Consider the following 57,671-nt stretch of genomic DNA (forward strand, 5'->3'; position numbering starts at 1 on the left):
GTGAAGATAGAGGCTCTCCATGATGTTAATTTTGAGATAGAGGAAGGGGAGTTCTGCATCATTGTAGGGGCTTCCGGCGCAGGTAAGACTACGATTTTGAATATCCTGGGTGGAATGGATACTCTTACTTCGGGAGGCGTTTATCTGGCTGATAGGGACGTGTCTGGATATTCTCCTAGGGAGCTGACAAGCTACCGCAGATATGATGTGGGATTTGTTTTTCAGTTCTACAACCTGGTTGGAAATCTTACAGCGAAGGAAAATGTGGAGCTGGCTGCACAAATCTGCAATGATCCAATTCCAGCAGAGGAGATTTTGACTCAGGTGGGGTTGGCAGATAGAATGAATAACTTCCCGGCTCAGCTTTCCGGTGGCGAGCAACAGCGAGTTGCCATAGCAAGAGCTCTTGCAAAGAATCCTAAGCTACTGCTTTGCGATGAACCTACTGGTGCCTTGGATGACGCTACAGGTAGAGCAGTTTTGAAGCTTCTTCAGGATACTTGCAAGAAGAAGGGCAAAACAGTTGTGGTAATTACTCATAATCATGCCCTTACAGGAATGGCGGATAGAGTTATTTCTGTTAAATCAGGCACGGTTGTAGATATTACTTTGAATGAACATCCTAAGAGTGTGGACGAGATAGTTTACTAGTGGTTATTTGTTTTGGAGAAGATAAATGCTAGCAAAATCAAGTTTTAGAGAAATAAAAGAGACCATAGGTCGATATATCGCTCTTGTTCTTATCATTGCCCTTGGTGTTGGATTCTTTTCGGGACTGAAGGTAACGGATCCTGCTATGCGTCAGGCTATGCAACAGTACTTTAAGGATACCAGCTTTTATGACTATAGATTGATATCAACATTGGGATTTGAAGAGGAAGACGTAGACTATGTGGCAGAGAATGTCAGTGCAAGGGCCGTAGAAGGGTCGATTTCCTTTGACGTTTTGGCTGACTATGCAGATTCATCACATGCCATTAAAGCTATTAGCATTCCAACTAACGTAAATACCATAGTATTGGAGTCAGGCAGATTGCCAGAGAGCGATGATGAGTGTCTTGCAGATTCATATTTGTTTGATGAATCCACTATCGGAAATACAATAAAAATATCCAGCAATAATGAAAAAGAGGACAGGGAAAACTTTAAATACAGCCAGTACACAATTGTTGGTACAGTAAAATCCCCATTATACATTCAATATGAACGTGGTAGCACAACCCTTGGAAGTGGTGTGCTAGACGGTTATATCTATATAAATAAAGGTGGATTTGATGTAGAGTATTACACCGACATTTATGTGAAGCTTGATAGCGACTTGGAAATCTATTCTGATGCATATAAGGATCTTATTGATGAAAAAGAGGATGAGGTCCAGAAGGCTCTTGATGAGGCTGCTGATAATAGATACGATCGAATAATAGCAGATGCGTATGATGAGCTGAACGAAGCTAAGGAAGAGTTTGAAACCAGCAAAGAGGATGGGGCAACAGAATTGGCTGATGCCAAAGAAGAGCTTGATAGCGCAAAGAAGCAATTAGATTCGGCAAAAGCACAGATTGAAGAATATGAGGCTCAGGAAAGTCAGTTGAAATCTATGCTTGATTTACTTTTGCTGGACCCAACTCAACAGGAGGCGGCAGGAGAGCTTAGCGTACAGCTTTATACACTTCAGGTGGGGCTTGAAACAGCAAAAACTGAGTATGCAAATGGTCTTGCAGAATATAATGAGGGCCTTGCTGAATATGAAGAAGGCCTGGAGGAATACAATACAAAGATAGCAGATGCGGAGGCTGAGATAGCAGATGCAGAAGCTGAAATTGAGGACATAGAGGAAGCCAACACATATCTTTTGATGCGAGACAGCAATGTGGGATATGTTTGTTTCGAAAGTGATTCTACAATTGTAGGAGCTATAGCTAACGTATTTCCGGTTTTCTTCTTCTTGGTTGCGGCGCTTGTATTCATGACCACCATGAACAGAATGGTTGAGGACCAGCGAACTCAAATTGGTGTTTTAAAGGCCTTAGGATATAGCAACGGAAGCATCATGGGGAAGTTTGTATTTTATTCTGGTTCAGCTGCATTTATAGGTACTGCTTTGGGCTTCGTGGCTGGAACAATTGCCTTCCCAAAGGCTATTTGGTTTGCCTACAAGATGATGTACAACACATCAGAAATAACATATTTCTTTAGTCCAGCAATGCTTCTTATCAGTTTTGTTGTAGCTTTTGTATGTTCTGTTGGAGTTACATTTATATCCTGCAGGTATGAAATGGGAGAGATGGCTGCATCACTTATGCGTCCAAAGGCTCCAAAGGCAGGCAAGCGTATCTTCCTAGAGTATATACCATGGTTCTGGAACAGGCTTAAGTTCTTAAAGAAGGTCAGTCTTCGTAATATTTTCCGTTATAAAGGCAGATTATTCATGATGGTTCTTGGAATTGGCGGATGTACAGCGCTGCTTGTGGCAGGATTTGGTATTTATGATTCTATTGCAGACATTGCTGTAAATCAGTTTACGAATATATCTAAGTACGATATGGATATTACCCTAAAAGATGGTGCCAAAGATACAGTAGCACCACTTGAAAACATGGGATATACGGTAGATGATTATTTGCTTTACTATCACACTTCCGTGGATTTAAAGGCAGGTAAGCATACCAAGAATGTATACTTAAATGTATATGATAACGATGCGAATATAGATTACTTCTATGATATGCATGATGGTTCAGAGGAGCATATCGTATTTGCGGATTTAAAGGATGATGAGATAATCGTCAACAAGGGACTCAGTGACCGATATGGTATAAAAGTTGGTGATAAAGTAACCATATCATCTGATTCTATGAATGCTACCACTTTTAAGGTGGCAGCCATAAACGAAAACTTCATATACAACTATGTATATCTAACAACTAGCGGATATGAATCAAACATCGGCACACTTCCAGAAAAGAAGAATGTGTACTTGAATATCAAAGAGGATGAGGATGCTCATTCAGTTGGCGCTGAGCTTATGAATAATAAGAGCATTTCTGTGGTTTCTGCTACTATTGATACCTTGGATCGAGTAGACAGTATGATGAAGAGCTTGAACATCATAGTTTATCTTGTAATAGGAAGTGCAATGGCTCTTGCAGCAGTTGTTGTTTACAATCTAACAAACATTAACATTGCGGAGCGTGTAAGAGAAATTGCTACGGTAAAGGTGCTGGGATTCTACAAGGAAGAGACTAGTGCCTATGTATTTAGAGAAAACATACTTCTAGCAATAATGGGAGCTGCAGTGGGACTTGTTTTAGGTAAGATTCTCCATGCTTTTGTTATGAGCGAGATAGTGGTTGATTTGATTACCTTTGATGTTAGAGTCACTGCTCTTAGCTATGCATTGGCCTTTGTTTTGACGGTATTATTTACATTTATTATCAATCTGTTAATGGGCAAAAAGCTTGACGAAATCAGCATGACAGAATCTCTTAAAGCAGTAGAGTAATTTACAGAAATTACTAGCATTTAATGCTTTACTGTGCTACAGTATGTGTAACTGTTTGGTACTAGCTGAATAGTTAAACAAAAATATAGTTAGAGAGGAATAATCATGGGAATCAATTACGTTAGCACAAGAGATGCATCAAAGCAGCAGATTACAGCTTCACAGGCTATTTTAAAGGGTTTGGCTGATGATGGAGGCTTATATGTACCTACATCCATTCCAGCTCTAGATGTTTCACTTGAGAAGCTTTCTGAAATGACATATCAGGAGGTTGCTTATGAAGTGTTAAAGCTTTTCCTTACAGATTTTACAGAGGACGAGCTTAAGCATTGTATAAATAGCGCTTATGATAGCAAGTTTGACACAGAGGAAATTGCACCACTTGTTTATGCTGATGGAGCATACTATTTGGAGCTTTTCCATGGTTCAACAATTGCATTTAAAGATATGGCACTTTCGATTTTGCCACATCTTATGATTACTTCCGCTCGTAAAAATAATATCAAGAACGATATCGTAATTCTTACAGCTACATCAGGTGATACAGGAAAGGCTGCTCTTGCAGGCTTTGCAGATGTAGAGGGCACTAGAATCGTTGTATTCTATCCAAAGAATGGTGTATCAGCAATCCAGGAACGCCAGATGGTTACTCAGAAGGGTGCTAACACTCATGTTGTTGGTATCAAGGGTAACTTCGATCAGGCTCAGACAGGTGTTAAGCAGATGTTCAATGATAAGGCTCTTGAGAAGGAACTTGATGATGCAGGCTTCCAGTTCTCATCTGCAAACTCAATCAACATCGGCCGTTTGGTTCCACAGATTGCTTACTATGTATACGCATACGCAAAACTTCTTTCGGAGGGAAAGGTACAGTCAGGTGAGACAATCAATGTAGTTGTTCCTACTGGTAATTTTGGAAATATCCTTGCTGCATATTATGCAAAGAACATGGGACTTCCTATTGATAAGCTTGTTTGTGCATCAAACGAAAACAAGGTCCTTTATGATTTCTTCACCACAGGAGAATACGACAAAAACAGAGAGTTCATTCTTACAAACTCTCCATCAATGGATATCCTTATCTCTAGCAACCTTGAGAGATTAATCTATCACATTGCTGGCGATGATGCTAAAAAGAATTCTGAACTTATGGAGTCTCTTAAGACAACTGGTAAATACGAGATTACTTCAGATATGAAGGCTAAGCTTGAAAGCTTCTATGGAAATTACGCTTCAGAAGAAGAGACAGGTGAGACTATCAAGAATCTTTATGACAAGACAGGCTACATCATTGACACACACACTGGTGTTGCATCATGTGTATATAACAAATTCAAGGCTGACACACAGGACGACAAGGTAACAGTCATTGCATCAACAGCCAGCCCATTTAAGTTCACACGTGCTGTCATGGGAGCAATCGACTCAGCATATGAAAGCGAGGAAGATTTTGTACTCGTAGACAAGCTTTCAGAGCTTGGAAAGGTTGCAGTACCTAACGCCATCGAAGAGATTCGCTCCGCAGAGGTTCGTCACGACACCGTCGTAGAAGTAGCGGACATGTGTGCCGAAGTAAAGAGATTTTTAGGAATTTAAAAAAAGAGCTACCCGTTGCTTCAACGGGTAGCATTTTTATTTTAGAAACATATTATAAGGTGTATGGTTCCAAATGGGTAGGCGACTGGGAAGTCTACGCATTTGTTAGCTCCATAGAGTACGCCGTCGGCGGTGATTTCTGGTGGAGCAAGTGATATGTCTTTTGATAAGGCGTTGGAAATGTTTACTATGAAGAGTCCATTGTGGAGGTTGAGGAAGTCCTCAAGGGCTGCAACAACGTACTCATCGAAGTCTCCAAAGTCTTCTTTTGCGTAGCGGGAAGCAAATGCAATGGCTGTTTCCCTGTCGCAATCAATATGTGTAATAAACTCTCTGTCACTGGATATTTTCTGCGAAACACCAAATGTGACAGGAAATTCATCAAGTACCATAGGAGTGAGAGGAGAAAAGTCCTCTCCAACAAATCTAATTAAGCTGTTGAACATCAGCTCCAAATACATAACGTTTTCTTCGCTTACAGGCATTTCTGCAAGAACAAAGAAATTGGAAATGATTGCACGGACAGCTTCTTCATTTTCAACATCTAGACTTAAATCATATATTTCAGTTTCATTTTTATAATCGAAAAGAATACGCTCTAACTCTTCGTAAGAAAATATTCCATCTTCAACAAGATTTTGGCCAAGTAAAATAAAATCAGGAGTCTGTCTTGTAAGTAAATCATTTACCTGATCATCTGAAAGATATCCTCTATTAACAGCTATTTCACCAAAGCGTCTGTCTTCACGAGTTTGCACATATAAGCATTCATCCACTTCTTTGGCAGTCATGAAACCTTCGTGAATGGCAATTGTACCAAGCTTTATATGTGTTTGCGAAAGACGAGACATTGCATTGAAAAGCTGCTCTTGATTTACAATTCCTTTTTGAAGCAAATAATTCCCCAAGAATTGTGTGTACATAGACTATTTTCCTCCAAGTCGAAGCTCGATTATTTCTTGAATTTGATTGTTCTCGAAAGGCTTCTGAATAAAGTCCTTTGCGCCGAGCTGAATTGCCTTTTTGAGTTGATCCTGAGTACCAACTGAAGAAACAATGATAATGATTGCATCATTGTCGAATTCTCTGATTTCAGATAGAGCAGTAGTGCCGTCTTTTTCTGGCATTACGATGTCCATAAAAACTAAATCAGGTTTTTCTGATTTGTACAAGTTTACAGCCTCTGCTCCGTTTTTCCCCTCAATAAAAGTAGCACCTGTGCTTACTTCTTTAACTGCATCCATGAGTTGTTTTCTAGCAAGGACTGAATCATCGCATATTAAAATCTTTTTGCCTGTAATATCCATATGTCTTATCCCTCCTGCACAGTATAGAATAATAATACAATAAGAATAGCTTTTATTCAAATGGATTTATCTGATATTTTTGTTAATTTTCAAGGAATTGAGGGAAAACTTTTGAAGTAATAAATGGCCTGTTTTTTATAGAAAAGAGAATAAATAATCTATATAATAATAGGCGAGAATAATTTATTGGAGGATTAAAAATGGATATTGGTTTTATGAAAATATTTGATGTTGTAATCGGGGTATTGGGAGTATACCTGGTATTTGTTAGTATCAAAAGCCTTAAGGCAGGAATTGTTGATCCTATGATGATTACAGCAGAGGAGCTTGCAAAGTGTGCTGATATCAAAGGATTATCAAAGTATTTGATGCCAAAGTCAGCTATTTTTGGAGCACTTTGTATTGTGTTTGGAATTCAGGGATTGCTTAATGACACTGGTTATGTAAAGTTCCCGCATGCAGTAAATGTAGGATTTCTCATTGCTTTTGTTGTAGTATGGTGTGTTTTCTCATACTTTATCCGTAAAGCAAAGAAGACATATATTCAGTAAAAAATACTAATATCGTCACTTAGAATTCACATTTAGGGGGGATTATATAATAATCTAAGCTGGGTTAGCTATAGGAGGTCAGTATGAAAAAGATTTTGGTGGTAGATGACGAAGAAAAGATTCGTTCACTTATCCGTAAGTACGGTGAGTTTGAAGGCTATGAAATATCAGAAGCATGCGATGGTATGGATGCAATAGAAAAGGTAAAGGCAAACAGCGATTATGATGTTATCATCATGGATGTTATGATGCCAGAGCTTGATGGATTCTCAGCTTGCAGTGAAATCAAAAAGATAAAGGATATTCCAGTTATCATGCTTTCAGCAAGAGGCGAGGAATATGATAGAATCCACGGTTTTGAAGCAGGCGTTGATGATTATGTTGTAAAGCCATTCTCACCAAAGGAACTTATGATGCGTGTGAATGTTGTTACAAGCCGAAGCAAGTCTGATGAAGGTGCGGTAGATATCTTCCGTTATGAAGGCTTGGAAATCAACTTTACTGCCAGAACAGTTTCTATTGATGGCAAGCGTGTAGATATGTCGCCAAAGGAATACGAGCTTCTTTTCTACCTGGTTCGAAATAAAAACATAGCACTTGAACGTGAGCGTCTTATTACCGAAGTATGGGGTTATGACTACTATGGTGATGACCGCACACTGGACACACACATAAAGCTACTTAGAAACAGTCTAGGTGAGTATCGTCGCCTGCTTGTTACACTTAGAGGAGTAGGTTACAGATTCGAGGCTTAATTGTGGAGGACCCATTGAAAAAAAGTCAAATTAGTATTAAATGGAAAACCTTTTGTATATTCTTGATTTTTGCCATAGTACTTTTAGGAGTACTATGGTTTTTTCAGATTGTCTATCTGAATGATTTCTACAAAATGATAAAGCAAAAGGAAACAGAAAATGTTCTAGATAAGGTTGAGGTGCTTCTTCATGAATCTGATGATCCTGCATCTGAAATAGACCAGCTTGCGGCCAACTACAACCTGGGCGTATTCATTACAGATTCAGAGGGCAACTCCCTTTATAATGCGGAATATATTTCAAATTCCCAGATGTCTTCATTGCCACATTTTATGTTCAGTCTCTTTTACGATGAGGCTGTTGCTAATGGTGGCGAGGCTGTCATTGAGTTTAAAGGTAGCGAAATGCAGCGAAGCATCAGGGAAAACCTTAATAAGGAGTTAGAACAACAGCCTGAAATAGACGGAGAATCAGAAGCTACTCCTGAAACGGAATTAGAACAACCTGAAAACATTTTAGAGAATGCTCCTGACAGTGCAGATGAAACTTCAGAAGAATCCTCTGGTCAGGGAGAGGGAAAAATCGAATACACAATCCCTCCGGAAAACGAAATGACGAAGGAGCAGTTCAGACAAAACATTGGTAATGAATTGGCTGAGTCTGTTATCTATGTTCGTATAATCGAAGTAGATGGTCAGGAAGAAGTTGTCATGATTAACTCAGTGTTAACACCTGTCGACGCTACAGTTACTACACTGAAAGCTCAGCTTCGAATTATCACTGTCATCATAATTATCATTGCATTTATTCTTGCAGCAGCCACAGCTAAAAGCACATCTCGCTCTATTATCAAATTGAACGATGGCGCCAAGAAGCTTGCAGCTGGTGACTACAGTGTTAAATTCGATGCAGATGACTATATGGAGGTTGCAGAGTTATCAGCTACTCTAAACTACGCCGCAAAAGAACTTGGAAAGGCAGACAGCTTACAAAAAGAACTTATTGCAAACGTATCCCACGACCTTAGAACTCCGCTTACTATGATAAAGGGATATGCAGAGGTTATGAGAGACATCCCTGGCGAGAACACGCCAGAAAATGTTCAGGTTATCATCGAAGAGACGGAGCGCTTAACAGGTCTTGTAAACGACATGCTGGACATTTCAAAACTCAAAGCTGGCACTATTTCTATCCAGCCAGAGGAATACAACTTTACAGAAAGTATTCGTCATGTCCTGGAGCGTTACAACAAGCTTCGTGAAGTAGAGGGCTACACCATCGATTTTGTATACGATGACGAAGTCAACGTATACGCAGATGAGCAGAAAATGTACCAGGTTCTCTACAATCTGGTAAACAACGCCATAAACTACACCGGCGAGGACAAAAAGGTCACCGTCATTCAAAAGGTCATCGGCAATACCCTCCGCATCGAAGTAGTGGACACTGGCGATGGCGTAAAGCAGGAAGACATCCCATACGTATGGGACCGCTACTACAAAGACAAGACAACCCACAAGCGAGCCCTTCAAGGCACCGGACTTGGCCTCTCCATCGTAAAGAACGTACTGGAGCTCCACGGTGCCAAATATGGCGTCTCATCCATCACCGGCCAAGGCGCCACCTTCTGGTTCGAAATCAAAATCGACCCCTTCGCCGAAGAGGAGTAGGGGCGCCTGTGGATGGTGGCCCCTGGGATTAGCGAAGCTCTGAGTAGCCGAAGGAGTTTACGATGGCGTCGATTGGGGTGCCGGATTTGCAGAGAGGGCACTCGTGGAGTGGGTACGACTGGTAGTTAGGGATGTCCTCGTCGTGGAATACGGCTGTTACTGGGATGTTGTCCACTTCTCGAACGGCTGAGAAGATGGCGCAGGCACCGCTGATGGTTGCCCCGTAGTATTGTACACATTCGGCTAGACTTTCGAGAGTTCGGCCGGTGGTTAGTGATCCGAATAATAATAGAACGTGTTTGTCGCGGATAGTCAGTTGTAGATTATCGCGGAAAATATGCAGGCCGGATGGAGCAAGCTCTGGGGCAGTGACATAGATTGTCTTGTGCTGATTGTAGTTTGCTACGCCGGCTTTTGTTAGTTCTTCGGCAAGATATGTTCCAACTACTTCCATGCCATCGGCACATACGATTGTGTCTACTGGTGTGGATACGGAATAGTGCATTGCAAGAAGCTGGGCTACACCGTGAGCCTCATTACATCTGGTCTTTATGGTTCCGATTTCCATATAGTTTGTGATGTGGGAGTGGTTGGTTGCGAAGTGACCAGGAATTATTTTCAAAACAACATCTGAGTTTAGTGGAGCAGGAATTTTAGTATAGTCTTTTAACATAATAAACCCCTTTCTTTTATGAACCTCATAGTTCGAATTACCCCTTTGATATTTACATCATAACATACTTTTGTCAGATATCTAGTGAATAAATTTTGTAATATTTGGCAATTATAAAAAGACACGCTGAGTTCACAGATAGGACATAGAAATTTACAAATTTGCACATCCAAATATGCTAGTGTTTTAATTAGTACATTCTACGTTTACGTTTCATATTATACAGAAGGAGGGGACTTATGGCGAAAGGACAAGCTAAGCAAAAGCGTATTAGTGCACAATTATTGGCGGTTTTGATACCTCTTGTAATTGTGGCAATCGCGATTGTAACTACTATTTTAGCGTTGCAGGCAAAGAAGGTAATTGTGTCAGAGGCTACTGAGGGATTGCATCAGGAATCTAGAGCAAATGCTGCTGATATTGCACAAACAATGGATAGCATGACCAAGTATTATGATGGCTTGGCAGATGCTATTGAGGGTGGAACCTTTGAAAGCGATGTTCAGGTTAATAATCTGCTGACTGAATCTTTGAATGAGTTCCCAGGTGTTGTAACAGATGCGTATATCGCAATCGGTAGAACTGAGTTCTATGATGGTAGCGGATGGTTCCCAGATTTAAGTGAATATGATGCAACTACCAGAGGTTGGTATCAGAATGGTGATGGCCAGGCAGAGATTGTTATAGGTGCACCTTCTCTGGATTTAACAACAGGAAATATGGTTGTATGCGGTTCACGTTCTATCACTTTGAATGGTCGTAAGGGTGTAATGTCTACAGATATTGCCCTTGCTGGTATTTCAGAGATGGTTAGCCAGTATACTCCAGGTGGAAAGGGGGCCAGCTTACTTGTTCAGGGTACTCAGATTATTGGTTCAGTAGAGTCAGAATATGTTGGTACAGATGTATCTGAACATACAGATGACGGCTTCTTGCAGAGAATGTCAGAAGTTGTTGCTGCAGGCGGAAGTGATTCTGTTGTTACAATGAAAGGAAATAATGGAAAGAATTATTTCGTATCATTTGATAACGTAGATGGTACAGAGTGGACTCTTATTTCATATGTACCACAGGATGCAGTATTAGCAGAACTTAGACGGTTTATAGTCGTTAGTATTGTAATTGCCGCAATTATCGTTTTGGCAATGGCAGTAATCCTTCTTCAGTTAATCAACTCAAAGATTACAAAACCAGTACGTAGTCTTACAGAGAATATTACAAGAATTGCAAATGGTGACTTTACAGTTGATATTCCAGCAGGTGGTGGAAATGAAATTGGCACCATGAATAACAACATGCATGATTATGTTGAACAGATGCGTAGTACGCTCACTGAGATTAAGAGTATGACTGATCAGCTCGCTTCAGAGGCTACAAATAGTAAGAATGTATCTGGTGATTTGAACGAGCGTGCTGATGAGCAGGCAAGTGCTATGCAACAGATTCAGCATACAATGGACGATATGTCTTCTGCAGTTGCTGATCTTGCAGAAAACGCAACTACATTGGCTCAGCAGGTTAATGATTTGACTATGCAGAGTGAGACAACCAAGCAGACAATGGATGATTTGGTTAGCACAGCAAGAGATGGCCAGCGTGACATGCAGGCAGTTCAGTCTGGTATGACAAATGTTGCACAGTCAATGCGTGAAATGAATGATGTTGTTAACAACGTAGATGAGTCTGCTAAGCAGATTGATTCTATTGTTGATATGATTAATTCTATTTCCAGCCAGACCAACCTTCTTTCACTTAATGCTTCTATTGAGGCTGCACGTGCCGGCGAAGCTGGAAAGGGATTCGCAGTTGTTGCTGATGAGATAGGTGCGTTGGCTCAGAACTCTGCAGATAGTACTCAGCAGATTTCAGCTATTATCAAAGAGATTACAGCTCAGATTGCAGAGCTTTCAACAAAGGCAGAATCAAATGTTGAAGAAATCAACACCAGTATGGAATCTGTAAACCAGGCTGGAGAGACATTTGAAAAGATATTCAAGAGCCTAGATGAAGCCAGCGATACTGTTGGTGATATGATTGATAAGATCGGTAGCGTTGATGAGATTGCAACTTCTATGGCTGCTATTTCAGAGGAGCAGTCAGCTAGTACACAAGAGGTTAGTGCTACAGCCACAACTCTTGCTGAAGGTGCAGAACAGGTTGCAGAAAACTCTCGTGGTGTGGATAACAGTGCCACTGTAGTATCTGAATCATCAGATAAGATTGAAAATCTTATTAACCAGTTTACCGTATAGACGAAAGAATAATAAAAGAGCTTATTTGACTAAGCGGTCAAATAAGCTCTTATTTTTTCTAGATTTTCTGTGGCAATGCGTCGTCCGATATCGTAAACACGTTGTAATTCGTCAGGATTTTTTTCTGTGGCACCAATGTTGAGAGGGGCATCTGGCCTGATTACGAAAGCCTTGCCATTGGCAACCTGCTTTTTAACGTATGCTTTTTGCGCATTATACATGTTGTGCCTGTTTTTCATTGTGTCAATCATTCGTGGATATTTTCTCAAAATCCATCTAATAATTTTCATGTATTTCTGAGGCTTTTTAATATAGTCAGCAGGCTGGGTTTCGATAACAAGGATTTTGTCGCAGCCTTGCTTTTCCATAAAACGAAGAGGAATGGAATCTGACATTCCACCATCTAAATACAAATCATCTCCTATTGGAACAGGCTTTGACACTGCAGGCATTGAAGCCGATGCACGTATCCAGCGAATGTCTATTCCATCTGGAGTGCCGTCATAGTTATCGCATTTATGATATACCGCATTTCCGGTAGATAATTCTGTGGCTACACAGTAGAAATCCATAGGATTCTTGTAAAAGGTATCGTAATCCCATTTATCAAGCTCGTATGGGAGAGTGCCATAGCAGAATGGCACATTATAAATGTCCCCTGTTTTAATCAAGGAGCTGAAGCTTGCATAGCGCTTGTCGTTGCAATATTTTTTGTTGTAGCGAAGACCTCGTCCTATCTGTTTTGATTTAATATTAAGTCCAAATGTGGCACCAGCTGAAACACCAACAGCACTGTCAAAATCAATATTGTTTTCCATGAGAACATCGATTACGCCGCAGGTAAACATGCCTCTCATGGCTCCACCTTCCATTACTAATCCTTTTTTCATAATAATTCCCTCAATTCTCTATAAATAAAAATTTATCATTGTGCACAATTAATTGCAAGTTTTATTGATAAAAAAGCCCAAAAATGAAGATGAATTTTGTATAAATAAATGATGCAAGCCATGAATCTGTAATGTATACTCTTGAAAGAATGTTTTGGAGAAAGGATATTGGAGGAATGTCGGGAAAGTTATTTGACGAGAATAAATTTGCAGCTGTGGCCAGACGCGCAGTTGCAGAAGGTGTGGTACTTTTGAAGAATGATGGTGATGTTTTACCACTTCAGAAAGGTACCACTATTTCATTGTTTGGCCGTAGTCAGTACAACTACTATAAAAGCGGTACAGGCTCAGGCGGTATGGTAAATACCAAGTATGTTATTGGAGTAAAAGAAGCACTTGAGGCTGATGATAGATATAATCTGAACCAGGATTTAAAAGCAATCTATGATGAATGGATAAAGGAAAATCCATTTGATGCCGGAATCGGATGGGCCAGTGAACCATGGTTCCAAAAGGAAATGGTAATCACACCAGAAATAGCAAAGACGGCAGCAGCAAAGTCTGATGTTGCAATTGTGCTAATTGGTCGTACAGCAGGTGAGGACCAGGATAATAGTGCAACAGCAGGTAGCTTCCTTCTTACAGAAGATGAGCATACAATGCTGAAAAATGTTACTGATGCATTTGAAAAGACAATCGTTCTTTTGAATGTGGGAAACATTATTGATATGAAGTGGGTTAAAGAGTACAACCCTAGCGCTGTGGCATACATTTGGCAGGGCGGTCAGGAAGGTGGAAATGGTGTCCTTGATGTTTTATCAGGTGATGTAAATCCAGCAGGCCGACTTTCTGATACTATTGCCTATGATATTGATGATTACCCATCTACAGCTAATTTTGGTAAAAAGAAGAGAAATATCCAGCAGGAGGATATCTATGTTGGATACAGATATTTTGAGACATTTGCTAAAGACAAAGTTTTATATCCATTTGGATTTGGTTTATCCTACACAAGCTTTGATATTAAATGCAGTAGCCTGAAGTTTGATATTACAAATGGTGCTATAGTTGTAGCAACAGTTACTAACACCGGTGCACGCAAAGGACAGCAGGTTGTTCAGCTTTACTTAGAAAAGCCACAGGGCAAGCTGGGAAATCCATCAAGAGTATTGGTTGGATTTGATAAGACTAAGGAAATCGAGCCTGGTGAAACAGTGGAATGTGAAATTCATGTGCCAACATACTATATGTCTTGCTACGATGACTCAGGTGTTACAGGTCACAAAAGTGCCTATGTGCTAGAGCAGGGAACATATACATTCTACGTGGGCGGTGATGTGCGAGCAGAGGAGTCGGCTTCAGCAGATATTTCAAAAACTGTTGTGGTAGACCAAAAGTCAGAGCTGATGGCACCACCAATTGAATTTACAAGGGTTAAGCCTGAGATAAATGCAGATGGAACATTCTCAGTTGTCTACGAACCAGTTCCAACAGCAACAAAAAGTTCAGTGGAACATCGCCAAGAGGAGCTTCCAACAGAAATCACCCAGACAGGTGATAAGGGCTACAAGCTTGTGGATGTTGCCAAAGGCAGAGTATCAATGGATGATTTCATTGCTCAGCTTTCTGACGATGATTTGGTAGCCATCGTTAGAGGCGAGGGTATGAGCTCACCAAAAGTTACACCAGGAACAGGCGGCGCATTTGGTGGTGTTACAGATTCACTTTTAGGTTACGGTATTCCTGTTGCCTGCTGTACAGATGGCCCTTCTGGAATCAGAATGGATTCTGGCAAGAAAGCATTTGCTATGCCAAATGGAACACTTTTAGCAAGCTCTTGGAATCTTGAATTAATGGAAGAGCTTTATCAGTGGGAAGGTTTGGAGCTTCGTAAAAACAAAGTGGATGTATTGCTTGGACCAGGTATGAATCTTCACAGAAATCCTTTAAATGGTAGAAACTTCGAGTATTTTTCAGAGGACCCATTCTTAACAGGTAAGTGTGCTGCATATCAGCTAAAGGGTATGCATAAATACCATATCACTGGAACAATAAAGCATTTTGCATTGAATACACAGGAGACCTCACGTCACTATGCTGAGCATGTTGCATCTGAGCGTGCAATCCGAGAGCTCTATTTAAAGGGATATGAGATTGCTGTTAAAGAAGCTGGCGCTCATGCTGTTATGACAACTTACGGCCCAGTAAATGGAAGATACACATCTTCAAACTTCGATTTGGTTACAAAAATCCTTAGGGATGAATGGGGCTTTGAAGGTATCGTAATGACGGACTGGTGGGCAAAAGGCGGAAATGCTGGAGCAGGAGACGGAGCCGATATGGCAGACATTGTAGCAGCTCAAAACGACCTTTACATGGTTACAACAAGTGCTGCTGACAACACAAACAATGATAACTCATTGGAGGGCCTTGCAAATGGTACAGTAACTAGAGCTGACTATCAGCGTTGCGCTGCAAACATTTGCAGATTCATTATTTCAAAGCCAGTGTTCTTCAGACTTATAAATGAAAACAATGAGATAGATAATCAGCTTTTAGACGAGGCAGATGAGGAAGAGCTTTCATATGACAATATGATTGACTGCAACTTCAAAGAAAGTGATGTTTTTGCTGTTGATCCAGCTGAAATCAGAACAGGTCGTGACAGTGCCAATATGCTTTCCGTTGCAATCAAAGAACGCGGCGACTACAGACTTACAATGACTGTACGTGCAAAAAATCTTAGCGCACTTGCACAGATTCCTTTGACAGTTTTCAGAGATAGAGATATCGTAAAGACGATAACCCTCACCGGAGAGGACAGAGAGTGGCAGACAGTTTCTGTTGATTTCGCAGACTGCTTTGCAAGCTTCTATATTAAGCTTTACTTTGCCCAGGACGGTATGGAGATAAAGGATGTTAATGTAGAATTTGTATGCTCAAAGGAGCAGGAAATTCACGATATGTTAGCAAGACTTGGAGAAGATTAATTAAGGAGAATTGATAAATGAGAGAATTTTTGAAAAGAAAAAACATCGAGATTTCTGTTAAAAGATATCTTGTAGATGCTCTTGGGGCAATGGCTCAAGGATTGTTCTGTTCACTTCTTATTGGAACAATCATCAATACCATTGGAACTCAGTTTGGAATTGGCTTTTTAACTGTGCCGGTAGCTACAGTTGCCGGTGTGGAATACACAGTTGGTGGTCTTGCCACAGCAATGAGTGGCCCTGCCATGGCAGTTGCAATTGGATATGCTCTCCAGGCACCTCCGCTTGTACTGTTTTCACTTATCACTGTAGGTTTTGCTTCCAATGCTCTTGGTGGAGCAGGTGGTCCACTTGCAGTTTTATTTGTAGCAATCATCTCAGCAGAAATTGGTAAAGCAGTTTCAAAGGAAACAAAAATCGACATATTGGTTACACCTCTTGTGACAATTGGTGTAGGTATTGCCCTTTCAGCTTGGTGGGCTCCAGCTCTTGGCAAGGCAGCCAGCTCAGTAGGAACACTTATTATGTGGGCAACAACAAAGCAGCCATTTATTATGGGAATCCTTGTATCAGTAATCGTAGGTATTGCACTTACACTTCCTATTTCATCTGCAGCTATTTGTGCCGCACTGTCACTTACAGGACTTGCAGGTGGTGCAGCAGTAGCAGGATGCTGTGCTCAGATGGTAGGTTTTGCATTCATGAGCTTTAAGGAAAACAAGTGGGGCGGTCTTATTTCTCAGGGCATCGGTACATCAATGCTTCAAATGGGAAATATTATCAAGAATCCTCGCATTTGGATTGCACCTATTTTGTGTTCAGCCATCACAGGTCCTCTTGCAACATGCCTTTTCAAGCTCGAGATGAACGGACCAGCCGTTTCATCAGGTATGGGCACATGCGGTTTGGTAGGTCAGATTGGTGTGTACACAGGATGGGTAAATGATGTGGCAGCTGGCTCAAAAGCGGCAATCACAGCATTTGACTGGATTGGCCTAATCCTTATTTGCTTCATCCTTCCAGCAGTTCTTTGCCCAATCTTCAACAAGATTGCAATGAAGCTTGGATGGGTAAAAGAAGGGGATATGAAGCTTCAATAAATATTTTGGCAGCAGATTTCTGCTGCCTTTTTTATTGTCAAAAAATATTTGTTTATAGCATCAATATGAAATAAAATAATAAGAAAAGTAAGGTTTTTACATGAGAGGTTGAAATGCACGAACTAGCAGTGACACAATACGTTTTTGAATTAGTCAATAAACAGGCCGAAAAAAACAATCTTTCAAAAGTAAATATTATTCATTTGCTGATAGGAGATCAGTGCGATTATGTACCTGAGATTATTGAGGAATATCTGCAGGTCATGAGCGAGGGAACACCTCTTGATGGAGTAAAGGTGGATGCCACAGTTAAGGAATCGAAAGTTGTATGCAAGGACTGTGGAGCAGAGTTTACCAGACACGAATTCAAGGATGTTTGCTTGAAATGTGGAAGTGACAATTTAAAACTTAATCGATGCACAGATTTTATAGTGGAAAGAATCGAGGCAGAGTAAAGTTTTAGAAGGGGAGGTCATATGGACAAAATTTTTAATTCACCTGAAGAGGTGATTGAGGCAAATATTTGTGGAGGGGAGAAGAAGGTTAGCCTTCCACTTCCAAAGATGATATTGCTTGGAATTATGGCAGGGGCATTTATCGCGCTTGGAGCTGCCACCAGTTCAACCGCTGCTCATGCAGTAACAAATGTGGGGCTTTCTCGTTTTGTGGCGGGAGCTATTTTCCCAGTAGGACTTATGCTTATCACATTTATTGGTGGAGAGCTTTTCACAGGCAACTGTCTTACATCAATGGGGGCGATGGACCACAGATTTTCATGGGGAAAGGTGGTCAGAGATCTTTGTATCATTTGGTTATCTAATCTGGTTGGAGCCCTAATCATAGTGGCTCTCACTTATTTCTCAGGAAATCTTGATTATTCAGCAGGTTTGCTAGGTGCATACTCAATAAAGGTTGCTCTTGGTAAAGCTACAATCACTCCTATAAAAGGAATTGCATCGGGAATACTTTGTAATATTCTGGTTTGTGCAGCTATCCTTATGGGAGCAGCATCAAAGGATATTTCTGGTAAGGTTTGGGCTATTTTCTTTCCTATCATGGCATTTGTGGTAGGTGGATTTGAGCACTGTGTGGCAAATATGTTTTATATTCCAATGGGCATGCTTGCCGCTACCAATGATACATACGTTGCAAAGGCAGCCGAGGCATACGGTATCACAGCAGATCAGCTTGCTAATCTTTCTGTGGCTGGATTTTTTGCAAATCAAATTCCAGTTACAATCGGAAATATCTTAGGCGGAATGATTTTTGTTGGTTTGCCATGCTATTTGGCTCACTGCAAAAAGAAACAGGCATAATTTTAGACTAAATAATTGAGGTGTTATATATGGTAAATACGATAATAGATTACTTGCAGGGCATGGATGATTTGGCAGTAGCAATTAGATTGGTGATAGCAACAGCTTGTGGCAGTCTTATTGGCTGGGAGCGTGTAGTTAGAAGACACAGCGCAGGTATTCGCACCTTTGCACTTGTTAGCTTAGGTTCAGCAGTTGCTACAGTTTTGAATATCTATCTGGCACTCATTCCAGAGCTTAATGCCGATGTAAGTCGTATTCCAGCTGGCGTTGTTAGCGGTATTGGCTTTCTTGGTGCAGGAACTATTCTTGTTACAGGTAGAAATCAAATAAAAGGTCTTACAACAGCTGCAACACTTTGGGTTGCTTCATGTATGGGTATGGCCTTTGGCGCAGGATATTTATCAGTGGGGTTTGTATGTTTTGGTCTTGTGCTTATTGCAAATCTGCTGCTTATGCACCTTAGCACACGTGTTGAGGAAAATAGCCGTTATGTAAGCTTGTACATCGAAGTAGAAGAGACAAACGGTATTAAGAAGCTTCGTAAAAGCTTCATGGAAATGGGCTATCAAATCACTAGCATGAACAAGACAAAGGATAAGACCTTATCTGGTACCGATACAGCACTTATGATTGATTTGGACTTCAAGAAGAGGCATTCACACTTAAAGCTTATAGATGATCTTAACAATCTTGATTTTGTAAGTTATGTTGAAGAGGTTTAAATAAATATTGGGAGGGCGATTATGATTAGAGAAGGTAAGATTTGGGTTGCAAATACGGAAAAGTCAGAACCGGTATATTTATTGCCACAGATGTCAAATAGACATGGGCTTATCGCTGGTGCCACAGGTACAGGAAAGACCATTACGCTGAAGGTTTTGGCAGAATCATTTTCCGACATGGGAGTGCCTGTTTTTCTTGCAGATGTAAAAGGGGACATTGCAGGAATGATTAATCCAGGCCAGGATAGTGCAGATATGCAGGAGCGCATTAAAAGGTTTGGACTTGATAAGGCCGGCTTTGAGTACCATGGATATCCTGTTACTCTTTGGGATATCTACGGCAAAAATGGTATTCAGGCACGTACTACAATTACGGAAATGGGCCCACTTTTACTTTCTAGAATTCTTGGCTTAAATGATAATCAAAGTAGCATACTTTCCATCGTGTTTAAAATTGCAGATGAAAGCAATCTTGCCTTAATAGATACAAAAGATTTAAAGTCCATGCTTAACTATGTGGCTGATAATAACAAGGAATTTGAAGCTGACTATGGAAATCTTAACAAGCAAAGCATCGGCGTTATTCAGAGAGCTGTAGTTGCTCTTGAAATGGCCGGAGGAGACAAGTTCTTCGGAGAGCCTGCCCTTGATATCAGAGATTTCCTTACACTGGGAGAGCAGGGCAGAGGCATGATACATATTTTGGATAGTCAAAGTCTTGTAAACGATGGCAGATTATATTCTACATTCCTTCTTTGGCTGCTTTCAGAGCTTTTCGAAACCATGCCAGAGGTAGGTGATTTGGACAAGCCAAAGATGGTATTCTTCTTTGATGAAGCTCATCTTTTATTTAACGATACACCAAAGCCACTGCTTGATAAGATTGAGCAGGTGGTAAAGCTTATTCGTTCAAAGGGAGTAGGAGTATTCTTCGTAACACAGAATCCACGTGATATTCCAGATGGAGTATTGGCACAGCTGGGTAATAAGGTGCAGCATGCGCTTCACGCGTACACTCCAGCAGAGCAAAAGGCTGTAAAGGCAGCGGCAGATTCCTTCAGAGAAAATCCTGCATTCAAGACAGCAGATGTAATCGAAGCACTTGGAACAGGAGAGGCAGTTGTTTCATTCCTACAGGAGGACGGCACTCCATCAATTGTAGAAAAGGTTGCTATTTTGCCACCTCAGTCCCAGATGGGTGGAATTGATGATGCTTCTAGAGATAAGGCTATAAAGTCTAGCATGCTTTATTCTAAATACGCAAATGCGATAGATGCTGAGTCAGCCTACGAACTACTCCTTCGTATGGGTGTAGAAAAGGAACAGGCAGAAGCTCTTGCAAAAGAAGAGGAAGAAGCTGCAAAAGCCAAGGCAAAAGAGGAGGCTGCAGCAGCAAAAGCAGCAGAGCGTGAGAAGGAAAAGGAAGCCAATCGCAAGAAGCGTGCTGCTAAATCAGTAGGCACAACTGTGGCAGGCACTGTAGGACGTGAGCTTGGCAAAAAGGTCGGCAAGCAAATCGGAGGTAAGTTTGGCCAGACACTTGGAGGCAACACTGGCGCTCAGTTGTTTAGAGGTATACTTAATACCTTAATCAAGTAAAAATCTAGCTAAATTTGACTATAATATCCATGATTGCTAAAATTATCCTTGAGTGTAAACGCTCGGGAGAATATGTATCATGGGAATGACAAAATCGTCAAAAAATAATAAGAAAAAAACTAGAAAGATATATAGGCTTTTCATACCATTAGCAGCTGTTATTGCAGTCTGCTTAGGTGTGGGAGCCTATTTTTATTATGACTACTCAAGCAGGGTATATTCCAGCTGTGTTGTAGAGCTTGGTGGGGAAGTATCTGCAGCAGATTTTCTGAAGAATCCGGATCAGACTGCGGAGTTTACAAGTGACACAGTTATCACCACTGATTTTCCAGGCACCTATGATGTAGGGATAGTATCTGGCAAATATACCTATCATTGTACTTTGGAAGTGCAGGATACTGTTGCTCCAGAGCTTACTGTAAAGCAGTTGACTCGCACAAAGGAAGAAATTCCAGCAGCCCAGGATTTTGTTGAATCTGTAAGTGATTTATCTGGAGATGTTTCAGTATATTTTGGTGAGGCCATAAGCTTTGATAATTATGGTCAGATTCCTATCACTATTGTTGCTGAGGATGGCTCAGGCAACAAGACAGAAGCAGATACAGTTCTAAATCTCGTTCAGGAATACGATATCGAGCCTCCAGTCATTGAGGGCCAGCTTGATAAAATCGTCTATGCAGGTACATCTGTAAGCTTCAAAACGGACGTGGTTGTCACTGACAATGTGGACACCGATATTGAGGTTCAGGTGGACAGCAGCAAGGTTGATTTGGATACCCCTGGTGAGTACACCGTAGTTTATACCGCCACAGATTCCATGGGCAACATGGATTTAAAGGAAGGCACAATCACCGTTATTCAGCAGGAATACACAGAGGAAGAAGTATTTGCTTTAGCAGATGAGGTCCTTGCAGAGATAATCACTGATGATATGTCTGCTTATGACAAGGCTCATGCCATTTATGTGTGGGTGCAGGGGAATATCGGTTACAGTGAAAGTGATGATAGCGGAGATTGGCTAAAGGGGGCCTACGATGGCCTTAAAAACAGGCATGGCGACTGCTACAATTATTTTGCCGTTAGCAAGGCCTTGCTTACAAGGGCAGGCATTCCAAATGAGGATATCGAAATCATTCCAACCGCCACAAGACATCATTATTGGAATGTAATTGATTGTGGTGAAGGCTGGCGCCATTTTGACACTACACCACGATTGGACAAAAGCTTCAAAGGCTTCTATCTGACAGACGAGGAATTAATGACATACTCAGATGCTCATTATCATTCTCACAACTACGATAGAGAAATTTACACATATTTTAACGACAATCAGGAGCAATAAGGGAGAATGAAAAAGTTAGGTATAATAGGTGGCCTAGGACCTATGGCTACAGCATATTTTATGCGCCGCATTATAGAGATGACAGATGCAGCCACCGACCAGGATAATATTGAAATGGTGATTTATAATTCGCCATCTATTCCAGACCGCACAGGCTACATTTTGGACAATACAAAGGATAGTCCACTGCCAAAGATTATAGACTTGGCAAATCGCCTGGAGTTGCAGGACGTTGATTACATAGCAATTCCATGTATCACTGCACATTATTTCCATCAGCAGATAGCAAAGAGTGTGGATGTGCCAGTTTCCAATGGAATTAGAGAAGCAGCAGATTATTTATCAGAGCATGGTATAAAAAAGGTTGGCATTATGGCCACCGATGGAACAGTTTCCACCAGGCTTTTTGACTCCGTGTTTATGGATTATGGCATTCAGTGTGTTTACCCGGATGGGGAATATCAAAAGCTTGTAATGAGCATCATTTATGATGAGGTAAAGGCAGGCAAGCCTGTTTCCATGAAGGAGTTTGAGCTGGTTAAAAATCAGCTTTTAGCTTCCGGAGCAGAAGTAGTTATTTTAGGATGTACAGAGCTTTCTATAGCAAAAAGAGATAATCATATAGAAGGTGTTCTTGACATAATAGATGTTTTGGCAAGGGATTGCGTAATGAAGTGCGCAAAGCTTAGACCAGAATACAAAGAACTAATAAAAGAAGGAAAGTAAGATGCAAAACAATGTTTTAGACTACATAGACGAGAGTCTAGTGAGAGTCCCAGAAAAGGTGGCTTATGCCGATGATGAGGTTCAGCTTACATTTTCCGATGTTAAAAACATCATGGATTCTGTAGGAACAAACCTCCTTGAGATGGGATGCAGCAGAGAGCCAGTAATTGTATTTATGAAGAAGAGCCCAAATACAATTGCTACTTTCTTTGGAGTAATCAATGCAGGATGCTACTACGTACCAATCGATAGCGAAATGCCTGCTACACGTATTCAGCTTATTCTTGAAAACTGCAAGCCAAAGGTTATCATCTGCGATGATTCCACAGTGGATATTGCAGAAGGTTTTGAGTATAAAGCTAAGGTTTTATTGTTCAAAGATATGGTAAATACCAAGCCAGATGTTGATAAGCTTGCTTTAGTTAGAAAGAAGGCCATTGATACAGATCCAATCTATATCGTATTTACATCAGGCTCCACAGGAGTGCCAAAGGGCGTATGTGCTTGCCACCGTTCAGTAATCGATTATATCGAGCAGCTTTCTGAGACCCTTGGATTTAATGAGAATACAGTTTTTGGAAACCAGACACCACTTTATTTTGATGCCTGTCTCAAGGAGCTTTATCCAACACTGAAGTTTGGGGCAACCACTTATCTGATTCCACATTCATACTTTATGTTTCCTATTAAGCTTGTGGAATACATTAATGAGCATAACATCAATACAGTTTGCTGGGTTGTATCAGCCCTTACCATGATTAGTGCTTTCAAGACATTTGATACTGTCGTACCACACACATTGAAAACAATCGCTTTCGGCAGCGAAGTCTTCCCAATCAAGCAGTTTAGATTGTGGAGAGCAGCAGTGCCAGAAGCAAAGTTCTTCAATCTCTACGGACCAACAGAGGGCACAGGAATGTGCTGCTACTATCCAGTGGAAAGAGAGTTTGCTGACGATGAGGTTATTCCTGTAGGCTTCCCATTTAAAAACACAGAAATCATGCTTTTGAAGGAAGACAATACACTTGCAGCAGATGGAGAGCAAGGGGAAATCTGCATCAGAGGTACATCAGTAACACTTGGATACTACAACAATCCAGAAAAGACTTCTGAGGCCTATGTACAAAATCCTTTGAATACAGCCTACCCAGAAATCATTTACAGAACTGGAGACATTGGCCACATCAACGAATACGGTGAGCTTGTGTTCCATTCCAGAAAAGATTTCCAAATCAAGCACATGGGACATCGTATCGAGCTTGGGGAAATCGAAGCAAATGTAAATCTTGTGCCAGAGATAAAGCTTTCGGGCTGCATCTACGCAAAGGAACAAGGAAAAATAGTGCTTTACTATGTAGGTGACATCACAGAAGGTGACCTTATCAAAGCCCTGAAGACCAAGCTTCCACGCTACATGCTACCAAACAAGGTGAATCGCCTGGAGAACATGCCGTTTACAGCAAACGGTAAAATAGACCGTGTAAAGCTAACACAAATGTATAATAATTAAATGAGCTTAGTAGTAACTAAGCGGACTAGGAGGATTAGAAAGATGGACGAGTTATTAAATATTTTGGAGGATTTACATCCTGAGGTTGATTTTGAGACAGCTAAAGATTTAGTTGACGGAGGAATTTTGGATTCATTTGATATTGTTTCGCTTATTTCAGAGATTAACGAGACATTTGATGTAACTATCGGAGCTGCAGAGCTTACACCAGAAAACTTCAATTCAGCAGAATCAATCTATGCTTTGATTAAGGAAAAGCTAGACGACGAGGACTAAAGAATGCTTTTTACTTCATATGGATTTATAGGATTTTTGCTGGCAGTATTTGTGCTGTATTATCTGATTCCTAAAAAGATGCAGTGGCCATTTTTACTTATTGCCAGCTACATTTTTTATTTCATAGCAGATCCTAGATATTTGATTTTTATTGCTATCACAACTGTTTCTACCTTTTATGGTGCAAAGGTTATTTCAGATAAGAAGGTGGCCTTTGATGGATGGTTTAAGGAGCATAAAAAGGAATATGAAAAGGAAGAACGCAAGGCCTTAAAAGCAAAGGAGCATAGTGCTGAAAAGAAAATCTTTTTGGCATGCCTTCTATTCAATTTAGGTATTCTTGCGGTTACAAAATATACCAACTTTACCATCGCCAATATCAATTCATTGTTGGCAGCATTTGGTAGAGCAGACGGGATTTCTTTTGTAGATTTAATCATTCCAATGGGAATTTCTTTCTACACATTCCAGTCTATGGGCTATCTCATTGATGTTTACAATGGTAAGCATGAAGCACAGGATAACCTTTTCAAGTTTGCTCTTTTCGTATCATTTTTCCCACAGTTAGTTCAGGGACCTATTAGCAGATACCATGATTTGAGCCAGACACTTTATGAGGAGCACAGCTTTAATTGGAAGACAGTAAGCTTTGGATTAGAGCGTATTCTATGGGGCTTTTTCAAAAAGCTTGTTATCGCAGATAGAATCCTTGTGGCTGTTCAAGCAATGATTGCAGACACAGATACCTACAACGGTTTCTACGCATTTGCTGGCGCGATGTTTTATGCACTTGAGCTTTATGCAGATTTCACTGGTGGAATCGATATTACCATTGGTGTGGCAGAGACAATGGGAATCAAGGTTACAGAAAACTTTATTCGCCCATACTTCTCAAAGAATATCAAGGAATACTGGAACAGATGGCATATCACCATGGGTACATGGTTCACTGATTACATTTTCTATCCAATCAGTGCCAGCCAGTTTATGATGAAGCTTTCAAAGAAATCAAGAGCACGCCTTGGAAACAACCTTGGTAAGAGAGTGCCTGTTTATCTTTCAAGCTTTATTGTGTGGTTTACAACAGGTATTTGGCATGGTGCAAGCTGGAACTTTATCGTATGGGGACTTGGCAACTTTGTAGTTATCATGATTTCCCAGGAGCTTGAGCCATTTTATCGCTGGTTCCATTCAAAGGTACATGTGCAGGGAACTTTCGGTTGGAGATTATTCCAGGTGGTAAGAACCGTTCTTATTATGTCCAGCCTTCGTATGTTTGATTGCTACAGAGATGTGCCACTTACATTTAAAATGTTTGGAAGCATTTTCAGCCAGTCAAGCCTTAGTCAGCTAAATGCTGAGGCTTTCATTGGTATGGGACTTACAGGATTTGATTATCTTGTGGTGTTTATAGGCATGCTTATTCTTGTGACAGTCAGCCTTATTCAAAGAAGTGGCTGCGTACGTGAAAAGATTTATGGACTTGCTGCACCAGTTCGTTTCATTATTTGGTATGGACTATTTATGGCTACATTAGTCTTCGGTGCATATGGCATCGGTTATTCAGCTAGCCAGTTTATTTACAATCAGTTTTAGTCGGAGGGTATGATGAAAAAGTTTATAGCGATTATATTATCTTTAGTCATTGCTCTCACCGGCATTTTTCTTGCTTCTAAGCTGCTTGAGCCAAAATACATGTCAGGCATTTTGGAAGGAGCAATGATTCAGGAATACTACGATGATCCTACAGATCACAATGTGGTATTCATTGGCGATTGTGAATTATACGAAAACATTTCTCCTGTTTATCTTTGGGAGAATTATGGTATCAATTCATATATAAGAGGAAGTGCCCAGCAGTTGATTTGGCAGTCATATTATCTTGCTGAGGAGACAGTCAAAATGGAGCATCCTGATGTGATTGTTTTCAACGTGCTTTCTATGAAATATAACGAGCCACAGAACGAGGCCTACAACAGAATGACTTTGGATGGCATGAAATGGTCATCAAGTAAAGTAAATTCCATAAATGCCTCAATGACAGATGAGGAAAACTTTCTTGAATATGTTTTCCCTATTCTAAGATATCACTCTAGATGGAGTGATTTATCTGCAGAAGATTTTAAATACATGTTCCATAGAGATAAGGTTTCCTTCAACGGATACTATATGCGAGTAGATGTAAAGGCTGCAGAGGATGTGCCAGAGGGAAGACCTCTTGCTGACTATCAGTTTGGCGATAATTCCTACTATTATCTTGATAAGCTTACAAAGCTTTGCAAGGATAATGATGTTAAGCTTGTACTTGTAAAGGCACCTACTCTTTATCCTTATTGGTATGACGAGTGGGATCAGCAGATTAAAGATTATGCTTCGGCTAATGACTTAGATTACATCAACTTCCTTGAGCTTCAGGATGAGCTTGGTCTTGATTGGAGCCAGGATACATATGATGGTGGCCTTCATCTTAACTTAGCAGGAGCAGAGAAGCTTTCTGATTATGTGGGAAATATGCTTACTACTGAGTACGGCATTCCAGATAGAAGAGACGAGAGTGCTCTCAACGAATACTGGGATAAGGTAATAGAAAGATACAATGCTGAGATAGATAGACAAACTACCAACCTAAAGCTCTATGGCACTGTCCACGGCCCAGAGGAACAGTAGTATAGAATAATCACATAAAATTCACATGACTTTATGAAAGTGCAGTGTTATAATACGGTTACAAATTGGAAATTCATGTAATTATGTAACGTTTTAAGATTGAGGTGAGTTATTATGAAGATTCAATCTAATGTAAACACAGCACAGTATCAGAACACAATTAATAAAAGAAAGGAAACTGAGGAGCAGCAGAAGAAGGCTTCGAAGGAACTTTCTACAGGCAAAAAAGTAAATACAGCGGCAGATGATGCGGTTGCATTATCCATTTCACAGCAGATTATGAAGGAGGCTAAGTCTCTTACAACAGGCAGCAGCAACATTTCTTATGGAATAGATGCTGCAAATATTGCAGATGGAGCTCTTTCTAATATTACTGATTCTCTTGGAGATATTGAGCAAAACACTGTTCGTGCAATGAATGGTCTTTATTCAGAAAGCGATAGAGCTATTCTTCAGGAGGCAAATGAACAGTCTGTAGCTACAATCAATCAGACTATTAATCAGGTACAGTACAATGAAAAGAATCTACTTGATGGTTCAACAGGAGATATTAATATCTACACTGGTACATCAAGCACTACAATCCAGGAAGCAGATGCAAAAGCTGCAATTGCTGATTTAGAAAATTTTGATGTTTCTGGAAATGGAAATAATATCAGCACTGATGCTTTGGATAAAGCATATTCGTCAATTAGTGATATGCGTAGCCAAATAGGTGCCGAGACTAATGGTTTATCAGCTGCATATAATGTAAATAACAATACAGCTGAGAACCTTACAAGTGCACAGGCTCAGAAAGAAGATGCTGATTTTTACAAGTCAGTTACTAAAATGAAGTCAAGTGGAGTGGTTGGAGCTGCTCAGAATATGGCTTTGAAGAATCAGATGGAAAGCCAGGAAAATCTTGTATCAAAGATGTTCCAATAAACTATGTATTTTAATTGCCCTAGACAATAAAATGTCTAGGGTTTTATTTTATAAAAAATGAGTTGACAAATGCAATTCAATTGAGTACAATTAAATCGACTTAAAAGATTGCACGCAATTATTATAGTTTTAAAAGAGCTATGGAGGTTTTAAAACATGGAAAGATATGATATTGCAGTTATAGGTACAGGCCCTGCTGGATTAGAGGCTGCTATTACAGCAAAGGTTAGAAATAAATCAGTACTTCTTATTGGTGGTAAAGGTTCTTCTGATAAGGTTTCAAAGGCACACACTATTCAGAATTACTTAGGTCTACCTGATGTTGCTGGTGCAGATATGGCAAAGGCTTTTCTTGATCATGCCACAGGAATGGGCATTGAAATCACAGAAGATAAAGTAAATGCTGTTTATTCAATGGGTCAGTATTTCGCAATTCAGTGCCACAATGGTGATTACGAGGCAAGCTCAGTAATCATTGCAGCTGGTATGACTACTATGAAGCCATTCCCTGGTGAAATGGAAAATCTTGGAAGAGGCGTAAGCTACTGTGCAACATGTGATGCAGCTTTATATAAAGGAAAGACAGCAATCATTCTTGCTTACAGCGAAGAGGATGAGCCAGAGGCTGAATTCTTAGCAGAAAGAGCTGACACAGTTTATTATTTGCCACAATACGAGTATAATGGAAATCTAAGTGGTAATATTAAAGTAACTTGCGATGTAAAGCCAGGCACAATCGAGATGAAAGATGGTGCAGCTGTTCTTACAACAGACGGCGATACATTCTCAGCAGATGGAATCTTTATTTTAAGACAGCAGATTGCTCCATCACAGCTTGTTCCAGGATTAAAGATGGATGGAAATCACGTTGAAGTAGACCGTCAGATGAATACAAACATCAAAGGTTTATTTGCATGTGGCGATATTACTGGTACACCATATCAGTACATTAAGGCCGCTGGTGAAGGAAATGTAGCAGCTCTTTCAGCTGTTTCATATTTAAATGAACTAAAAAAAGCGCAAAATTAGTTGTTGATTTAGATCGAAAGGAGATATACTATGGTAAAGAAAATTAATCAGGATGAATTTAAGTCAATGGACAAGTCAGGTGTTTCTGTTTTGGACTTCAATGCTACATGGTGTGGCCCATGTAAGATGCTTGCTCCAGTTTTGGAGGAGGTTTCTGAAGAGCTTTCTGATAAGGCTAACTTCTACAGTGTCGATACTGATGAAAATCCAGATTTAGCAAGAGAATATGGTATTATGAATATTCCTGCAATCGTTGTCTTGAAGGATGGCGAAAAGGTAGACATGAATGTTGGTTTCGTTCCAAAGGAAGCACTTTCTGATTTTGTGTCTAAGAACTTATAATTAATAAGAGGTGAGTATTAAATGAGTGATAAATTTGATTGCTTGAAAATTTCAAATCAGCTTTGTTTTCCGCTGTATGCATGTTCAAAGGAGATTGTAAAGAGATATAAGCCATATCTTGATCCAATCGATCTTACATATACACAGTACATTACAATGATGGTAGTTTGGGAAGAAAAGGAGATTACAGTTAAGGCTCTTGGAGATAGATTATTCCTTGATTCTGGCACACTTACTCCAGTTCTCAAGAAGCTTGAGCAGAAGGGTTATGTTAAGAGAAGTCGTTCAAAAGATGATGAAAGAAATCTTATCATCACACTTACTGACGAAGGATTGGAATTAAAAAAGCAGGCATGTGAAATACCTGCTAAGATGGGCAAATGTGTAAGTTTATCACAAGAGGAATCTTCACAGCTTTACAGTTTACTATACAAGATTCTTGGATCTTTCCCAGAAGAAGCTAATTAAATAGATTAAACAGATCCACATTTTCACGAGCTTTAGAAATGACATCGTCTACGAAAGAGGCGGTGTCATTTTTTATTGTATCCCAGTCGATTACTTCAACGTTGGACAAATCTACACCAGCATTATCAAACACGTCTCCCATATTTTCTACAGTCTGGAGAGTGCCTTTTATGTATCCTTCCCCTAAAACTTCCTCATTTTTTGCGACCTCGATATTGGTAACTTCTGTTTTCATACCAGAATCAATAAAGTTTAATAAAACTCCACAATCAATGGTATATACATCGCCGTTGGATGCATAGTAGGAAAGATTATCTGTAAATGAGTTTGTGTATGTAGTGCTTCCGTCTCGTTTGATGGTGACAACAGCAAGCTCATCATCTGGAAGAGGAGCGTAGAACTCCATAGTGCTAAGGTTCTTACCGTAGATAGCAAGATACTCACCATCGTTCTTATAAGATAAATCAAACACGATTTTTCTAGTGTGATTCCACTTATCTAAATAAAGAGAACATGTTATATCGTGGTCAGGAGTTTTCATTCCAAGCAAATCCCAAATGAAATCACCCTCACCGGCAGGAATTGTGATTTTGAACTCAGAGGCTTCTGTACCATCTTCATCAGTGTACACCTCACCGGTTTTTTCTATTTCAATGCTGTGAACAAAGTTCCAGATATTTCGTTTATTGTTGTGGAACCATTCGCGGGAAATATCGTTGTTTAGATTTGGAGCTTTAAGGAATAAATCTTCTCCGGTATCAAATCCGTAGGAGATGTCTCCTAAAAGAGGTGCAACAAGATAAACGGTATCATCCTGGGCATAGATATCCAATTCACCTACATTTAAAACTAATACATTAAGATTAGAGTTGCAGGAGAATTTCTTTTGCTCATATGAGCGCTCGCCCTTTATGCTACCGCTAATTGAATAAGGAAAGCCCTTTACTTTTTTGATGTAGGCATTTCCTGAATAGCGAATGTCGGAATTAGTGTAATTTCTAAATAAATCCTTCAGGTCGATATTGTAGGCCAAGTAATCTGGACTGTTCAGTGTGGATTCTGAAAAATTAATAACTGAGGCTAACACTCTTACTGTAGGATTAAAGTCCAATTCTGCCTTAATTAATATAGCTATTGTAAATACGATAATAAATGTTATTCCAATTTTCTTCTTCATAATAAGAAATTATAAAAGTTCTATTGGAGTATCTGCAATAGACAAAGCGATGGCAGTGTCCATCTCAAGTAGATGTTGTGTGGCTTCTGTATCTGCAACTTCGATTGTACCTTCAGCAAAGCGAACGCAAGCCTGTTGATATTTTTCTGTATCACCACTGTTGCGATATACCATCATATAAAGCTTCGAAGCTTCTAGCTTCATATGAATGTTGTTGGCAATTGTTGCGGAAGAATCCAAGCTAAGAGCCACAGCCTCAGCACGGTCATATTCTTTCATTCCACAGAAGGTCTCGATAAGGAGCTTCAAGTCCTCGATGTAATCCTGAATAGTGATTTTTGAGTTTTGAATAAAGGTTACCAATTCGTCTATATGGTCATATACATATTGATTATCGCCCATGCGATGATGTAAGTTTGCTTCCAAGACAGAAAGACTAAGGTCGTGATGGTGCATGTCGTTTTTGGTGGCTATTTCAGAACCTCGTTTTAAATAGCTTTCAGCTTCTGCATATCTGTGCATATGTAAGTAGCAATAAGCAAGGTTAAGGCAGGCTACTAAATAAGAATGAGGTTCGTTTGGAAATTTATCTCCGTGGTCTTCCAAATCCTGAAGAGCCATCTTTCCGTAGTTAGCAGCACTATCGTAATCGCCTAGTATCATATAACGATTACAAATAGTGGTATAGAAGAAATGCTTCGCACCAAGTATATGATGCTTATCAATAATATCAAGAGCGTTTAGACACTTATGAAGCATCTTACTATCATAGCCCATTATTCCATAAGCTATAGCAAGACCTCTGAGAGTGAGGATGTATTGCTTATAATCTTGTAATTCTTCATAGATGCTTGAAGCCATATTTAGATTGTCGATGCCGGGCTCCAAGTTGTTGGAATGAACCAAATAAATTCCTTTGTCATAATACTCTTTTGCAATTTGTTCTGAACTGGCCATAGTAACCTCCTATGCAAAAACCACTAATACATCAATCTAAGTATATCATTTAATAATAGTACTAATATTTAAAATTCTGTGACGTTTTTCGTAATTTGTTGTTTTGAACGAAATTAAATATTACAATTACTGTAGTGTTTGTAAGAATTACGGGGATTGAATTATGAAAAGGACTAGTCTATTTATCTATGAAATTGTGCTCGTAGCCGGAGTACTAATCTATGTGTTTATTATTGGGCTTTTAATTTGGGGTGAGAGTTATTTAAAAGAGGAGCGAACCTACACCTCATTTGAGCTTGAAAGCTATGATGATGGATGGTATAGAATCTACTCTGATGGCACCAAAGAAGCCATAGATATTCCAGGACAATATCAGCCTGAATCTTCACATGAGTTTGTAATTGAAAAAGAAATCAATGTAGATGTGCCTTTGTTTGTTAGCTTTGATTCTGCAAAGCAGGATATTAACGCCTTCGTGAATGGTGAATTGAGATACAGCTATTCAACCAAGGATTCACGATTATTTGGTGACAACAGCCCAGGTGCGTTAATGTTTATTCCAGTTTATCCAGAGGATAATGGTCAAAACTTGCAAATAGTTTTTATAGGTGACAATAACTATTCGGGAGTTCTTGGCGATATATGCATAGGAACTCAGCTTGGTATTACCAAGAATCTTTTTGCTAAAGAGAAGTATGCTCTGATATTGACTTCGATGCTATTAATACTTGGCTTTATTGCTTTTGTAATAGGCCTTGTGGTACGGGCTACCTACGGACGAACTATGCCTTTGTTCTACGCAGGCTGGGTAGTTATGTGCGCGGGACTGTGGTCACTTGCCGAGTCTAACATAAGACAGTTCATAGCGCCGAACTTTTCACTTTTATCCTATATGACATACCTAAGTCTTATGATGCTTCCGTTTGCCACGGCTTTTTATTTTGACAGGCTTCAGGAGGGACGTTATCGCATTTTCTATTTGATTGTTTCTGTGCTTGATGTTTTCTGTGGCTACATAGCAATAATGCTGCAGTTCTTTAATGACACTGATTTAATAAATGTGTTGATATTCGCTTTCATTGCAATAGTTCTTACGATGCTGATATTTACTATCTCCATTGTGATAGATTTTATCCAAGGTCGTTTAAAAAACAATTGGGCAGATTTGGTTGGCGTAGCCGGCGCTCTTGTAGCTGGATTTGCACAGATTCTTTCCTACAACAGTAGACCAACTACTGTGGATAGAGGAATACTTTTATGCGGTTTACTGTTTTTCATCGTCATGTCGTATATTCGTGCTCTGACAGATGTGCGAACAATGGAAAGAGACATGTATGCAGCAGTTAAGGCTCAGGATGCCAGCACGGCATTCTTAACAAGAATGAGCCATGAAATGCGAACACCAATTAATGCAATCCTTGGAATGAATAAAATGATTCTTAGGGAAAGCAGAGAAGATAATATTCTGGATTACGCCCGTGATGTAAACAGCGCTGGCAACTATCTCCTTGGAATTGTAAATGAGGTTCTAGATCTTGCAAAGGTTAATGCAGGCAAGATTGTGATAGAAGAAGAAGAGTACGAATTAATGGATATGGTCCGCGAATGCTACGCGCTTGTTCGACCTAGAGCAAAGGCTAGTCGATTATCCTTTGAAGTGGATATGAGCGATGTGCTTCCAGAAAAGCTAAAGGGCGACAAGGAGCATATCATACAGGTTGTAACAAACCTTCTTACTAACGCAGTAAAATATACACCTGAGGGAAGAATTACTCTTTCAGTACAGGGAAAGATATCAGAAGGGAAACTGCTTTTGATAATTACGGTAAGTGACACGGGAATTGGTGTTGCAGAAGAGAGCATCCCATATTTGTTTGATTCATTCAAGCGAGTAGGAGAGTTTGCGCAAAGCAAAATTGAGGGAACCGGTCTTGGTCTTACAATCACTAAGCAGCTTGTAGATTTGATGCATGGACAGATAGCTGTAGAATCAGAATTAGGTAAGGGCACGTCATTTACAGTTGTAATCCCACAGGAGATATGCTCAGTGGAACCATGTGGCACATTCTCTATGGGACCTAATGGCGACAGACGTGTGGCTGACAGACATGAAGTATTTGATGTGATTGGCGCAATACTTGTAGTTGATGATGTGGCTATAAATCTTAGGGTATTCACTATGCTTTTGAACGACACTGATGTCACTGTGGATACAGCAATCAGTGGAGCAGAAGCAATAGAGAAGATAAAAAGAACAAAATATGATATTATATTCATTGATCATTTGATGCCTGGCATGGATGGCCTCCAGCTAAAGGAAATCATGGATACCATAGAGAACAATCCAAACAAGGATACACCTCTTATCATGCAGACAGCAAATGCAGTTGTAGGCGCTAGAGAAGAATACGAAAGCTTTGGCTTCAGCGACTACATCGAAAAACCAATCAAAGAAGAGGAGCTAAAAAAGCTTCTCAGAAAATACATGATATAAGGAGATTACCATGGCATTTAATCCAGCAGATTTATTTAGAGTTAGAAGTGCAGCAGCCACTTTCAATGCAAATCATCCAAAGCTTCTTCCATTTTTCGGAGCAGCTAAAAACAAAGCAATGACACCAGGTTCAGTTATTGAAATTGCAATCACTGATCCAGCTGGTGAAAAAATCGAAACAAACCTTAGAGTTCAGGAATCAGACATTGAGCTTATCAATCTTTTAATGGAAATTGGTTCTAAGGGGATGTAAAAAATAAACCTTCCTGTATTTGCAGGAAGGTTTTTCATTATCTGTTATTTAAATTCAAAGAACTTTGTATCAAGCTCAGGATAAGCCCTCTTCATAGAAATAGGGATTCCTGATTTATTCATAAAGCAGTGTCTAGTTTTTGCTACGGCACGATCCTCTCCAGTAACCTTATCGTAAATACGATAAGCTACTTCCATTTCGTGACCATCGTAGGAAACCAACTTAGTATCTACCACGATAGTCTCATCAAATTTTACCTGACTTCTATATTCAATAGAATGAGAGATTACAGGGGAAGTGATTTCCATATCAAGCATCTGCTTAAATGAAAGTCCCATCTGCTCCATAAGATTCATCCTGGCATCCTCAATCCAGTTTAGATAATTGGATGTGTGGATGATTCCCTGTTGATCTGTCTCATGATATTTTGTGTGATGCTCAAAAGGGGTAATCTTTATCTGCCTTTTAGCACCAGCAACTTCAATTTCTTGTTTTGCCATAGTGTTACCTCCTGATGAAATTTACTATGTTAATTATATCACAAAATTTAGATTGATTGTGTAGGATGATAGTGGTAAAATGACGTTAATTGATAAAAATTTAACGAGCGGAGGTTATTATGGATTTTCAGGCTGAGTATAAGAAGAAGCTGACTACTGCAGCTGAGGCTGTGAAAGTAGTAAAAAGTGGGGATTGGGTTGATTATGGCTGGTGTACTGGCACACCAGATGCTTTGGATAAGGCTTTAGCTGCACGTACTGATGAGCTTAGAGATGTAAAGGTACGTGGTGGTATTTTGATGAAGTTGCCTGCAATTTTTGAGCGTGAGGATGCAGGTGAGCATTTCTGCTGGAACTCATGGCATATGGGTGGCCTTGAGAGAAAGCTTATTGCAAGAGGATGCTCTTATTATGCACCAATCAGATACTCTGAGCTTCCTAGATACTACAGAGATCATATTGAGCCAAATGATGTTCTTATGATTCAGACTACAACTATGGACAACCATGGCTATTTCAACTTTGGTCCTAATGCATCACATCTTATGGCTGCAGTTGAGAAGTCAAAGCACATTATTGTAGAGGTTAATAAAAACATGCCACGTTGCCTTGGTGGATTTGAAGAGGGAGTTCATATCTCTAAGGTAGACGCTATTGTAGAGGGCGATAACCCAGCTATCCTTGAGATGGGTGGCAGCGCTGCTCCTACAGATGTAGATAAAGCTGTTGCTAAGCTTATCGTTGAGGAAATTCCAAACGGTGCATGCTTACAGCTTGGTATTGGCGGTATGCCAAATACAGTAGGCGCCATGATTGCTGAGTCGGACTTGAAAGATTTGGGTGTTCATACAGAGATGTATGTTGATGCATTTGTTGATATTGCAAAAGCTGGAAAGATTAACGGTTCTAAGAAGAACATTGATAGATTCCGTCAGACTTATGCATTCGGTGCTGGTACAAAGAAGATGTACGATTACATGGATGAGAATCCAGAGCTTATGAGTGCTCCTGTTGATTATACAAATGATATTCGTCAGATTTCTGCACTTGATAACTTCATCTCTATCAACAACGCTGTTGATGTAGATTTATTTGGTCAGATCAATGCTGAGTCAGCTGGAACAAAGCACATTTCTGGTGCAGGCGGACAGCTTGATTTTGTACTTGGTGCTTATCTTTCAAATGGTGGAAAGAGCTTTGTATGCCTTTCATCTACATTCACAACAAAGGATGGTACAGTAAAGAGCCGTATTCGTCCTACACTTGCTGAGGGCTCAATTGTTACAGATACTCGTTCAAACACACACTACCTTGTTACAGAGTATGGTAAGGTTTGCTTGAAGGGACTTTCAGCTTGGGAGCGTGCAGAAAAGATTATCGGTATCGCACATCCTGACTTCCGTGATGAGCTTATTGCTGAGGCAGAGAAGATGCACATCTGGAGACGTTCAAATAAATAATCATTGATTTTCAGGGACTTCGCTAATTGCGGAGTCCTTTTTTTGTTGAATATTTCACGTCTATTTCTATTGAAAGTGGAACATATTAATGTTATACATAATTATAAAATAGTTTAACGAAAACTAAACGAAAACAACTAGGGGGATAATTACATGAAGAAAAAAGCGATGGTTGCAGTGCTGATTGCAACGACGGCTGTGGGCCTTGTGGGCTGTGGCTCGCCTAAGGAAGTTGTGCTTGAGAAAGAGGATGGGGGAAATCCTTTAGTATCTTCTAATGAGGACTATGTGTACGGTGGCGACCCTTCGGTGCTTGTGGATGGAGATACAGTGTATCTGTACACGGGCCATGATGATTCTACAGATGAGGAGGTTGGAAAATCTATTTATAACATTCCTGAGTACTTGTGCTATTCATCTACAGATATGGTGAATTGGACCAGCGAGGGAGTGGTAATGTCCATGGAAGATGTTAGCTGGACTAGCAACGACACATCTGCATGGGCATCCCAGGTGATGAAGCATACAGACCCTACCGATGGAAAAAATAAATACTACTTATATTATTGCAGCTGGGACAAGACGGGTAAGCAGTGTATTGGAGTTGCGGTTTCAGATTCGCCAACTGGTACCTTTGTTGATATAGGGGCTCCTCTTGTGAAGAGCACTGTTACAAAGCCAAACACCAGCACCTTCAACGATATCGATCCTACAGCCTGGATTGAAACAGATGAGGATGGTGTGGAGCATCGTTATCTTGCTTGGGGTAATGGCATGTTTTTTGTGTGTGAGCTTAATGAGGATATGACTTCTGTGACGGATGTTAATGGTGATGGAAAGATTACTAGCGGCAAGGTAGCAGGAGAGGATGATGTTGTGATTCGCACTGATGGATTGGAAAGCTACACAGAAGCACCTTGGATTTATCGCAGATCTGATGAAAATGGCAATTACTATGGCGATTACTATCTGTTCTTTGCACATCAGTGGAGAGAGTGCATGGCCTATGCAACTACTGACGATTTGTTAAGCGGTGATTGGAGCGAGACTAAGAAAATTATGAATCCTACTGCTACATCAAACACTAATCACATGGCGGTATTTGACTTTAAGGGCAAGACTTATTTTGTATATCACAATGGTTCGCTGCCAGCAGGAAGCGGCTTCAGAAGAACTGCCTGTGTTGTGGAGCTTCAGTTTAATGACGATGGAAGTATAGATTTGTTTGAGGAAAGTGCAGCAGGAATTTCAGGCAAAACATCCACCATTTCTACTATAGACGGAGTTAAAATTGCTCATAATCCATTTGTTTGCTCTTCAGCAGACAGCGATTATCCATACAAGGATGTTGCCATTGGAATTAATCTTGTTGAAGGAGACTCTAAGGATTTTGATTGGGTGATTAGAAGCGGAAAGGCGGATTTTACCAATGAGTCATATGTCTCAATCGAATCTGAAAACAAGCCAGGTCTTTACATCACAGCAAATTCTGACGGAACAGTAACCCTTTGCCAGGATACAAAAGCAAGTGAAGGCGCTGCCGCTAATCAGACCTTTAAAACAGTGGAAGGACTTGCAGATAAAAGTGGGGTAAGCCTAGAGAGCGTGGCTCAGCCAGGAAAATACGTAACCTTAGTAGATGATGTGTTAACACTTACAGATGGTTCAGATAAAGAAAGTGCAACTTTCAAAATAGAAGTTGCACAGTAAAATTATTTCAGTATACGGTTTAGAATTTCTGCTACTAGCTGATTTCTTGTGATGGTGATGTTGCCATCGGAGAATAGGCTGGTAGCTTTGTTTTTTATCTCATCCGGAAATGCGTTTATATCAGCGTTAAAATTGATTCCGATTCCAATAACAATCCACTGGAGACGTCCAGTTTCAAATTCAGTTCCGGCTTCTGTCAGGATTCCACAAATTTTTTTATCTCCAACGAAAAGGTCGTTGATTGGCTTTAGTGTAGGCTTTACATCGGTGAGAGATGCGATGGCATCGCAAACGGCATTGCCAATGAAAGTGGTGATTTCATCTGAATCGGTGCTTGGCAAATGCTCTGGTGTCATTACCACGCTCATGTACAATCCACCTTTTGGTGAATAAAAGCTGTGGTCTGCTCGGCCACGTCCCTCGCTTTGTTCGTTGGCAATAACAAGTGTGCCATATTTTAAATCTGTGATGGCAAGCTCCTTGGCCTTGCGATTGGTAGATGGAATGGAGTCGTAGATGTGAATCAGACTGTCATTTCCTTTGTAAATGTCAGCTACATCTTCCTTAAGGTATGAGCTTATGCCGGCAGAAGAGAGAATATCATTTTGCCCAGCAAGTCTATAACCCTTGTTGCTTACTGCTTCTATTTCATATCCGTTTTTTCTAAGGTCATTGATGGCTTTCCAGATGGCGTTTCTTGAAATTCCAAGGGATGAAGCCATTGCTTCTCCTGAAAGAAATGTTGATTTATTGGCCTCTAGCAGCTCTAGAATTTTATCTTTAGAACTCATAAAAAATCTCCTAAAAGAATTTTATAGTAGAATGTCATACTTTAAAGTGGTAAAGTTTACTAAACACTTCATATGTATTTTAGAAGTATTTGGGCTATTTTGTCAAAGATATCAAAATGAGGTTTAATTTAATTGAATTTCACACTTTAGTGTACTAAAATGTAACTATTAATTAGAATGGTAATTAGGAGAAAGCTATGAAATGTAACATTGGCGTTATTAGGGGAGACGGAATTGGTCCGGAGATAGTTACTGAAGCAATAAAGGTTCTTGATGCTATCGGTGCTAAATATGGACACACATTTAACTATACTGAAATCCTCATGGGAGGCTGCTCAATCGACGCAACAGGAGTGCCACTTACAGATGAGGCAGTAGAAAAAGCTCTTGCAAGTGATGCAGTGTTAATGGGTTCAATTGGTGGCAACACATCTACCAGTCCTTGGTACAAGCTACCAGCCGACAAACGTCCAGAGGCCGGCCTTTTAAAGCTTCGTAAAAGTCTTAATCTTTTTGCAAATCTTAGACCAGCATATTTATATGATGAATTGAAAGAGGCATGCCCACTTAGGGACGATATCATCGGCGATGGTTTTGACATGATGATTATGCGTGAGCTTACTGGTGGTCTTTACTTTGGCAAGCGTGAAACAAAGGAAGAAAACGGTCAGCTTGTTGCCAGAGATTCTCTTACTTATTCAGAAAATGAAATTCGCAGAATTGCAAAGCGTGGATTTGATATAGCAATGAAGCGTAGAAAGAAAGTTACATCAGTTGATAAAGCTAATGTACTTGATAGCTCTAGACTATGGAGAAAGATAGTAGAAGAGGTTGCAGCAGATTATCCTGAGGTTTCCTACGAGCACATGCTTGTAGACAATTGCGCAATGCAGCTTGTCAAGGATCCAGGTCAGTTTGATGTAATCCTTACAGAGAATATGTTTGGGGATATTCTTTCAGATGAAGCATCTATGGTTACCGGTTCAATTGGAATGCTTTCATCTGCTTCCCTTAACGATACAAAATTTGGATTGTACGAGCCATCTGGCGGAAGCGCACCTGATATTGCAGGCCAGGGTATCGCAAATCCGATAGCCACAATCCTTTCGGCAGCAATGATGCTTCGCTACAGCTTTGACTTAGATGCTGAGGCAGATGCAATCGAAAATGCCGTAAAGAAGGTACTTAAGGCTGGCTACCGCACAATCGACATTATGCCTCGCGACGGCTCAGCCGTAACTCGCGTGGGTACCGTGGAGATGGGTGATTTAATTGTAAAGGAGTTGTAAATATGAGAAGTGATAACGCAAGAGCTGGTATGCAGCAGGCGCCAGCCAGATCATTATTTAATGCATTGGGATTTACTCCAGAAGAAATGAAAAAGCCAATGGTTGGTATCGTATCTTCGTACAACGAAATCGTGCCAGGCCATATGAATATTGACAAGATTGTGGATGCCGTAAAGCTTGGAGTTGCTGAGGCAGGCGGTGTTCCAGTGGTTTTCCCAGCTATCGCAGTTTGTGATGGTATTGCAATGGGACACATCGGAATGAAGTATTCCCTTGTTACCAGAGATTTAATTGCTGATTCCACAGAGTGTATGGCACTTGCTCATCAGTTTGATGCACTTGTTATGGTGCCAAACTGTGATAAGAACGTTCCAGGACTTCTTATGGCAGCAGCTCGACTTGATTTACCAACTGTATTTGTTTCAGGTGGTCCAATGCTTGCAGGTCATGTAGAAGGTCAGAAGCGTTCCCTTTCTTCTATGTTTGAGGCAGTTGGCGCACATGCCGCTGGCAACATGACAGAGGAAGAGGTAGAAAACTTCGTTGAGAATGTTTGCCCAACATGCGGAAGCTGCTCAGGTATGTACACAGCCAATTCCATGAACTGTCTTACTGAGGCACTTGGAATGGGACTTAGAGGAAACGGCACTATCCCAGCAGTATATTCAGAAAGAATTCGTCTTGCAAAGCATGCTGGTATGGCTGTTATGGATATGTATAACAAGGGTATTACAGCTCGTCAGATTATGACAAAGGATGCAATCCTCAATGCCCTTACAGTAGATATGGCACTTGGATGCTCAACAAACTCGATGCTTCATTTGCCAGCAATCGCTCACGAAATCGGATTTGATTTTGATATCGAATTCGCAAATCCTATTTCTGAAAAGACACCAAACCTTTGTCACCTTGCACCAGCAGGTCCTACTTACATGGAAGACCTTAATGAGGCTGGCGGCGTATGGGCAGTTATGAAGGAGCTTGCAGATATAGGCTTGCTTAACACAGATTGCATGACTGTTACAGGAAAGACAGTTGGTGAGAATATTGCAAATGCAGTAAATAGAAATCCAGAGGTTATCAGACCTGTGGACAATCCATATACAAAGACAGGTGGTCTTGCAGTTCTCAAGGGAAATCTTGCACCAGATGGTTCAGTTGTAAAACGAAGTGCAGTAGTGCCAGAGATGCTTGTTCACGAGGGACCAGCCAGAGTATTTGATTCAGAGGAAGATGCTATCGCAGCTATCAAGGGTGGCAAAATCGTAGAGGGAGATGTTGTAGTCATTCGCTACGAAGGACCTAAGGGTGGCCCTGGTATGAGAGAAATGCTTAATCCTACATCAGCAATTGCAGGTATGGGACTTGGTTCATCAGTTGCTCTCATTACAGATGGACGTTTCTCAGGTGCCAGCCGTGGTGCTTCCATCGGACATGTTTCACCGGAGGCAGCTGTTGGCGGACCAATTGCACTTGTAGAAGAGGGCGACATTATCGCCATCGATATACCAAATTACACTATGACTTTAAAGGTTAGCGACGAGGAGCTTGCAGCTCGTAAAGCTAAGTGGAGTCCTAGAGAGCCTAAGGTAAAAACAGGGTATCTAAGAAGGTACGCTGAACAAGTAACTAGTGGGAATAGAGGAGCAATCCTTAAATAGAGATGAGCCAGTAGTCATCAAGCTATTAGTTTTCTCAAGCGAAACATGTTGTTGAGCGGAGAAAATCTAATGCTTGTAGACGTAACTGGCGGACTGGAGTTAGAGAATGTTATTAAATGGTTCAGAAATAATTATAGAATGTTTGAAGGAACAGGGAGTTGATACAGTTTTCGGTTATCCAGGCGGTGCCATCCTAAACCTTTATGATGAGCTTTATAAGCATAGTGATGAGATTCATCATGTGCTTACAAGCCACGAGCAGGGAGCAGCTCACGCAGCAGATGGCTATGCGCGTTCAACTGGCAAGGTTGGTGTGTGCTTTGCTACTAGTGGTCCTGGAGCAACAAATCTTGTGACAGGTATTGCTACAGCTCATATGGACTCAGTTCCTATTGTTGCCATCACATGTAATGTAAATGTATCTTTGCTTGGTAAAGATTCTTTCCAGGAGATTGATATCACTGGTATTACAATGCCTATCACAAAGCACAACTTCATTGTTAAGGATATCAAGGATTTGGCAGAGACAATCCGCCGTGCATTTACTATTGCAAAGAGCGGTCGTCCAGGTCCAGTTCTCATTGATGTGCCAAAGGATGTTACAGCTCCTACTAACAAATACGAATACATGCCAATGAAGCCAATACCAGTTGGCCGAGTTAAAAAGAGCATTACTGAGGATGGTATCAAAGAGGCAGTTAAGCTTATCAAGAAGTCTAAAAAGCCAGTTGTCTTTGTTGGTGGTGGTGCAGTTCTTGCAAATGCTTCAAAGGAATTAAAGAAGTTTGTAGAGCTTGTTGATGCACCAGTTTGCGACACTCTTATGGGTAAGGGTGCATTCGATGGCAGAGATGAAAGATACACAGGAATGCTTGGTATGCATGGCTGCAAGGCTTCAAACCTTAGCGTTTCAGAGTGCGATTTGCTTATCGCTGTTGGTACCAGATTCTCTGATAGAGTTCTTGGAAATCCAGACAAATTTGCTAGCAATGCAAAGATTCTACAGTTTGATGTAGATCCTGCTGAAATTAATAAAAATATTCTTACTGATCATGCTATTGTTGGAGATGTAAAGGAAATTTTATCTAGATTAAATAAAGTTCTTGAGCAGGCTGATCATGCTACTTGGATGAAGCATGTTAAGGAACTATCTGAAAAGTATCCTCTGGTGGTTCCAGCAGAAGGCTTGTCAGGTCAGTATATCGTTGCTGAAACTTACAGACAGACAAAGGGCGATGCAATTATCGCAACAGAGGTTGGTCAGCATCAGATGTGGGCGGCTCAGTACTACAAGTTCAAGAAGCCTCATCAGTTGTTGACATCAGGTGGCCTTGGAACAATGGGATATGGCCTTGGCGCTGCAATCGGTGCGAAGACAGGTAATCCTGATAAAAAGGTTATCAATATCGCCGGCGATGGTTGCTTCCGCATGAACATGAACGAAGTTGCAACAGCTGTAAGAGAAAAGCTTCCAATCATCGAAATTGTTATTAATAATCACGTGCTTGGAATGGTAAGACAGTGGCAGACAATTTTCTATGAAAAGCGTTATTCAGCAACAGTCCTTGATGACGTAGTAGATTACGTTAAGTTAGCTGAGGCTATGGGTGCAACAGGCTACAGAGTTACAACTCAGGAGGAATTCCAAAGTGCCTTGAAGGAGGCCCTTGTCTCCGAGAAGCCTGTGCTTATTGACTGTATCATCGATTCAGATGACAAGGTATGGCCAATGGTAGCACCAGGAGCACCTATTAACGAGTTTTTCAAGGAGGATTAGTGTAATGAGTAGAGTTTATAATTTTAGTGCTGGACCAGCTGTTTTACCAGAGGAGGTTTTGAGAGAAGCCGCTGATGAAATGCTTGATTATAAGGGATGTGGAATGTCTGTTATGGAGATGAGTCATCGTTCAAAGGTATTCGATGACATCATCAAAGAGGCAGAAGCTGATATCCGCACTCTTATGAATATCCCAGATAACTATAAGGTTCTTTTCCTTCAGGGCGGTGCAAGCCAGCAGTTTGCAGCAATCCCTATGAACCTTATGAAGAACAAGAAGGCTGGATATATCATCACAGGTCAGTGGGCTAAGAAAGCTTATCAGGAAGCTAAGATTTACGGTGAGGCAGTAGAGCTTGCAAGCTCAGCAGATGAGACATTTAGCTACATTCCAGATTGCTCGGATTTACCAATCACAGATGATATGGATTACGTATACATCTGCGAAAATAATACAATCTATGGCACAAAATTTAAGACTCTTCCAAATACAAAGGGGAAGGATTTGGTAGCAGACGTAAGTTCTTGCTTCCTTTCAGAGCCAGTAGATGTTAGCAAGTACGCTATTATCTACGGCGGTGTTCAGAAAAACGTTGGACCTGCAGGTATGGTAATTGTTATCATCCGCGAGGACTTAATCCGTGACGACGTTCTTCCTGGCACACCAACAATGCTTAAGTACAAAACACAGGCAGATAATGACAGCCTTTACAACACACCACCTTGCTACGATATCTACATCTGTGGAAAGGTGTTTAAGTGGCTTCTCAAGAATGGTGGTCTTTCAGCAATGAAGGAGCTTAACGAAAAGAAGGCTAAGATTTTATATGATTACCTTGACTCTTCAAAGCTTTTCAAGGGAACTGTTAGAAAGGAAGACCGTTCACTTATGAACGTACCTTTTGTTACAGGTAATGAGGAGCTTGATGCTAAGTTTGTAAAAGAGGCAACAGCAGCAGGATTTGTAAACCTTAAGGGACACAGAACTGTTGGCGGAATGCGTGCTTCTATTTACAACGCTATGCCAATCGAAGGTGTAGAGAAGCTTGTTGAATTTATGAAGAAGTTCGAAGAAGAAAATGCATAAGGAGGGAATGACTAATGTTTACTTATAATTGCTTAAATCCTATTTCTGACAAGGGCTTAGTTAATTTCTCCACAGACTATAAAAAGGTAGAGAATATCAGCGAGGCTGACGCAGCTTTGGTTCGTTCAGCAGCAATGCATGATTTGGAGCTTGGGGATAAGCTTAAGTGCATCGCTAGAGCAGGAGCTGGCGTAAACAACATTCCTCTTGATAAATGTGCAGAGGAAGGAATCGTAGTATTCAACACACCAGGTGCAAATGCTAATGGTGTAAAGGAGCTTGTTTTCGCAGGAATGCTTTTAGCTTCACGTGATATCGTAGGTGGTATCGATTGGGTTCTTGAAAACAAGGACGACGAGAACATCGGTAAGACTGCAGAGAAGGCAAAGAAGGCTTTTGCCGGAACTGAAATTGCAGGAAAGAAGCTTGGTGTTATCGGACTTGGTGCTATCGGTGTTAAGGTAGCCAACGATGCAAATCGTCTTGGAATGGAAGTATTAGGATATGACCCTTATATCTCTGTAAATGCAGCATGGAACCTTTCAAGAAACGTAAAGCATGTAACAAATGTAGAAGATATCTATAAGGAATGTGATTTCATTACAGTTCACGTACCTCTTCTTGATTCAACAAAGGGCATGATTAACAAAGAAGCAGTACAGATGATGAAGAAGGGCGTTGTTATTCTCAACTTCGCTAGAGATCTTCTTGTTGATGAGACTGCAGTGCTTAATGGTATTGAATCAGGTAAGGTTCGCCACTATGTAACAGACTTTGCAAATCCTACTGTTGCTGGAAAGAAGGGGGTTATTTGCACTCCTCATCTTGGGGCTTCAACAGAGGAAGCAGAGGACAACTGTGCAGTTATGGCAGTTAAAGAAGTAATGGACTATATGGAGAATGGTAACATTACTCACTCTGTAAACTATCCAGATTGCGATATGGGAATTTGTACAGCAGAAAGCCGTGTAGCAATCCTTCATAGGAACAAGGCTGGTCTTATCGCTTCATTTACAACAATCCTTAGTAAGGACAATGTCAATGTAGAGGATATGACAAACAAGAGCCGTGGGGATTTCGCATACACATTGCTTGATATTGGAAGCAAGCTTACAGATCAGGTTATTTCAGAAATAGAGAAGGTTGATGGTGTTATAAAAGTTAGGGTGGTAAAATAATGGCGCTTATTGTACCGTTTAAGGCAATCAGACCAAGTAAAGAGGAGGCTGCTACAATAGCAGCCCTTCCTTATGATGTATACAATAGACAAGAGGCATATCAAAAAGTAAAGGAGCAGCCTGGTTCGTTTTTGGCAATCGATAGGCCAGAAACTCAGTTTGAGCCAGATGTGGACATGTATTCCGACAAGGTTTATAACAAGGCTGCGGAAATGCTTAATGAGTGGATAGCAAAGGGCAGATTCATTCAGGATGATATGCCTTTTTATTATGTCTACGAACTTACTATGGATGGACGCTCACAAACAGGAATAGTTGCCTGTGCATCCATAGATGACTATGCTAATGGCGTTATCAAGAAGCATGAGAATACCAGAGCGGAGAAGGAGCAGGATAGAATTCGCCATGTGGATACCTGCAGCGCACAGACAGGTCCTATTTTCCTTGCATACAGGGAAGACGCTACGATTGCCAGCATAGTTGCGAAGGCAAAAAGCCGTAAGCCTGTATATGATTTCGTGGCAGAGGATGGCATATCACATCGCTGTTGGGTAATTGATGATATGATGACTTGTGCACTGATTGCTACCACATTCGATAAGATGGATTCTATTTACATTGCAGATGGCCACCATAGAGCGGCATCTGCGGTGAAGGTGGGATTCAAACGCCGTGAGGAGAATCCGGATTATACTGGAAAGGAAGATTTCAATTTCTTCTTGTCAGTGCTATTCCCAGACGATGAGCTGAAAATCTATGATTACAATAGAGTAGTCAAGGATTTGAATGGCATGGCTCCAGAAGAGTTCCTGGAGGAACTGGATAATGTGGCTGATTTGCTATCTACATCAGAAAAAGCCATCAGACCCGAAAAGAAGAGCCAGTGGAGCATGTACCTGGATGGCGTCTGGTATTTGTACCAGGTTAGAGAAGAGCTTTTATCTGACGACCCGGTAGAGGGCCTTGATGTTTCATTGCTACAGAATTTAGTGCTAGAACCACTCCTTGGAATCGATGATCCAAAAACTAGCGATAGAATTGATTTCGTAGGAGGCATCAGAGGATTAGGGGAATTGGAACGCAGATGTGCTACAGATTGCAGAGTGGCATTTGCCATGTACCCAACCAGTATCGCAGAACTTTTTGATGTGGCAGATGCAGGACTTTTAATGCCACCAAAATCCACATGGTTTGAGCCAAAGCTAAGAAGTGGGTTGTTTATACATAGAATATAAAATGAAACGGGACAGCGTAAGCTGTCCCGTATTTTTTTCTCAGTAAACGTTTCAGTGTTCGTTTTCTACCATCATATTTACGAAAGTCTATAAAGTTATTTCGTGACTTTGTTCACAAAATTCTCACAAGTTGTATAGTAAATTAATTACGTTCTTGCCAATATTCAGATAATTCTTGCCAGTTCACAGACTTGTCACACAATATATGTTAACTTGAACTCACAAAAAGTTATGCAATGTAACGTTTTGTAGGAGACATTGTTGATTGGCAAATATTAAGTGAGGAAGAAGCGTATGAAAAGAAATCTACCTATTTTACTTAATAAGATCATGTCATTAGGTCTTATAGTACCACTGTATTTGGCAATGTCAATAAGTGCATTTGCTGATATAACAGATGCGCCTTCAGAGGATACTCCTACTCCTACAGAGGAAGTTGCTTCTGTTCCTGAGGCAAGTGCACCGACAGAACCAAGTACATCTTCAACTGAGGAACCAGTTACAGAGGTTACAACACCTACAGATGGTGTAACACCTGATAATCCAGGTGAAGCTGATCCAACTGGCGACCAAACTCCTAATAACGCTCTATTAGGAGATGGTTTAAATCAGGATGGTGATGGTCAGGATGATGGCAATCCAGATGACGGCAATCCAGATGACGGAAATCCAGATGATGGCGACCTCGATGGTGAATTGGATGATGAGTCTGACGACGAGTTAGACGACGAATTGGATGACGAGCTTGATGAAGAACTTGAAGAAGAGCTAGAGGAAGAAGAGGAAGAAGAGGAAGAAGAATGTGACCACGAACTCATCTACACATCCAATGAAGATGGAAGCCACACAGTAACATGTGCTCTTTGTGATATGGAAGAGTATATAGAGACATGTGAATACGACGATGACGGTATTTGCGTTAAGTGTGGTTACAAGCGTCTTCCTGATCCAGTACTCGTTTATGAAGATGAATATGTAATAGTAACAGTTTCAGGTGCAATTCCTGAAAATGCTGATTTAAAGGTTAAGCCTATTACAGAAGAAAATGAAGAAACTAGAGATCTTTATAATCACACAGCTGACAAGATGGAAGAGCTGTTAGCTGATTCAGAAAATGAAGTATATGGATTCCTGGCATACGATATTTGTTTTACAGACATTGAAACAGGCGAAGAAGTTGAGCCATCTGATAATGTAACTATTTCAATGGAATACAAGAGCGAGCAGCGTCCAGTTGAAATGGAAGATGTAGACAACGCCAACGAGTTAAAAGTTGATTTAGTACACATTAATGATAAGACAGACCAGGTTGAAAATCTTACAGAAGCAGGTAGTGCTACTGTTTCAACTGCATCTGATACTTCAGTAAAGAGTGCAAGCTTCACAAACGATAGCTTCTCAGTATATACATTACTTTGGAATGGAAATACAAATAGACAGATAGAATTAACCTTCAATAATAAATTTGTTGAGGTAGTAGAAGATGAAGAAATTCCAGAGTATGAGGAAGAGCGAGATACAATCAATGTCAACGAAGGTACTCCTGAAATTGTTATTGCAGATAAGATTGATGATATTCCAGGCTACAAATTTAAGAGAGCTGAATTTGTTGTAAATGGAATGCATAAAGATGTTGATGGTCTTAAATTCAGAAAAAATAATAATTCATATTATCTGGATTTATGTAAGGATGGGGCAGTTGTTTTTTCAGTTGCATTAAGTTCACATGCTAAGGCAAAGCTGGACATCTACTACGAGAAAAACATCAATCTTACAGTACAGAAAATTGCAACAGGTGCTGCAAAAGAAGATACTACTACAACTTATGAATTTGTAATCAAGAATTCAGAAGGTGTTCCAGTAGGCGCAACAAAATATTATGTAGGTGAAGAATTAAGAACTACAGACGCTGCATCTGGAATGTTTACATTACTTTCTGGACAAAAGGCTGAATTCCTAGGCCTTGCCGAAGGTAATTATTACATTACTGAAACAGGCACATCCGATGGAAGTACTTATAAACTAAAGGATTTCACAACAAAGATTTTAGAGGTAAAGAAGAATCAGGCAGATACATTATTAGTTCAATATGAAGCTGCATCACAGGATACAAGAGTAGTAGAAACATCTGTTGATGATGAGTCTACAAAAAATATTAAGTTTAAGAACTGCTATACAACAGTTAGTGGACCAATAGAAACTGTATCAGCATCAGTTGCAAAGTATATTAGATACCATGCAGAAGATGACAATTACGATCTTACAATCAAGTTTAAGGGTCCAGAACAAAAAATAGTTACTACTATTGATACATCAGAAGAACTTGAACAGCAAGAAAATATCAAAGTAGACATTATTCTTGTGGTTGATAAATCAAATTCAATGGGATATGCAACAACAGATCCTGTATTAAATACAAGAATCAAATGTGTAGTAGCAGCAGTTGATTCCATGGTTGAGACCATGAAGGATAAAGATGATGTTGATGCTAAGTGGAAGGTTATAGATTTTGGTAAATCTGCAAAGCTAATGACAAATGGCTGGGTGGACACAGGAGATGTTGTAGTGACAGAAAATCTTGGACCAGCAGAAGACATTGGTGGTGGTACAAACTATTGTGCTGGACTAAAAAAGGCCAATGATCAGGTGGCTGGAGCAAGATCAGATGCAAAGACTATTATTATCTTCCTTACAGATGGATGTCCTACATATTACCAGATAGGAAATTCAGTTTATGGAAACGGATCTAATCTTACAACAACCATAGAAAGTGAAACATACAATGCAGCTGAAAATGTAACATGTGATTATTTCTACGCAATAGGAATGGGACTTGGCTACAACTCATATAGTGATACATCAGGTGGTATAGATGCATTTACACTTTTACAGAATATGAGCGCCAAAGTAAAAGCTAAGGAAACAGCGCAAGCATACAATATTTCACCTGAAAAGGTTGGCGCTATCTTTGATAGCTTGGCTGGAACAATCAGCGGCATTGCAACAGGTGGAATTGAAACTAGTACAGAGATGCTTTACTCATCAAATGTAGTTATGACAGATACACTTAGTGAATATGTAGACATCGTTCCAGATAGTAAATTCAAGATTAACGTAACCTTAGACTTACAGGATGTTCAAGATGAGAGTGTAGCTAGTGTGCCAGGTGTCATCAAAAACGGAATTCAGGAATCACCTGCCACATACACATTACCTGATGGAACAGTTCTAACAGCAAATTACATCGTTAAAAATAATGCTGATGGAACAGTTGTAAGAACAATTAGCATGGTATTCCCACAGGGTTATCTGTTAGATGATGGATATGAGTATCAGGTTAAGTTCTACGTACAGCCAAGTGATTTGGCATACGATTACTACTACGAGCACATTGAAGATGAGAATCCTTATCCACACGAAGGAGATGACAATACAGATCACGGAAACAACGATCCGATTACCTCATCATTTTTACCTGGATTCTATTCAAATGGTTTAGCTAATACAACTTATGTAATAAACAACCAGTCAGGCAAGCTTGATTTCCCTAAGCCTGTAGTTCAGGTACATTTCAAAAATGTTTGGGAAATCTACAAGGTAAATCAGAGTGGTGATTACTTAGATGGTGCAGAATTCGTACTCGAAGAACAGGCAGAAGAAGGAACAGTGGCTACATCTTATACAGGAACTAGCCAACAGGTTGAACAATTATCAGGTTTGGTTGTTTGGAATGACACTGTAGCAACTGGAAAGATTTACAAGTTGAAAGAGATGCAGGCTCCTACAGGATATGTTACTAGCGATGACAAATGGATAATCACAATCTCTGATGAGAATGTTCCTACAGTAAGAATTGTAACATTTGATGGCAATCCAGAAGGAACAGAGTACTTGGTTGAACCAGTGAGAGACGGAAAAGTTATTACCTACAGATTTGAGTTCATAAACAAAAAAGCATCAGCTTTACCTTACACAGGTGGAAGCGGAGTATACAAAACTACAGTAACCGGAATTGCAATGATGATTTTATCAGCATTCATGTTCTACTTGAACAGAAGAAAAAAAGCAGGTTTTTAACATGGTAAAGTCATAGTGACTTGGAAGGGAGTCGCCAATGAAGAAGGCAGTATTTAAATCAAAAGGATTAATAGGAATAATTCTTGGGGCTTTATTAATCATAGGCTGTCTACAGATAACTGGGTTAAAAGCTGCTGGAAGGATTAATCCTAATACTCCGATTACTATTACAGCTAAAATAGCTGAAAATGATCAATCGATATTTGCACAGGAATTTGACGGTAAGCTTCAAATCAGACTATATAAGATAGCTGATATTGGAGAGACAGGCAAAGCCACTATAGAAGCTGGGTTTGAAGATATAGATTTAAGTATTTTAGATCAAAACCCATCGCCAGAGGACATCATAGATAATATAGTGGCTGTTGCCGAACCTATTGCAAAAGACATGGAAGACTACATCACTATTGAGATAAATAGAGAGGATGGTGAATCTGAAAAAACAGTTACCATGCCAGACGGAGCTGGAATCTATTTATACGTGCCACAGCCTGCAGCAGATAGAAGGTATACATACACATTTACAAGCTATATCCTCTATGCACCAACCAGTACATACATTATGACAGGACAGGGAAGTGACCAGTGGCAGTACGATGTAGAATTTACAATCAAATCAGAGGCTGAGCAAGCATATGGTGATCTTGCTATAACAAAGACTCTGGATACATTCAATAAGTCACTGGGAAAAGCATCATTTGTTTATAAAGTTACAGCAACGCTGGATAACGAGGTAGTTTTAAACAATGTGTATTCAATTGACTTTGACAAAGCTGGAAGCAAGACAAGAATAATAAAGGACTTACCAGCATCAGCAGTTGTCACAGTAGAAGAGATATACACAGGTGCTAGCTATGAAGCAGTAGGGAATGAGATAGTTTCAGGATTAGTGATAAAACCGGGAGATACAGTAACAGCTAATTTTGAAAATGACTACAACGGAAATCTAATCTCCGGTGGAATTAGCGCAGAAAATCAGTTCACCGTAGATGAGAATGGCAACATTATATGGACTGACAAGGATGGCAATCCAAAGGAACAGTTACATATGGAACCAGCTGAAACTTTTAGGTAGATGTGAGATGGAGGTAGCTAATTATGAAAGTAAATCGATTAATATTAGTGGCTGCAGCCATTGCCTTAATTGGTGGTCTTGCAGTGAAACCGGCCATAGCATATTTTACAGACACCGCTACTGTTAGCAAAACAATTCCAATTTCCATTGGAGATGTAGAGCTTCCAGAGATGGATGATGATGTGAATCACATGATTAAAACAATAGCGATTTCGAATACAGGTGATTACGACATATTTGTTAGAGCTAAGGCTTTATATCCAGACACCTGTACGATTACAAAGCAAACATCTACTAATTGGTCGGATTTAGATGGTGGGTATTATTACTACAGCGAAATCCTTAAACCTGGTGAAAAGACGGAAGATCTTAACCTGAAAATTGATTTTGACGGTAGTACAAGCGATTTCAATGTAATCATCATTCAGGAAGCAACAAAAGTTCTTTACGACGAGGAAGGAAATGCATACGCTGATTGGACAAATGCAATTTCCAACGAAGATCAAGTGCAACCTGTTGAAGTGATTGAGCAGATGCGATAGGAGGGATGAGTATGAAAAAATTTTATAAGAACCCTCTGATAATATTAGCACTTGGCTTGATAATCATTATTTCAGCATCTGCTGGGGCAGCAAGAGCAGCAATTGTTTATCAGTCAGCAGCTGAGAGAGTAAACTTCTCAACAGCAACAATTTCAGTTGAGGTTCAGGAGAAAACAGACGAAGGATACGTTGCAGTAGAAAATGAATTGAATTTCAGTGAAGTGGCAAAGGATGAGAAATTCAAAGTAGGAAAAATATACAACGAGAGTGTAAGAATTGTTAATAACTCTAATCAGGAAACTGGCTACAGTGAATATGTAAGAGTTGTAGTTAGAAAGAATTGGTACAAGGATGGTAAAAGCACAAATCTTGATCCTGATTTGATTGAGTTAGGAATCGCTGATGGATGGTATTTAAATCCTGATGAAACTACAGCAGAGCAGGCAGTTTATTACATGACAACACCGCTTGGTTGTGGAAATGCAGCAGAGTTTTTAGTATCAGTACAGGTAAAAAGTAAGCTTACATCCTTCGTAGAAACAAAGCCATATGTAGAGGATGGCGTAGAAATTAAAGGAACCATAGTAAACGAATATCTTTACGATGGACAAGCCTTCCAAATCGAAATTCAGGCAGACGCAGTACAGACTCACAACAGTGAAGATGCAATATATGCAGCCTGGGGAATCAAGGCAACATGTGATGGACAAGACGACGGAAACATATTAACAATTGGTGGTAAGCCTGTTAATTAAGAAAGGAGCAAGAGATGAAAAAGAGAATTTTTAATACAGTCCTTGCTCTAGTAGTTACAGTGGCAGGGCTGATGACAACAAGTTTTGAATCTAATGCAGCTACACAAACAACAGGATGGAATGTTGAATATGATGGACAGGGATTTAGCTCAGACTACAATGTGGATAAATCCACCATTACCAGTGTAATGCCTGGGGACACAGTAGTATTTCAGGTTAATTACAAAAACAACTCTAGCGCAACTACAGATTTCTACTTAAGTACAGATGTAATTGCATCGCTGGAAGAAAAAAATGCAGATGGAAGCTCAGCAAATATCAGTGGCGGTGCCTATTCTTACAAGATTAGTTACACCTTAAATGGCAACACAAACGTCTTATATGATAGTGAAACCGTAGGTGGCGATAACACTACAGTAGTTGGCTTGAAACAGGTTCAGGGCGGATTGAAAAATGGCGAAAACGCATTTATGAGCGTAGGTTCATTAGCAAGTCAGGCCAGTGGAACAGTTGTTATAGAAATCAAGCTTGATGGAAATTCACAGGATAACGATTACATGCAAAAGCTTGCACAGCTAGATGTAAGGTTTGGAGCTGAGAAGCAAACATCACCTGAGAATGTAGTAGTAAACACTTCTGAAACAAAGCGAGTAGTGTACACCATACCAGGAGGAAGCCAGGTAGTAGTATTAGAGGAGCCAGCAGTTCCACTTGCTAATACTAATACACTTGGAAGCCCTCAGACAGGAGATTCCATTATTCCTATTATTGTATGTAGCATGATGTTACTTATAGGATTATTACTTGTAATTAGTTACTTTTGGATCTCAAAAAATAATAGAGAGAAGGTAGCGTGATATGAAGAAATTAAAAAGATTATTCGGATTTAGTTTAATAATGACCATGTTATGTTCTCTTATTTCGCCTATTTGGGTGAGAGCTGAAGAGTACACATATCAAATAAGTATAATTCGTGGTGGTACAGAGGAAATAGGCGCAGCTTTTGTTTCAGATATGTCAGATTCGTTGACAATTGTAAGTGCAAGTGATGAGGTTTCTGTTTCGTCAAATAAGGATTCGGTTATAATCAAGGGTCTTAAATACAATGACCAGATTTCCTTCAATCCTAAATCAGCAGTGGAAATACCTGATGATTCAAACGATAAGTACTATGTAAAGGGAATGAGAATCAGTGGATCAAACGATGTTGTTTCTGAATCTACTTTCTCAGTTACAAAAGACAATTCCTATGTTGTAGCTTATGGAGTAGGAGCAGTTGTTCCATATACAGTTAAGTATTTGGACGGCGCAGGAAATGCACTTGCTCAGCAGAATACCTTTTACGGAGCCATTGGTGATGAAGTATATGTTCCATATAAATACATAGATGGATATATTCCAAACGCTTTAAATCTTCATACTACAAGCTTAAAGGAAAATGACGAATTTGTATTTACATATACTAAGGCATCATCTGGTGGCCAGACAATCTATAATACAACCACTTCCACATCATATGGTGTGGTTGAAGGTGAAGGGCAAATGACTTATCAATTTGTTCCAGCAGCAGTTAGAGAAGTGGCAGGTAATGGCCAGGCTGGCGGCACGGCAAATGGAAATGGCCAGGGACAGGCAGGCGGTGCAGCAGGCGGAAACCAGAATAATGAAGCAGCCAATGGAAATAATGAAGTTGCAATCGAAGATACTCAAACACCTACAGCTGCAGATGTCATAGACATTGATGATGAAGATGTTGCTAAAGCTGGTGAAACAAAAGAAATGTTTGATGTTCTGGAGAGAACAGCGATGGTTATTGCAATGCTTGGATTGTTGTTGGTGCTTTTAACAATTGGAGTAGCAATAAAAGAAAAGCATGATATTTCTAAATATGACTAGTTAATAGTTATATTACTTTGAGGCGGCAGGAGTTCCTGCCGCTTTTTTCATGTCAGTAAATATGATACAATATAACAGATTGTAAATACATGGAGGGTGTTATGGACACAGTAGAGACAGTTACAGCGGATGAACTAGTGGAAGACATACAGTCTGGTGTGCTTCAGCAGCAGCTTGAAGCCATGATACCAAAGTTTTGGAGCTTCTTTTGGAGTGCAGTTCTTGCGCTTATAGTTTTTTTCATTGGAACCCGTATTATTAAAGGTATAATCAAGCTTTTTCATAAAGCTATGAACCTTAAGGAAGTTGATCCAGGTGTGGAGACATTTCTTGAGTCTGTTCTTAAATGGATTCTATACATAATTCTACTGACAATTATTCTCGGCTTATTTGGTGTTACAACTACATCAATATCTGCAGCTGTAGCAGGCCTTGGGGTTACAATAGGTCTTGCTTTACAGGGAGCTTTGTCAAATTTTGCAGGTGGCATACTTATCCTTGTTATGCATCCATTTAGAGTTGGGGATTACATTATTGAGCATGCTTCAGGGCAGGAAGGTACAGTTGATAAAATCAACATCATCTACACTACTCTAAAGATGCTGGATGGCCGTTTGGTTCAGATTCCAAATGGAACACTTTCAGCTACATCACTTACAAACTGCACAGCTCAAAGCTATCGTTTGTTTAACGAAACGGTGGGTATCAGCTATGGCTCTGATATTGCAAAGGCAAAAGAAATCCTTCAGGACATTGCGGAAAAGGCAGAGCATAGGCTTGAGATTTCTCCTATTCAGGTTTTTGTAGCAGAGCTTGGAGAAAGTGCTGTACAGATTGGTTTGAGATTCCCAGTGGATATAGACAATTACTGGACTACAAAATGGAACACATTAGAAGAAATTAAAAATAGATTTGATAAATCGGGAATCGAAATTTGCTACAATCAGCTAGATGTACATATCACACAATAGAAAGGCATTAATTTGAACAAGGCATACGAATTACTTAAAGAAGAAAAGCTAGAGGGATTAGATTCATTAGGCTTCATATTTGAACATAAGAAAACAAAAGCTAGAATTTGTTTTATTTCAAATGATGATACAAACAAAGTATTTTATATAGGTTTTAGAACTCCACCAAAGGATTCTACCGGTGTGGCTCACATCGTTGAACACACAGTGCTTTGTGGTTCAGACAAATATCCTGTAAAGGACCCATTTGTTGAGCTTGTAAAGGGAAGCCTTAATACATTCCTTAATGCAATGACATATCCAGATAAGACAGTTTATCCTATAGCCAGCACAAATAATACTGACTATATGAATCTTATCGATGTATATATGGATGCGGTTTTCCACCCAAATATCTACAAATACCGTGAGATATTTGAACAGGAGGGCTGGCATTATGAAATGGAAAATGAGGACAGCGACTTAACAATCAACGGCGTTGTTTATAATGAGATGAAGGGCGCATATTCATCACCTGATGATGTGCTTTCACGTCAGATTCTTAATTCTCTTTTCCCGGACACAACTTACGCT

49 protein-coding genes (2 of these 49 cut by a window edge) are annotated in these 57,671 nt (G+C 40.1%); 41 read left to right on the forward strand and 8 right to left on the reverse strand.

The genetic code is table 11. The features are described from left to right. The 3 genes from BMY66_RS06045 to thrC all read left to right on the forward strand — a co-directional run. Positions 1–651 carry the 3' portion of an ABC transporter ATP-binding protein gene (locus BMY66_RS06045; RefSeq protein ID WP_033153693.1) on the forward strand. It extends 51 nt beyond the left edge of the window, so the window shows 651 of its 702 coding nt (coding positions 52–702); the start codon falls outside the window, past its left edge; its stop codon occupies positions 649–651. 25 nt (positions 652–676) lie between these two features. Continuing rightward, a complete protein-coding gene (locus BMY66_RS06050) occupies positions 677–3,502 on the forward strand; it encodes an FtsX-like permease family protein (RefSeq protein ID WP_090394523.1) in 2,826 nt (941 codons plus the stop codon). A gap of 105 nt (positions 3,503–3,607) precedes the next feature. Next, positions 3,608–5,098 carry a threonine synthase gene (gene thrC / locus BMY66_RS06055; RefSeq protein WP_090394524.1) on the forward strand — a complete coding sequence of 497 codons (1,491 nt, stop codon included), beginning with the start codon at positions 3,608–3,610 and terminating at the stop codon, positions 5,096–5,098. Positions 5,099–5,139: 41 nt separating this feature from the next. Here thrC and BMY66_RS06060 read toward each other — a convergent pair whose 3' ends face one another. Together BMY66_RS06060 and BMY66_RS06065 are read right to left on the reverse strand one after the other, a co-directional pair. After that, on the reverse strand, positions 5,140–6,021 hold the full coding sequence (locus BMY66_RS06060) for a chemotaxis protein CheX (protein ID WP_090394525.1): 882 nt from the start codon (positions 6,019–6,021) through the stop codon (positions 5,140–5,142). Positions 6,022–6,024: 3 nt separating this feature from the next. Next, positions 6,025–6,405 carry a response regulator gene (locus tag BMY66_RS06065; protein ID WP_033153704.1) on the reverse strand — a complete coding sequence of 127 codons (381 nt, stop codon included), beginning with the start codon at positions 6,403–6,405 and terminating at the stop codon, positions 6,025–6,027. A 200-nt stretch (positions 6,406–6,605) separates the two neighbouring features. On the opposite strand from BMY66_RS06065, the gene BMY66_RS06070 reads away from it, so the two are divergent. The 3 genes from BMY66_RS06070 (at position 6,606) to BMY66_RS06080 (ending at position 9,381) form a co-directional block, all read left to right on the forward strand. After that, positions 6,606–6,956: a hypothetical protein gene (locus tag BMY66_RS06070; RefSeq protein WP_090394526.1), complete on the forward strand. Its 351-nt coding sequence runs from the start codon at positions 6,606–6,608 to the stop codon at positions 6,954–6,956. Between the two features lie 83 nt (positions 6,957–7,039). Continuing rightward, the gene (locus BMY66_RS06075; RefSeq protein WP_044933652.1) at positions 7,040–7,711 is read left to right on the forward strand and encodes a response regulator transcription factor; all 672 of its coding nucleotides are present in this window, start codon (positions 7,040–7,042) and stop codon (positions 7,709–7,711) included. Between the two features lie 134 nt (positions 7,712–7,845). After that, entirely contained in the window at positions 7,846–9,381 is a 1,536-nt protein-coding gene (locus BMY66_RS06080; RefSeq protein ID WP_242942683.1) for a sensor histidine kinase, read from the forward strand. Positions 9,382–9,409: 28 nt separating this feature from the next. Here BMY66_RS06080 and BMY66_RS06085 read toward each other — a convergent pair whose 3' ends face one another. Beyond that, positions 9,410–10,054 carry a phosphoribosyltransferase gene (locus BMY66_RS06085; protein WP_044933654.1) on the reverse strand — a complete coding sequence of 215 codons (645 nt, stop codon included), beginning with the start codon at positions 10,052–10,054 and terminating at the stop codon, positions 9,410–9,412. Positions 10,055–10,293: 239 nt separating this feature from the next. Here BMY66_RS06085 and BMY66_RS06090 point away from each other — a divergent pair, with 239 nt between their 5' ends. After that, positions 10,294–12,306 (forward strand): methyl-accepting chemotaxis protein, encoded by a 2,013-nt coding sequence (locus BMY66_RS06090; RefSeq protein WP_090394528.1) that lies wholly within the window; start codon positions 10,294–10,296, stop codon positions 12,304–12,306. 29 nt (positions 12,307–12,335) lie between these two features. Here the strand turns inward: BMY66_RS06090 and BMY66_RS06095 are convergent, their stop codons facing one another. Beyond that, on the reverse strand, positions 12,336–13,196 hold the full coding sequence (locus BMY66_RS06095) for a patatin-like phospholipase family protein (RefSeq protein ID WP_090394529.1): 861 nt from the start codon (positions 13,194–13,196) through the stop codon (positions 12,336–12,338). A 149-nt stretch (positions 13,197–13,345) separates the two neighbouring features. Between BMY66_RS06095 and BMY66_RS06100 the strand changes: the two genes are divergently transcribed. The 16 genes from BMY66_RS06100 to BMY66_RS06175 all read left to right on the forward strand — a co-directional run bounded on the left by BMY66_RS06100 (position 13,346) and on the right by BMY66_RS06175 (position 30,213). Beyond that, positions 13,346–16,186: a glycoside hydrolase family 3 protein gene (locus BMY66_RS06100; RefSeq protein WP_242942684.1), complete on the forward strand. Its 2,841-nt coding sequence runs from the start codon at positions 13,346–13,348 to the stop codon at positions 16,184–16,186. Between the two features lie 17 nt (positions 16,187–16,203). Continuing rightward, positions 16,204–17,286, forward strand: a complete 1,083-nt coding sequence (locus BMY66_RS06105) for a PTS sugar transporter subunit IIC (RefSeq protein WP_044933657.1) — start codon at positions 16,204–16,206, stop codon at positions 17,284–17,286. Positions 17,287–17,399: 113 nt separating this feature from the next. Continuing rightward, positions 17,400–17,741, forward strand: coding sequence for a hydrogenase maturation nickel metallochaperone HypA/HybF (locus BMY66_RS06110; RefSeq protein ID WP_044933658.1), 342 nt, complete (start codon positions 17,400–17,402; stop codon positions 17,739–17,741). Positions 17,742–17,762: 21 nt separating this feature from the next. After that, a complete protein-coding gene (locus BMY66_RS06115) occupies positions 17,763–18,602 on the forward strand; it encodes a formate/nitrite transporter family protein (protein ID WP_090394530.1) in 840 nt (279 codons plus the stop codon). A 29-nt stretch (positions 18,603–18,631) separates the two neighbouring features. Further along, the gene (locus tag BMY66_RS06120) at positions 18,632–19,327 is read left to right on the forward strand and encodes an MgtC/SapB family protein (RefSeq protein WP_074788804.1); all 696 of its coding nucleotides are present in this window, start codon (positions 18,632–18,634) and stop codon (positions 19,325–19,327) included. A 21-nt stretch (positions 19,328–19,348) separates the two neighbouring features. After that, positions 19,349–20,926 carry a helicase HerA-like domain-containing protein gene (locus BMY66_RS06125; RefSeq protein WP_090394531.1) on the forward strand — a complete coding sequence of 526 codons (1,578 nt, stop codon included), beginning with the start codon at positions 19,349–19,351 and terminating at the stop codon, positions 20,924–20,926. A 79-nt stretch (positions 20,927–21,005) separates the two neighbouring features. Further along, positions 21,006–22,268 (forward strand): transglutaminase domain-containing protein, encoded by a 1,263-nt coding sequence (locus BMY66_RS06130; RefSeq protein ID WP_090394532.1) that lies wholly within the window; start codon positions 21,006–21,008, stop codon positions 22,266–22,268. A gap of 6 nt (positions 22,269–22,274) precedes the next feature. Then, a complete protein-coding gene (locus BMY66_RS06135) occupies positions 22,275–22,994 on the forward strand; it encodes a cysteate racemase (protein WP_090394533.1) in 720 nt (239 codons plus the stop codon). Between the two features lies 1 nt (position 22,995). After that, a complete protein-coding gene (locus BMY66_RS06140) occupies positions 22,996–24,504 on the forward strand; it encodes an amino acid adenylation domain-containing protein (protein WP_090394534.1) in 1,509 nt (502 codons plus the stop codon). 42 nt (positions 24,505–24,546) lie between these two features. Then, positions 24,547–24,780 (forward strand): phosphopantetheine-binding protein, encoded by a 234-nt coding sequence (locus tag BMY66_RS06145; protein ID WP_090394535.1) that lies wholly within the window; start codon positions 24,547–24,549, stop codon positions 24,778–24,780. Positions 24,781–24,783: 3 nt separating this feature from the next. Further along, positions 24,784–26,376 carry an MBOAT family O-acyltransferase gene (locus BMY66_RS06150; RefSeq protein ID WP_090394536.1) on the forward strand — a complete coding sequence of 531 codons (1,593 nt, stop codon included), beginning with the start codon at positions 24,784–24,786 and terminating at the stop codon, positions 26,374–26,376. Between the two features lie 12 nt (positions 26,377–26,388). Continuing rightward, a complete protein-coding gene (locus BMY66_RS06155) occupies positions 26,389–27,447 on the forward strand; it encodes an SGNH/GDSL hydrolase family protein (RefSeq protein ID WP_242942685.1) in 1,059 nt (352 codons plus the stop codon). A gap of 114 nt (positions 27,448–27,561) precedes the next feature. Beyond that, positions 27,562–28,374, forward strand: a complete 813-nt coding sequence (locus BMY66_RS06160; RefSeq protein WP_090394538.1) for a flagellin — start codon at positions 27,562–27,564, stop codon at positions 28,372–28,374. 156 nt (positions 28,375–28,530) lie between these two features. Beyond that, a complete protein-coding gene (locus tag BMY66_RS06165) occupies positions 28,531–29,403 on the forward strand; it encodes an NAD(P)/FAD-dependent oxidoreductase (protein ID WP_044933668.1) in 873 nt (290 codons plus the stop codon). 30 nt (positions 29,404–29,433) lie between these two features. Beyond that, on the forward strand, positions 29,434–29,745 hold the full coding sequence (gene trxA / locus BMY66_RS06170; protein WP_044933669.1) for a thioredoxin: 312 nt from the start codon (positions 29,434–29,436) through the stop codon (positions 29,743–29,745). 21 nt (positions 29,746–29,766) lie between these two features. Then, the gene (locus tag BMY66_RS06175) at positions 29,767–30,213 is read left to right on the forward strand and encodes a MarR family winged helix-turn-helix transcriptional regulator (RefSeq protein WP_090394539.1); all 447 of its coding nucleotides are present in this window, start codon (positions 29,767–29,769) and stop codon (positions 30,211–30,213) included. On the opposite strand, the gene BMY66_RS06180 is transcribed toward BMY66_RS06175, so the two are convergent. Both BMY66_RS06180 and BMY66_RS06185 read right to left on the reverse strand, forming a co-directional pair. Further along, entirely contained in the window at positions 30,206–31,390 is a 1,185-nt protein-coding gene (locus tag BMY66_RS06180; protein ID WP_090394540.1) for a hypothetical protein, read from the reverse strand. The two genes, BMY66_RS06175 and BMY66_RS06180, sit on opposite strands and share 8 nt — an antisense overlap. Positions 31,391–31,399: 9 nt before the next feature. Further along, positions 31,400–32,347 (reverse strand): tetratricopeptide repeat protein, encoded by a 948-nt coding sequence (locus BMY66_RS06185; RefSeq protein ID WP_044933672.1) that lies wholly within the window; start codon positions 32,345–32,347, stop codon positions 31,400–31,402. A gap of 163 nt (positions 32,348–32,510) precedes the next feature. Here BMY66_RS06185 and BMY66_RS06190 point away from each other — a divergent pair, with 163 nt between their 5' ends. Together BMY66_RS06190 and BMY66_RS06195 are read left to right on the forward strand one after the other, a co-directional pair. Further along, positions 32,511–34,841, forward strand: a complete 2,331-nt coding sequence (locus BMY66_RS06190) for a hybrid sensor histidine kinase/response regulator (protein WP_090394541.1) — start codon at positions 32,511–32,513, stop codon at positions 34,839–34,841. A 10-nt stretch (positions 34,842–34,851) separates the two neighbouring features. Continuing rightward, positions 34,852–35,094 carry a hypothetical protein gene (locus BMY66_RS06195; RefSeq protein WP_044933673.1) on the forward strand — a complete coding sequence of 81 codons (243 nt, stop codon included), beginning with the start codon at positions 34,852–34,854 and terminating at the stop codon, positions 35,092–35,094. 44 nt (positions 35,095–35,138) lie between these two features. On the opposite strand, the gene BMY66_RS06200 is transcribed toward BMY66_RS06195, so the two are convergent. Further along, a complete protein-coding gene (locus tag BMY66_RS06200) occupies positions 35,139–35,594 on the reverse strand; it encodes an acyl-CoA thioesterase (protein WP_044933674.1) in 456 nt (151 codons plus the stop codon). A 119-nt stretch (positions 35,595–35,713) separates the two neighbouring features. Here BMY66_RS06200 and BMY66_RS06205 point away from each other — a divergent pair, with 119 nt between their 5' ends. Together BMY66_RS06205 and BMY66_RS06210 are read left to right on the forward strand one after the other, a co-directional pair. Continuing rightward, the gene (locus BMY66_RS06205; protein ID WP_090394542.1) at positions 35,714–37,054 is read left to right on the forward strand and encodes a butyryl-CoA:acetate CoA-transferase; all 1,341 of its coding nucleotides are present in this window, start codon (positions 35,714–35,716) and stop codon (positions 37,052–37,054) included. A gap of 153 nt (positions 37,055–37,207) precedes the next feature. Next, entirely contained in the window at positions 37,208–38,764 is a 1,557-nt protein-coding gene (locus BMY66_RS06210; RefSeq protein WP_090394543.1) for a family 43 glycosylhydrolase, read from the forward strand. A 2-nt stretch (positions 38,765–38,766) separates the two neighbouring features. On the opposite strand, the gene BMY66_RS06215 is transcribed toward BMY66_RS06210, so the two are convergent. Continuing rightward, positions 38,767–39,555, reverse strand: coding sequence for a biotin--[acetyl-CoA-carboxylase] ligase (locus BMY66_RS06215; protein ID WP_090394544.1), 789 nt, complete (start codon positions 39,553–39,555; stop codon positions 38,767–38,769). Between the two features lie 197 nt (positions 39,556–39,752). On the opposite strand from BMY66_RS06215, the gene leuB reads away from it, so the two are divergent. The 14 genes from leuB to BMY66_RS06285 all read left to right on the forward strand — a co-directional run. Continuing rightward, on the forward strand, positions 39,753–40,844 hold the full coding sequence (gene leuB, locus BMY66_RS06220) for a 3-isopropylmalate dehydrogenase (RefSeq protein ID WP_090394545.1): 1,092 nt from the start codon (positions 39,753–39,755) through the stop codon (positions 40,842–40,844). Positions 40,845–40,846: 2 nt separating this feature from the next. Then, positions 40,847–42,505, forward strand: coding sequence for a dihydroxy-acid dehydratase (gene ilvD / locus BMY66_RS06225; protein WP_090394546.1), 1,659 nt, complete (start codon positions 40,847–40,849; stop codon positions 42,503–42,505). A gap of 106 nt (positions 42,506–42,611) precedes the next feature. After that, a complete protein-coding gene (ilvB, locus tag BMY66_RS06230) occupies positions 42,612–44,282 on the forward strand; it encodes a biosynthetic-type acetolactate synthase large subunit (protein ID WP_090394547.1) in 1,671 nt (556 codons plus the stop codon). Positions 44,283–44,286: 4 nt separating this feature from the next. Beyond that, positions 44,287–45,369, forward strand: a complete 1,083-nt coding sequence (gene serC, locus BMY66_RS06235; protein WP_044933680.1) for a 3-phosphoserine/phosphohydroxythreonine transaminase — start codon at positions 44,287–44,289, stop codon at positions 45,367–45,369. Between the two features lie 14 nt (positions 45,370–45,383). Next, the gene (locus BMY66_RS06240) at positions 45,384–46,547 is read left to right on the forward strand and encodes a phosphoglycerate dehydrogenase (RefSeq protein WP_090394548.1); all 1,164 of its coding nucleotides are present in this window, start codon (positions 45,384–45,386) and stop codon (positions 46,545–46,547) included. Further along, on the forward strand, positions 46,547–47,782 hold the full coding sequence (locus BMY66_RS06245; protein WP_090394549.1) for a DUF1015 domain-containing protein: 1,236 nt from the start codon (positions 46,547–46,549) through the stop codon (positions 47,780–47,782). The genes BMY66_RS06240 and BMY66_RS06245 overlap by 1 nt, the downstream gene beginning before the upstream one ends. Positions 47,783–48,076: 294 nt before the next feature. Then, positions 48,077–51,859, forward strand: a complete 3,783-nt coding sequence (locus BMY66_RS06250) for a DUF7604 domain-containing protein (RefSeq protein ID WP_090394550.1) — start codon at positions 48,077–48,079, stop codon at positions 51,857–51,859. A gap of 37 nt (positions 51,860–51,896) precedes the next feature. Beyond that, positions 51,897–52,934 carry a DUF5979 domain-containing protein gene (locus BMY66_RS06255; RefSeq protein ID WP_090394551.1) on the forward strand — a complete coding sequence of 346 codons (1,038 nt, stop codon included), beginning with the start codon at positions 51,897–51,899 and terminating at the stop codon, positions 52,932–52,934. Positions 52,935–52,957: 23 nt separating this feature from the next. Beyond that, on the forward strand, positions 52,958–53,476 hold the full coding sequence (locus BMY66_RS06260) for a hypothetical protein (RefSeq protein ID WP_049960212.1): 519 nt from the start codon (positions 52,958–52,960) through the stop codon (positions 53,474–53,476). A gap of 11 nt (positions 53,477–53,487) precedes the next feature. Continuing rightward, entirely contained in the window at positions 53,488–54,231 is a 744-nt protein-coding gene (locus tag BMY66_RS06265; protein WP_090394552.1) for a hypothetical protein, read from the forward strand. Between the two features lie 14 nt (positions 54,232–54,245). Then, a complete protein-coding gene (locus BMY66_RS06270) occupies positions 54,246–55,088 on the forward strand; it encodes a hypothetical protein (protein ID WP_090394553.1) in 843 nt (280 codons plus the stop codon). 1 nt (position 55,089) lies between these two features. Then, positions 55,090–56,127 (forward strand): MucBP domain-containing protein, encoded by a 1,038-nt coding sequence (locus tag BMY66_RS06275; RefSeq protein WP_090394554.1) that lies wholly within the window; start codon positions 55,090–55,092, stop codon positions 56,125–56,127. Between the two features lie 101 nt (positions 56,128–56,228). After that, on the forward strand, positions 56,229–57,098 hold the full coding sequence (locus tag BMY66_RS06280; protein ID WP_177175595.1) for a mechanosensitive ion channel family protein: 870 nt from the start codon (positions 56,229–56,231) through the stop codon (positions 57,096–57,098). Positions 57,099–57,110: 12 nt separating this feature from the next. After that, on the forward strand, positions 57,111–57,671 hold the beginning of the coding sequence (locus BMY66_RS06285; RefSeq protein ID WP_330387074.1) for an insulinase family protein. The gene runs 2,349 nt beyond the window's last position; the window shows 561 of its 2,910 coding nt (coding positions 1–561); the start codon lies at positions 57,111–57,113; its stop codon lies beyond the right edge, outside the window.

The organism is Pseudobutyrivibrio sp. C4 (assembly GCF_900111635.1).
GTDB classification, from domain to species: domain Bacteria; phylum Bacillota; class Clostridia; order Lachnospirales; family Lachnospiraceae; genus Pseudobutyrivibrio; species Pseudobutyrivibrio ruminis.

What these genes read in the sequence shown, in the direction of transcription:
- BMY66_RS06050 (WP_090394523.1), top strand. Translation starts at nt 677, where the DNA reads ATGCTAGCAAAATCAAGTTTTAGAGAAATAAAAGAGACCATAGGTCGA.
- thrC (WP_090394524.1), top strand. Translation starts at nt 3,608, where the DNA reads ATGGGAATCAATTACGTTAGCACAAGAGATGCATCAAAGCAGCAGATT.
- BMY66_RS06060 (WP_090394525.1), bottom strand. Translation starts at nt 6,021, where the DNA reads ATGTACACACAATTCTTGGGGAATTATTTGCTTCAAAAAGGAATTGTA.
- BMY66_RS06065 (WP_033153704.1), bottom strand. Translation starts at nt 6,405, where the DNA reads ATGGATATTACAGGCAAAAAGATTTTAATATGCGATGATTCAGTCCTT.
- BMY66_RS06070 (WP_090394526.1), top strand. Translation starts at nt 6,606, where the DNA reads ATGGATATTGGTTTTATGAAAATATTTGATGTTGTAATCGGGGTATTG.
- BMY66_RS06075 (WP_044933652.1), top strand. Translation starts at nt 7,040, where the DNA reads ATGAAAAAGATTTTGGTGGTAGATGACGAAGAAAAGATTCGTTCACTT.
- BMY66_RS06080 (WP_242942683.1), top strand. Translation starts at nt 7,846, where the DNA reads ATGATAAAGCAAAAGGAAACAGAAAATGTTCTAGATAAGGTTGAGGTG.
- BMY66_RS06085 (WP_044933654.1), bottom strand. Translation starts at nt 10,054, where the DNA reads ATGTTAAAAGACTATACTAAAATTCCTGCTCCACTAAACTCAGATGTT.
- BMY66_RS06090 (WP_090394528.1), top strand. Translation starts at nt 10,294, where the DNA reads ATGGCGAAAGGACAAGCTAAGCAAAAGCGTATTAGTGCACAATTATTG.
- BMY66_RS06095 (WP_090394529.1), bottom strand. Translation starts at nt 13,196, where the DNA reads ATGAAAAAAGGATTAGTAATGGAAGGTGGAGCCATGAGAGGCATGTTT.
- BMY66_RS06100 (WP_242942684.1), top strand. Translation starts at nt 13,346, where the DNA reads ATGTTTTGGAGAAAGGATATTGGAGGAATGTCGGGAAAGTTATTTGAC.
- BMY66_RS06105 (WP_044933657.1), top strand. Translation starts at nt 16,204, where the DNA reads ATGAGAGAATTTTTGAAAAGAAAAAACATCGAGATTTCTGTTAAAAGA.
- BMY66_RS06110 (WP_044933658.1), top strand. Translation starts at nt 17,400, where the DNA reads ATGCACGAACTAGCAGTGACACAATACGTTTTTGAATTAGTCAATAAA.
- BMY66_RS06115 (WP_090394530.1), top strand. Translation starts at nt 17,763, where the DNA reads ATGGACAAAATTTTTAATTCACCTGAAGAGGTGATTGAGGCAAATATT.
- BMY66_RS06120 (WP_074788804.1), top strand. Translation starts at nt 18,632, where the DNA reads ATGGTAAATACGATAATAGATTACTTGCAGGGCATGGATGATTTGGCA.
- BMY66_RS06125 (WP_090394531.1), top strand. Translation starts at nt 19,349, where the DNA reads ATGATTAGAGAAGGTAAGATTTGGGTTGCAAATACGGAAAAGTCAGAA.
- BMY66_RS06130 (WP_090394532.1), top strand. Translation starts at nt 21,006, where the DNA reads ATGGGAATGACAAAATCGTCAAAAAATAATAAGAAAAAAACTAGAAAG.
- BMY66_RS06135 (WP_090394533.1), top strand. Translation starts at nt 22,275, where the DNA reads ATGAAAAAGTTAGGTATAATAGGTGGCCTAGGACCTATGGCTACAGCA.
- BMY66_RS06140 (WP_090394534.1), top strand. Translation starts at nt 22,996, where the DNA reads ATGCAAAACAATGTTTTAGACTACATAGACGAGAGTCTAGTGAGAGTC.
- BMY66_RS06145 (WP_090394535.1), top strand. Translation starts at nt 24,547, where the DNA reads ATGGACGAGTTATTAAATATTTTGGAGGATTTACATCCTGAGGTTGAT.
- BMY66_RS06150 (WP_090394536.1), top strand. Translation starts at nt 24,784, where the DNA reads ATGCTTTTTACTTCATATGGATTTATAGGATTTTTGCTGGCAGTATTT.
- BMY66_RS06155 (WP_242942685.1), top strand. Translation starts at nt 26,389, where the DNA reads ATGAAAAAGTTTATAGCGATTATATTATCTTTAGTCATTGCTCTCACC.
- BMY66_RS06160 (WP_090394538.1), top strand. Translation starts at nt 27,562, where the DNA reads ATGAAGATTCAATCTAATGTAAACACAGCACAGTATCAGAACACAATT.
- BMY66_RS06165 (WP_044933668.1), top strand. Translation starts at nt 28,531, where the DNA reads ATGGAAAGATATGATATTGCAGTTATAGGTACAGGCCCTGCTGGATTA.
- trxA (WP_044933669.1), top strand. Translation starts at nt 29,434, where the DNA reads ATGGTAAAGAAAATTAATCAGGATGAATTTAAGTCAATGGACAAGTCA.
- BMY66_RS06175 (WP_090394539.1), top strand. Translation starts at nt 29,767, where the DNA reads ATGAGTGATAAATTTGATTGCTTGAAAATTTCAAATCAGCTTTGTTTT.
- BMY66_RS06180 (WP_090394540.1), bottom strand. Translation starts at nt 31,390, where the DNA reads ATGAAGAAGAAAATTGGAATAACATTTATTATCGTATTTACAATAGCT.
- BMY66_RS06185 (WP_044933672.1), bottom strand. Translation starts at nt 32,347, where the DNA reads ATGGCCAGTTCAGAACAAATTGCAAAAGAGTATTATGACAAAGGAATT.
- BMY66_RS06190 (WP_090394541.1), top strand. Translation starts at nt 32,511, where the DNA reads ATGAAAAGGACTAGTCTATTTATCTATGAAATTGTGCTCGTAGCCGGA.
- BMY66_RS06195 (WP_044933673.1), top strand. Translation starts at nt 34,852, where the DNA reads ATGGCATTTAATCCAGCAGATTTATTTAGAGTTAGAAGTGCAGCAGCC.
- BMY66_RS06200 (WP_044933674.1), bottom strand. Translation starts at nt 35,594, where the DNA reads ATGGCAAAACAAGAAATTGAAGTTGCTGGTGCTAAAAGGCAGATAAAG.
- BMY66_RS06205 (WP_090394542.1), top strand. Translation starts at nt 35,714, where the DNA reads ATGGATTTTCAGGCTGAGTATAAGAAGAAGCTGACTACTGCAGCTGAG.
- BMY66_RS06210 (WP_090394543.1), top strand. Translation starts at nt 37,208, where the DNA reads ATGAAGAAAAAAGCGATGGTTGCAGTGCTGATTGCAACGACGGCTGTG.
- BMY66_RS06215 (WP_090394544.1), bottom strand. Translation starts at nt 39,555, where the DNA reads ATGAGTTCTAAAGATAAAATTCTAGAGCTGCTAGAGGCCAATAAATCA.
- leuB (WP_090394545.1), top strand. Translation starts at nt 39,753, where the DNA reads ATGAAATGTAACATTGGCGTTATTAGGGGAGACGGAATTGGTCCGGAG.
- ilvD (WP_090394546.1), top strand. Translation starts at nt 40,847, where the DNA reads ATGAGAAGTGATAACGCAAGAGCTGGTATGCAGCAGGCGCCAGCCAGA.
- ilvB (WP_090394547.1), top strand. Translation starts at nt 42,612, where the DNA reads ATGTTATTAAATGGTTCAGAAATAATTATAGAATGTTTGAAGGAACAG.
- serC (WP_044933680.1), top strand. Translation starts at nt 44,287, where the DNA reads ATGAGTAGAGTTTATAATTTTAGTGCTGGACCAGCTGTTTTACCAGAG.
- BMY66_RS06240 (WP_090394548.1), top strand. Translation starts at nt 45,384, where the DNA reads ATGTTTACTTATAATTGCTTAAATCCTATTTCTGACAAGGGCTTAGTT.
- BMY66_RS06245 (WP_090394549.1), top strand. Translation starts at nt 46,547, where the DNA reads ATGGCGCTTATTGTACCGTTTAAGGCAATCAGACCAAGTAAAGAGGAG.
- BMY66_RS06250 (WP_090394550.1), top strand. Translation starts at nt 48,077, where the DNA reads ATGAAAAGAAATCTACCTATTTTACTTAATAAGATCATGTCATTAGGT.
- BMY66_RS06255 (WP_090394551.1), top strand. Translation starts at nt 51,897, where the DNA reads ATGAAGAAGGCAGTATTTAAATCAAAAGGATTAATAGGAATAATTCTT.
- BMY66_RS06260 (WP_049960212.1), top strand. Translation starts at nt 52,958, where the DNA reads ATGAAAGTAAATCGATTAATATTAGTGGCTGCAGCCATTGCCTTAATT.
- BMY66_RS06265 (WP_090394552.1), top strand. Translation starts at nt 53,488, where the DNA reads ATGAAAAAATTTTATAAGAACCCTCTGATAATATTAGCACTTGGCTTG.
- BMY66_RS06270 (WP_090394553.1), top strand. Translation starts at nt 54,246, where the DNA reads ATGAAAAAGAGAATTTTTAATACAGTCCTTGCTCTAGTAGTTACAGTG.
- BMY66_RS06275 (WP_090394554.1), top strand. Translation starts at nt 55,090, where the DNA reads ATGAAGAAATTAAAAAGATTATTCGGATTTAGTTTAATAATGACCATG.
- BMY66_RS06280 (WP_177175595.1), top strand. Translation starts at nt 56,229, where the DNA reads ATGGACACAGTAGAGACAGTTACAGCGGATGAACTAGTGGAAGACATA.